Raw genomic sequence first — 43,625 nt, 5'->3', positions numbered from 1 at the left:
ACACACCGCCTGCGGCGGCCGACCCCCGATCAGCCGGGTGTCACCAACCTCATGACCGAGTACACCTAGCGGCGCCGGCCGGTGCCGAAGATGCCGCGGATCACGCTGTTGATCAGCGACTGCGTGGTCCGCGAGCCGAGCACCTTCTCGATCGTCGACTTCTCGGCGCGCGACGACGTGCGCCGCGAGCCGCCCGAGGTCTTCTTGAGCAGGCGCTCGTACTCCTGCTGCGCCTTCCGCTCGGCGGCGGCGTTCGCCTTCGCGAGCTCGGCCTGCTGCTTCGCCAGCTCGGCGTCGACCTCGGCCTGCCGAGCCGCGGCGTCGGCCGCGCTCATCTTGGCCGTCAGGATCTCGTACGCCGACTCGCGGTCGACCCGCTCCCCGTACTTGGGCGTGAGCGGCGACGCGGCCACGGCCGCGTCGATCTGCGCCTCGGGCGCCGGCTCCATGAGGCCCTGCGGCGCGCGCACGCGCGTCCACGCGACCGGTGTCGGCGCGCCCTTCTCGCTCATCACGGTCACGATCGCCTCGCCGGTGCCGAGTTCCTGGAGCACGCGCTCGAGGTCGTATCCCGACTTCGGGTACGTCCCCACGGTCGCCCGCAACGCCTTGGCATCGTCCGGTGTGAACGCCCGCAGCTGGTGCTGCACGCGCGACCCCAGCTGCGCGAGCACATCCGGATGCACGTCCTTGGGCGTCTGCGTCACGAAGAACACCCCGACGCCCTTCGAGCGGATCAGGCGCACGGTCTGGGTGATGGCCGCGAGGAAGTCCTTGGACGCGTCCTTGAAGAGCAGGTGCGCCTCGTCGAAGAAGAACACGAGCTTCGGCTTCTCGGGGTCGCCGACCTCGGGGAGGATCTCGAACAGTTCGGCCAGCAGATACATCAGGAAGGTCGAGAACAGTTCGGGCCGGTCCGCGACGCCCGGCACCTCGAGCAGCGACACGAATCCCCGCCCGTCGGGCGCCATCCGCAGGAAGTCGGCGACGTCGAACTCCGGCTCGCCGAAGAACACGTCGGCGCCGCCCTCGGCAAACGTGATGAGCTCGCGCAGGATGACGCCCGCGGTCGCGCTCGAGAGCCCGCCGAGCTCCTTCAGCTCGGTCTTGCCCTCGTCGCTGGTCAGGTACGTCAGCACCGACCGAAGGTCCTCGAGGTCGACGAGCGGCAGCCCGTTCTTGTCGGCGTAGTGGAAGACGAGCCCCAGGCTCGACTCCTGCGTGTCGTTGAGCCCGAGGACCTTCGACAGCAGCAGCGGGCCGAAGCCGGTCACGGTCGCGCGCACCGGCACGCCCTTGCCGATGCCGCCCAGCGCGAAGTACTCGACCGCGGCCGCCTCGGGCTTCCAGTCCTGCCCGATGCCCTTCGTGCGGGCCAGGAGCTTCTCGCTCGGCTGGCCCGGCGTGGCCATGCCCGACAGATCGCCCTTGATGTCGGCGGCGAACACCGGCACGCCCTTGGCCGCCAGCTGCTCGGCGAGCCCCTGGAGGGTCCGGGTCTTGCCCGTGCCGGTGGCGCCCGCCACGAGTCCGTGGCGGTTCAGCATGCCGAGCGGGATCCGGATCTGGGCCTCGGGCAGCGGCTCCCCGTTGACGAGCGCGCCGATGTCGAGCGTCATGGTCTCGAACGTGTACCCGTCGACGATCGCCCGCACGGCGTCCGCATCGAGCGGGCCCTCGGTCTTCGCAGCGCGTTCCGCCGGCTCGGACGAGGCCGGGTCCGCCGGCTCGGACGAGGCCGTGTCCGCCGGAGCCTGCTCCACGGCTTCGGGAGCGTCCCCCGCGGCGGTCTCCGCCCCGGGCACGGGATCGGCCGGAGCGGTCTCCGGATCCGCGGCCTCCCCTGCCTCCCCCTGCGCAGCGGCGGCCTGGGCGGCGGCGAGCCTCGCTTTCGCCTCGGCGGCGCGCAGGGCGGCTTCAGCGGCCTCGGCTTCGGCCTGCAGGCGGGCGAGCTCGGCCTCGGCGGCGAGGACGGCGGGATCCTTCTCGGCGGTCATGCCGCCAGCCTAGCGACGGCCGGCCGCGTGGTGAGAGGGCGCGTCAGCCCCGTCCGCGGCGAGCGCGCCGCTCCACGACAAGGCCCCGCGAGAACGCGACGGCGACCAGCAGCGCGGCTCCGGCGCCGATCAGCGCGCCGCCGACCGTGTCGGTGAGCCAGTGCGCCGACAGGTACGTGCGCGAGAACGCCATGACGGCTATCCAGACGCCCGCGATCGCCGCCATCCACGGCCGGGGCAGGATGACCCACAGCGCGATACCCAGCGTGGCGGCGTTGGCGACGTGGCCAGACGGGAACGACCCGACATCCACGGTCACCAGGATGTCCTCGGGCCGGGCGCGCCCCAGCACGTGCTTGAGCACCTGCACGAGCCCGGCGCTCACGAGGAGCGCGACGGCGAAGTACCCCGCGGCCCAGGGCCGCTTCAGCGCGAGCAGCAGTGCGAGGATCGCGAGCGGCACCCACAGGATCGCGTAGCGCCCGCCTCCCACGGTGTCCATGAGGAGCGAGAGCCGGAGCGCGGGTCCGTCCGGGGTGGCCGACAGGACGGCGTCCCACCAGATGTCGACCGGCGTCGGGTCCATGCCGGGGATCTGCAGGACGGCGCCGACCGCCAGACCGCCCGCGAGCAGACCCAGGCCCCACCACATCCACGTGCGTCGGGGGCGCGCTTCGCCGCGGCTCATCCGGCCCTCCTCCTCGGTCGCGTCAGGGGTTCAGCATCTCGACCGTACGCGGCCGCACGACCGCCCAGAGCGTGATCACGGCGACGAGCGCGCATCCGATCATGACGACGGCCATGGACGTGCCCGTGATGCCCTCGGGCCCGGCGACCGCGCCGACGATCGGCGAGATGAGCCCCGCGACGCCCGCGTTGCTCGCGCCGAGCAGCGAGGCCGCCGTGCCCGCGGCCTTGCCGTGGCGGTCCAGCGCCAGCACCTGCACGCACGGGAACGTGAACCCGCACGCGGTCATGAAGAACCACAGCGGGATCGCGGTGCCCCACAGCCCCAGTCCCAGCTGGTCGAAGACCACGATCAGCGTCGCCGAGACGACGAGCACGACGGTCGAGAACGCAAGCACCCACTGCGGCCCGAAGCGCGCCGCGAGGCGGGCGGCGACCTGGTTGCCGACCACGAGGCCCAGGGAGTTGCTCGCGAACAGCAGCCCGTACTGCACCTCGTCGAAGCCGTAGCTCTCCTGGAACAGGAACGGCGAGGCCGACAGGTACGAGAACAGCCCCGCGAAGGTCAGGCCTCCGATGATCAGCAGGCCGACGTACACGCGGTCCGTCAGCACCGAGCGATAGCGCTGCCACACGGTGCTCGCGCCGCGCTCGTGCCGTCGCTCGCGCGGCAGGGTCTCCGGGATCACGAACAGGGCCGCGAGGAGCATGAGCGCGCCGTAGGCGGCGAGCACCCAGAAGATGCCCTCCCAGGGCATCACCCCGAGCAGCATCGAGCCGATGAGCGGGGCGACCACGGGCGCGACGCCGGTCACGAGCGCGAGCCGCGACAGCATGACGACCAGGCGCTTGCCGCCGAACAGGTCGCGCACGATCGCCATGGCCGCGACCGCGCCCGCGGCCGCGCCGAAGCCCATCGCGACTCGCGACGCCCCGAGCAGCGCCAGGTTCGGCGCGACCGCCGCGGTCATGCTCGCCACGACATGGAGCGCGGTGGCGAGCAGCAGCGGCAGCCGCCGCCCGACCGTGTCGCTGAGCGGCCCGACCAGCAGCTGCCCGAAGGCGAAGCCGATCATCGTGCCGGTCAGGGTGAGCTGGATGGCCGCCTCGTCCGTCGCGAACGCGTCCTGCAGCAGGGGGAACGCCGGCAGGTACAGGTCCACCGTGAAGGGCCCGAGGGCGGTCAGCGCGCCGAGCAGCAGCACGTACAGGAGACGGCGCGACGCCGGGATCGCATCGCCCGGGTGCAGGACGATCGGCGCGGTCGCCGGATCGGGTCCGAGCGTGCGGATCGCGCCGGTGGCGGGCGGGATCGGGATGGGGCCGGTGAAGGGGAGGGAGATCGAATCGGTGCGCGGGTTCGAGGCGTCAGGCACGGCAGGCTTTCGTCGGCGGCGGAAACATACATGCTACGCCCGCGGTGGCGCCCCGGGGACCGGTCCCACTGAGCGGATCCCAAGCGGCACCGCATACGATTCTGTTATGCCCTCCACCCCGCGTTCCGGCAATCCGGCCAAGCAGGCTCAGCTCCAGCAGACCGCCAAGCAGCAGCGTGAGGCGAAGCGTCAGGAGAAGCTGGCCGAGTACCAGCGTCAGCTGAAGAAGCGCCAGCGCGGCAAGCTCGTGTGGTGGATCGTCGGCGGCACGGCGGTCCTCGCCGTGGCCGCGATCGTCGTGGCCTCGCTCGTCACCGCCCCGCGCAGCTACACGGCCGGCAGCGAAGGCGTGGAGATCGAGGGCGTCGAGACGTTCGAGCTCGAGTCCGACCACGTCGACGGCGTCGTCGACTACGAGCAGAACCCGCCCGCGGGCGGCCCGCACAACAGCGCGTGGCTGAGCTGCGGCGTGTACACGGAGCCGCAGCCGAACGAGAACGCGGTGCACTCGCTCGAGCACGGCGCGGTGTGGATCACCTACGACCCCGCGGTCGTGCAGGGCGCCGACCTCGACGCGCTGCGGGCCCTGGCGCCGCGCACCTACGCGATCGTCTCGCCCTACGAGGGGCTCGACACCCCCATCGCCGTCAGCGCCTGGGAGCACCAGCTCAAGGTCGACTCGGTCGACGACCCGCGCATCGCCCAGTTCATCGAGGAGTACTGGCAGGGCGGCACGGCCCCCGAGCTGGGCGCCTCGTGCACGGGCATCGAGGGCCCCGGCAAGATCTGACCCATGTCGGATGAGGAGACCGCGCCGTACCGGCCGCGTCCCTGGGCGCTGATCGCGCTCGGCATCCTGCTCGTCGGCGGCACCGCCTTCGCGATCGGCCGGTTCTCGACCTTCGGCGGCGCCGAGCCGGGCCCGAACGCGGCCGACGTCGGCTTCGCGCGCGACATGCAGGTGCACCACGCCCAGGCGGTCGAGATGGCGATGATCGAGTACCGCGCCACCTCGGACGAGGAGCTGCGCCTCATCTCGTACGACATCGCGACCGCGCAGGCGCAGCAGTCCGGCCAGATGTTCGGCTGGATCGTCAACTGGGGTCTCCCCCAGCGCGGCTCGGATCCGCTCATGGCGTGGATGGCCGAGGACGGTGGCCACGACCACGGCGGATCGACGGGCGAGCCAGCGAGCGAGGACGAGCTGCGAGCCGAGATGGGCATGGCGAGCGACGCCGAGCTCGACGAGCTGCGGGCCGCGACCGGCGCCGAGCAGGACTGCCTCTTCACGGAGCTGATGATCCGGCACCACACCGGCGCGATCGAGATGGTGGACGCCATCCAGCGCCTCGGCGGCGACCCGATCGTGCTGCGCACCGCCGAGGGCATGGCCGAGTCGCAGGAGCGCGAGATCCAGGCACTGGAGTCGGTACGCGCCCGCCTCGCCTGCGACTGACGCGCTCCGGCGCATCCGGCGCATGAAGAAGGCCCCCGGGACCCGTGCGCTCCGCGCGGATCCCGGGGGCCTTCCGTCTCGTCAGCCCTTCGCGCTCACCCCTTGGCGGAGCCGGCCAGCAGGCCGCGCACGAAGTAGCGCTGCAGGAACAGGAACACCAGCAGCGGCACGATGATCGCGATGAACGCGCCGGCCGTGAGCAGGTGCCAGTCCTCGCCGCGCTGACCCACCATCTGCGCCAGCAGCTTCGTGATCGGCGCCACGTTGCCGTCGGCGAAGATCAAGGCCACCAGCAGGTCGTTCCAGACCCACAGGAACTGGAAGATCGCGAACGAGGCGATGGCCGGCATGCTCAGCGGGAGCACGATGCGGAAGAAGATCTGCCCGTGCCCGGCGCCGTCCACGCGGGCCGCCTCGATCACCTCCCCGGGGATCTGGGCGATGAAGTTGTGCAGCAGGAAGATCGCCAGCGGCAGTCCGAAGATCGTGTGCGCGATCCAGACCTGCGCGTAGCCGGCCTGCTCCGAGAACGCCTGGATGATCGGGAAGCCGAACAGCTCGCCCTGCGAGAACAGCTGCAGCAGCGGGATGAACGCCATCTGGATCGGGACGATCTGGAGGGCGAACACCAGCACGAACAGCAGGTTCTTGCCGCGGAACTCCATCCACGCGAAGCCGTACGCGGCCAGCGTCGCGAGGATCAGCGGGATGATCGCCGACGGCAGCGTGATCGCGAACGAGTTCACGAACGCGCCCAGTAGGCTGAGCCCGCCCGTCGAGGTGTTGAGCGCCTCGACGTAGTTCTCCGTCGTCCAGCCCCAGTTCTGCAGGGCCGTCCACCATCCGGTGGTCTGGATCTCCACCCGTGGGCGGAACGAGGAGACCAGGATGCCGAAGGTCGGGATCGTCCAGATCGCCGCGATGATGATCGCCGCGAGCGTCGCCCACGGCGACGTCAGCCGCCGCTTGGCTTCCCCGAAGGCGGGCGCCTTCGCCTTGCGGCCGGTCGTGATCAGCTCGGTCGCGGTCATCAGCGCACCTCCCTCTGGGCCTTGAGCTGCCTGGCGTTGTAGATGACCAGCGGCAGCACGAGGATGAACAGGATCACGGCGTACGCCGCCGACCTGCCCGGCTCGAAGCTGCGGAACTGCTGGTACATCTCGTTCGCCAGCACGGACGTGTTGTTCGCGCCTGCGGTCATCGTTCGGACGATGTCGAAGATCTTCATCGACGCGATCGCGATGGTCGTCAGCACGACGATCAGCGACGGCCGGATCCCCGGCACCACGACGTTCATGAACCGCTCGTAGCCGTTGGCGCCATCGAGCTCGGCGGCCTCCAGCTGCTCCGTGGGCACGCCCTTGATCGCCGCCGAGAGCACCACCATGGCGAACCCGGTGTAGATCCAGACGAACACGACGATGAGCGCGAGCGTGTTCCAGGGCTGCACCTGCAGGAACGGCACCGGACTGCCTCCGAGCCAGACGATGATCTGATTCACGAAGCCGATCTGCTCCGCATCCACCGGACGCGCCGTGTACATGAAGCGCCAGATGATCGACGCGCCCACGAACGAGATCGCCATCGGCAGGAACACGAGGATCTTGTAGACCTTCTCACCCCGTGTCTTGTCGATGAAGTACGCGTACACGAGCCCGATCACGGTCGAGACCACGGGCGCGATCAGCACCCACACGATCGTGTTCACGATCGTCCGGATGCCCTGCGGCTGCGTGAGGATCCACACGAAGTTGTCGAGCCCCACGAACGCGGTTCCCCGGGAGTTCATGGTAGAGGCGACGAGGGTCTGGATCACCGGCAGGACGAGGCCTACCAGCAGCAGGGCGAGCGCAGGGGCGAGGAAGCCGAACAGCTGGAACAGCGAGCCGACGCCCCCGCGGGAGCGCTGGTCGAGCCAGAAGAACAGCAGACCCAGCACTCCCGCGGCGGCGATCGCCCACCACCACGACTGCAGCGCCCACATGATCCCGAGCGGGATCAGGACGCAGGCGGCGAGCCGGGCGATGGTGTACGCCCGGCCCGCGCGCGGCGCGATCTCGATGAAGAAGAGCAGCACACCCACCGCGAGCACGAACACCCCGATGATGATCGGGATCTCGAGCCACGGCGAGAGCGTGCTCAGCCATCCGAAGAAGTCGGCCATGTCGGGCTATTCAGCCGGCCAGCCCGACTCGATCTGCTCGAGCACCTGATCCGTGGGCGTGCCGTTCACCCAGTCGCGCATGCCCTGCCAGAACGAGCCCGCACCCACGGCCGAAGGCATCAGGTCGGAGCCGTCGAAGCGGAACGTGGTCTCCTCGTTCTGCAGGATCTCGATCGCCGCCTGCAGGATGGCGCTCTGCGCGTTGGCGGGGTCGAGGCCCTTGTTGGCGCTGATCACGCCGCCGAGCGAGACGCGCGAGTTGGCCCACTCGGGGCTCGACAGGTACTCCTGCACCTTGACGGTCGCCTCGTCGTCGCTGAACGCGCCGACGATCTCGCCGCCACCGGTGACGACCTCGCCCTCGGCACCCGACTCGAACGGCGGCAGCATGAAGGCCCAGACGTCGCCGTCCTCGCCCACCTCGCCGCCGGCGTCCACGATGAAGCCGTCGAGGAACGACGCCTGGTGCGTCAGCTTGCAGTCACCCGACACGAGCGCGTTCGCCACGTCGCCGAACGGCGTGGAGCCGATCGAGGAGACGTCGCCGAAGCCCGCGTTGACGTACTCCGGGTTGAGCAGGATCTTCGCCGTCTCGTCGAACGCGGCCTGGATCTGCGGGTCGGTGAAGGGCACCTCGTGCGCGACCCACTGGTCGTACACGTCCGGTCCGGCCTGGCGCAGGACGAGGTCCTCGATCCAGTCGGTGCCGGGCCATCCGGTCGCGGCGTCCGAGCCGAAGCCGGCGCACCACGGCGGCTGACCGTGGTCGTCGACCATCTGCTGGGTCAGGTCGAGAAGACCCTGCCAGTCGGTCGGGACCTCGTAGCCGTTCTCCTCGAAGAACGCCGGCTGGTACCAGATCCAGCCCTTCACGTTGGCCATCAGCGGCGCGCCGTAGACCGTGCCGTCGAAGGACGCGTAGCCCTCCCAGTCCTCGGCCCAGTGCTCGCGGAGGTTGGAGACCACGCCCTCGGGCGCCTCGAGCAGGTAGCCGCGGCTGGCCATGTCGGCCAGGAGGCCCGGCTGCGGGAAGATCGCCAGGTCCGGCGGGTTGCCGCCCTGCGCGCGCACGGCGATCTGCGCCTCGAACTCCTGCGAGCCCTCGTAGACGATGTCGATGCCGTTCTCCTCCTCCCAGTCCGCCCAGGACTGCTCGAGGAGCTCCGCCTCGGCATCCACGATCGTGCCGTAGACGGTGACCTCGGCGCTCTCGCCGTCGCCGCCCCCACCGCCGCCGCCGTTGGAGACACCCGGGCCGCTGGTGCACGCGGCCAGCGTGAGCGCGGTGAATCCGATCCCCGCGGTGGAGAGGATCGCCCTCTTTCGAACTGCAGTAAACATCGTCTGCTCCCGTCGTGTTGTCACGATCAAACGGACCGTAGACCCCCAAAACTAGGAGCACCGTCCGGGGAGCACAACGTCCCACGCGACAACCGATACATAACCGTGGCGGATATACCGAAAGCGCTGTCGCACCGGCGCCGGGACACGACGAAGGCCCCGGGACATCCCGGGGCCTTCGAAGAAGTGGATCCGAAGCGGATTACTTGAGGGTGACCGTCGCGCCGGCCTCCTCGAGGGCGGCCTTCGCCTTCTCGGCGGTCTCCTTGTTCGCGCCCTCGATGACAGCCTTGGGGGCGCCGTCGACGACGGCCTTCGCCTCGCCGAGGCCGAGCGAGGTGAGCTCGCGGACGACCTTGATGACCTGGATCTTCTTGTCACCGGCGGCCTCGAGGACCACGTCGAACGAGTCCTTCTCCTCGGCCTCCTCGGCGGGGGCGCCACCGGCGGGGCCCGCGGCGGCAACCGCGACGGGCGCGGCGGCGGTGACGTCGAAGGTCTCCTCGAAGGCCTTCACGAACTCGCTGAGCTCGATGAGCGTGAGCTCCTTGAACGCGTCGAGCAGCTCCTCGGTGCTGAGCTTCGCCATGATGTATCTCCTAGTTATTCGGGGTTTCGGGGGTGCTTATCGCACGGCCTGTCAGGCCGCGGTCTCCTGCTTCTCACGCAGCGCCTCGACCGTGCGCACGGTCTTCGAGAGCGGTGCCTGGAAGAGGGCGGCAGCCTTCGCCATCGAGGCCTTGAGGAGGCCCGCCGTCTTGGCGAGCAGAACCTCACGGCTCTCGAGGTCGGCGAGCTTGCCGACCTCCTCGGCGGTCAGGGGCTTGCCATCGAAGTAGCCGCCCTTGATCACCAGAAGAGGGTGTGCCTTGGCGAAGGCGCGCAGACCCTTGGCGACGGCGACAGGGTCACCGTGCACGAAGGCGATGGCGGACGGGCCCTTGAGCTCGTCGTCCAGCGCCGAGATCCCCACGTTGTTCGCGGCGATCTTGGTCAGCGTGTTCTTCACCACGGCGAACTCCGCGTCCTGACGGATGCTGTTGCGCAGCTCCTTGAGCTGGGCAACCGTCAGACCGCGGTACTCGGTCAGCAGGACGGCGCTCGAGTTCTCGAAAGACTTCGTGAGCTCGGCGACCGATGCTTCCTTCTGCGCCATGGCCACTCCTTGATGTGAACGAGGTGCCCCACGGTGGTGGGGAACCGACCGAGCCCGCCCCGAAACGCAGAAACGCTCCGGCGCAAGCGCACGGAGCGGGGATCCGGAATCCGGATGTATCGTTCGTGACACCTGCGCGGGCCCCTGCATAGCAGTGCTTCGATCGCTCCGCGCTTGCGCGCATCACGATGACCGGCGGTCTTCGGCTTCCCCAAGGCTACCACACCGCACGCACCGCTCCCGACGCCGCCCGGCGCCTGCCGCACTCGGGTCAGTCGGAGAGGGCGAGGGCGCGGAACATGTCGCGCTCGCGGAGCGCCTCGCGGTTCGACGGCGGCGCGGCCGGGCCGTCGAGCGGCGCCGGCGTGACCCGGCGTCCCGTGGTGCGCTGGTAGAGCTCGTCGATCAGGCGCGTGGCGAGGCGCACGAGCTGCGCGATCTCGCGGTCGTCACGGTCGATCCAGGTGCAGCGCGGCTCGTCGTGCAGCGGCTGGAAGTCGCGGTGCTCCTCCCAGACGAACAGGGTCCGCTCCGCGCCCAGCACGTGCTGCTGCCACCAGACCTGGCGCAGATAGCTGCGCGGGATGGAGCGCCACGACTTGTTCGTGGTCTTGATCTCGGCGAGCGAGACGCGACCCTGCCCGTCGACGCCGATGCCGTCCGGAGTCGCCAGGTGCCGCTTCTCGACCACCGCATGGAACAGCGCGCTCGAGGGCTGGATGCCATGGGTGGCCGCGATCCACGCGGCGATCTCGGGCTCGCGGCGCCGCCCGTGGTCGGTGTACGCATTGCCCGAGAAGCGCGAACCCATCAGCTTCTGGTCCGCCGCGCGCTTGATGGAGACCTCGCTCGCCGTGAGCATCGCGACATCCGTCGCCGTGATGCCACGCGAACGCGCGCGCAGCCACCCCACCCGGTCGCGGGAGTCCGCGAGGATCCGGGCCTGCAGTTCGGGTGTCACCCGACGACCCTAACCCCGCCCAGCGACACCCCTCGACCGCAACGCCGAGCGACCTGGAGCCCGCAGACCGAATGGTTGCGAAAAGTCAACGAACACGCCTATAGTTGACCTCTCGCAACTTTCTGTGCGCCGATGTCGCCGCGCCTCTCCGTTGGAATCGCAGGAAAGGGTCGCATGACCGACGCATCCCCCCGCATGTCCCATCGCCAGGTCCTCGAGGCCATCTCCGGCCTCCTGCTGGCGATGTTCGCGTCGATGATGGCCAACACCATCGTCGGCACCTCGCTGCCGATCATCGTCCCCGACCTGGGCGGGACGCAGACCGACTACACGTGGGTGGTCACCGCATCGCTGCTCACGACCGCGATCTCGACGCCCATCTGGGGCAAGCTCGCGGATCTCACGAACCGCAAGGTCCTCGTCCTCGTCGCGCTCACACTGTTCCTCGCGGCGAGCGCCGTGGCGGGCTTCGCCCAGAGCCCCGGGATGCTCATCGCAGCGCGCGCCTTCCAGGGCGTCGGCGCCGGCGGCGTCGCCGCGCTGAGCCAGGTCATCATGGCCGACATCATCAGCCCGCGCGAGCGCGGCAAGTACATGGGACTGTTCGGCGTCGTGATGGGCGTCTCCACGGTCGGCGGCCCGATCATCGGCGGCGTGCTCACCGACACGGTCGGCTGGCACTGGAACTTCTTCGTCGGCATCCCGCTGGGCCTCATCGCCTTCGCGGTGATCGTGAAGACGCTCACGCTGGCGCCGCGCGCCAACCGCCGCGTCCGCATCGACTACCTCGGCATCGTGCTGCTCTCGGTCGCCTCCAGCCTGCTGCTCATCTGGGTGACGAACGTCAAGGACTACGGCTGGCTGAGCACCGAGACGTACGTCATGGTGGGCGGCGCGATCGTCGCGACGGCGCTGTTCATCTGGGTGGAGACCCGTGCCGCGGAGCCTCTCGTGCCCCTGAGCCTCTTCCGCAACCGCACGTTCACGCTGGCGGTGCTGGCATCCATCTCGATCGGCGTCGCGATGTTCGGCACGGCGGTGTACCTGGGCCAGTACTTCCAGATGGCGCGCGGCTTCGACCCGACCGGCGCGGGGCTGATGACCATCCCGATGGCCGCCGGCATGCTGATCTGCTCGACGGTCGTGGGCCAGCTCGTGACCCGCTTCGGCGCGTGGAAGCGCTACCTCGTGATCGGCGCCGTCGTCATGACGATCGGCAACGGCCTGCTGGCCACCCTGACGGCCGACACCCATCTGGCACTGGTCGGCCTCTACATGTTCCTGCTCGGCGCCGGGATGGGCATGACCATGCAGAACCTCGTGCTGGTCGTCCAGAACACCGCCCGCCCCCAGGAGATGGGCGTCGCGAGCTCGGGGGTCAACTTCTTCCGCACGATCGGCGGCACCGCCGGCGTCGCGGTGATCGGGTCGGTCCTGGCATCCACCATGACCGACCTGCTGGCCCAGCGCCGGGATGAGCTGATGACCGCGATCGCGGGGCTCGGCGCACGGGGCGCCGAGGTCGCCGAGCAGTTCCGCTCGGGCACCATGCCGGTCGCGCGCGACCTCCCCGAGCCGGTGCGCGTCATCGTCGAGCAGGTCGCGGCCACGTCGATCGCCCATGCGTTCCTTGTCGGCGTCCCCCTCGGCGTGCTCAGCATCCTCTGCATCGTGTTCCTGCCCAACATCCCGCTCGGTCGCAAGAACAACGCGGAGCGGATGCGCGAGCAGGCCGCAGCGGGGATCGGCGAGGAGATCGTCGACGATGCGCTCGCCCAGGCGGGAGTCCCGCTGGCGACCGGCGCCATCCCGGTGACGGATGATCAGAGCCGGGCCACTCAGGACGCGGACGCTCCCCGCGGCGGGCGGCGGTCATGAACGCCGGGAGGCACGACCGCGCGACGGAGGACCCGTCGGAGCGCGCGAGCGCGGTGCGCTCCGTCGAGCTCGAGTTCTCGGAGCTCATGGCCCACGTCCGGCGGCTGATCTCACGCCGCGCCGAGCGCGTGAGCCCGGGAATGCTCCCGGGTGCCTACAAGGTGTTCACGGCCATCGCCGACACCGGCCCCGTCACGGCGTCGGCCATCGCCGAGCGCCTGATGATCGACAAGGGTCAGCTCAGCCGAACGGTGCGCGAGCTGGAGGACCTCGGGCTCGTGGCGCGCACGCCGGATCCGGCTGACCGCCGCGCGCACCTGCTCGAGGCGACCGATCTCGGTCGCGGCCGTCTCGAGCAGGCGCGCGCGCCCGAGGAGCCCGGGCTGTCCCGTGCGCTCGAGCACTGGGACCTCGCCGACGTGCGGCGGCTCGCCGCCCTGCTGCACGCGCTGAGCCACGACGAGGTGCCGGACCGAGACGGAGCCGCAGACGCCTGACGGACCCCGTCGCATCCCGTAGCACCCAGGAAACACCGGCGTGACGAAGGCCGGATTGACTGTGGGCACGGGATCCGCGACGGCGCGCGATCCCCCCGACGCTCGGAAGAGGGGAAACGATGAGATTCCGGCCGCCGCGCTCCGCCGCACGCACCACCACCGCCCGCGCGCCGCGCGGCGCACTCGCCGAGACGGTGGAGGCGCCGCCCGAGCACATGCGCGCGGTCCTGTTCGACGGGCCCGGCGATCCCTCCGCGCTGCGGGTCGACACGATCCCCGTCCCCTCCCCCGTCATGGACGAGGTGCTCGTCCGCGTCGTCGCCGCCGGCGTGAACCCGATCGACGCGAAGACGCGCGCGGGCGGCGGGGTCACCGCCGGGATCGCCTCATACCCCGTCGTTCCCGGCTTCGACCTATCCGGCGTCGTCGTGGCGTCCCCGTTCGAGGCGCACCCGCTCCCGCCCGGCACACCCGTGTTCGGGATGGCCGCCGTGCCGCGCACCGCGGGAGCCTACGCGGAGTACGCGGTGGTGCCCTCGACCTCCCTCGCCCGCAAGCCGTCGTCCCTCTCGCACGTCGAGGCCGCCGGCGTGCCGCTGGCGGCGCTCACCGCCTGGCAGCTCATCGTCGAGACGGCGCACGCGCACGAGGGCCAGCGCATCCTGATCCACGCGGGCGCCGGCGGGGTCGGCCACTTCGCGGTGCAGTTCGCGTCGTACTTCGGCGCTCATGTGACCGCGACGGCGTCCGCGGCCAACGCCTCGTGGCTCCGCGAGCTCGGCGCTCACGTCGTGATCGACCACACCACGACCCGGTTCGAGGAGGTCGCCACCGACGTCGACGTGGTGATCGCGCTGCTGGGCGACGAGAGCACCGTGACGCGCTCGCTCCAGGTGCTCCGCCCGGGCGGCCTGCTCGTGGTCGTGCCGTCGAGCGGATGGCCCGGCTACGCGGAGGCGGCCGCGGACGCGGGCGTGCGCGCGACGCGGTTCAAGGTCGTGCCGGACGGGGTCGCGCTCAGCACGATCGGCCGGCTCCTCGACTCCGGCGCCATCCAGGTGTACATCGAGGACGTGTTCGACCTCGAGGACGCCGCCGACGCGCACCGCCACCTCGAGACGGGGCGCACGCGAGGCAAGCTCGTGCTGCAGGTCTCGGACGGCTGATCGCCGAGCTCAGGCGGGCGCGAGCGCGGCCCGCGCGCCGACGACCACCGCGTCCCGGATGTCCGACAGCAGCGGCGAGCGCAGGTTCCACTGCTGCCAGTACAGGGGCACGGTGATCGTCGGACCGTCGAGGCGCACGAGCCGGCCGTCCTCCAGCGCGGTCTGCGCCTGCAGCGGCGGCAGCAGCCCCCATCCGAACCCGAGCTTGATCGCCGTGGCGTAGTCGTCCGACGCGGGCACGTAGTGCCGCGGCGGACGCGACGGGTCGACCCCGCGCTCCTGCAGCCACCGTCGCTGCAGGTCGTCGCCGCGATCGAACTCGACCACGGGCGCGGACGCCAGGGCGTCGAGCGTCGAGCCCGCGGGCAGCCACCGCTCCACGTACGCGGGCGAGGCGACCGGGTCGTAGGTCATGACCCCGAGCGGCGTCACGACGCATCCGCCGATAGGCGTCCGCTGGGAGGTGACGGCGGCGGTCACGGTGCCGGCCTCGAGCAGCGCGGCCGTTCGGTCCTGATCGTCGCGATGCAGCTCGAAGCCGACCTCGTGCGTCCGCAGGACGGGCTGCAGCGCCGGCAGGAACCAGGTGGCGAGGGAGTCCGCGTTGACCGCGATCGGCACGCGCATCCGCCGCGGGCCCTCCAGGCCGAGCTCGACCCCCGCGTCGTGCCCCAGCAGGGCGTACTGCCGCGCCAGACGGACCACGACCGCGCCCGCCTCCGTGACCCGCGCGGGCTTCGACCGCACCACGAGGACGCGACCGAGCTGTCCTTCGAGCGTCCGCAGCCGCTGGCTCACGGCCGACGGCGTGATGCGCAGGGCGCGGGCGGCGCCCTCGAGGCTGCCCTCGTCGACGACGGCCGCGACCGTCTCGGCGAGATCCGGGGCGATCCACATGAAGCATTCCTTAGGTTGGTGCAGAATCGTGAACGTCGCTTTTGATTATGCCCGCGCGCTCCCTAGCGTGGAGGCGTGCTCGCCGCTTCGTCCTCCTCCGTGCTCGCCGCGCTCGCGGCCGGCCTGGGCCTCTGTCTGTCGCTCATCATCGCCCCGGGCGCGCAGAACGTGTTCCTGCTGCGCATGGGCGTCCAGCGGCGGCACGCCGTGGCGCTGGCGATCACGTGCCTCGTCAGCGACGCCGTCCTCTTCACGGCCGGCGTGGCCGGGTTCGGCGTCGTCGTCGAGCACCTGCCCTGGCTGTTCGAGCTGGTCCGCTGGGCGGGCGTGGTGTTCCTCGCCGTCTACGGGCTGTCGGCCGCGTGGCGCGCGCTGCGCCCCAAGCGCGAGTCCATCCGCCTCGACGAGATCGAACCCGAGGCGGCCATCGCGCCCGCCCCCTCCGGCAGGGGCGGCACCGCCACGCTGACGCGCCCGGCCCGCACCGCGACCGGCACGCTGCTGCCCGCCGTCCTCGCCTGCCTGGCGATCACGTGGCTGAACCCGCACGCCTACCTGGACACGGTGTTCCTCGTCGGGTCGGTGTCCGCCAGCTACGGCGACCTGCGCTGGGCGTTCGGGCTCGGCGCGATCCTCGGCAGCGCCATCTGGTTCTCGTTCCTCACGGTCGCCGCCCGCTTCGCCGCCCGCCGGCTCCGCTCCCCGCGCGCGTGGCGCATCCTGGACGGCCTCATCGCGGTGGCGATGCTCGCTCTCGCTGCTGGCCTGGCGTTCTCCTGACCCGCGCGCACGGCGCGAAGCAAGGGCCCTTCCGCGCGCGATCCGGTCGCGCCACCATGGATCCATGAGGCATGTGCACGTGATCGTCCATGGCCGGGTGCAGGGCATCGGCTACCGCTACGGATTGCGCGAGCAGGCCCAGCGGCTCGGACTCGCGGGGTGGGTGCGCAACCGCCACGGCGACGCCGTCGAGGCGGTGCTGGCGGGCGACGCCGGCGCCGTCGAGGCGGCGCTGGCGTGGGTGGAGCACGGTCCCGAGGGCGCCGAGGTGCAGTCGCTCGAGACCTCCGGCGGGGCGGCCTTCGCGGTGCCGGAGGACGGCGGCTTCGAGATCCGCCGCAGCGCCTGACGCGGCCCCGGAAAGCGGAACGACCCCGCCCTTCCGGACGGGGTCGCTCAGCTAACTGACGCTGTGCGTCACGCGATGGCGTTGACGTCCAGCGGGATGCCGGGGCCGAACGTGGTCGACACGGCGCCCTTCTGGATGTAGCGGCCCTTCGAGCTCGACGGCTTCAGGCGCACGATCTCGTCGAGTGCGGCCTGCAGGTTCGCGTCCAGCTGCTCGGCCGAGAACGAGGCCTTGCCGACGATGAAGTGCACGTTGGCGTGCTTGTCGACGCGGAACTCGATCTTGCCGCCCTTGATCTCCTCGACCGCCTTGGCCGGGTTCGGGGTGACGGTGCCGGTCTTGGGGTTCGGCATCAGGCCGCGGGGGCCGAGGACCTTACCCAGACGACCGACCTGGCCCATGAGCTCCGGCACGGCGACGGCCGCGTCGAAGTCGGTCCAGCCGCCGGCGACCTTCTCGATGAGCTCGGCGCCGCCGACCTCATCCGCACCGGCCGCGATGGCGGCCTCGGCCGCGGGGCCGTTGGCGAAGACGATGACGCGGGCGGTCTTGCCCGTGCCGTGCGGGAGCATGACGGTGCCGCGCACCATCTGGTCCGCCTTGCGCGGGTCGACCGAGAGCTTCAGCGCGACCTCGACGGTCGAGTCGAAATTCTTCGAGCCCGTCTCCTTCGCGAGCGCGACGGCCTCGGTGGGCGTGTAGTACTTGCCGGCCTCGATCTTCTCGGCGGCGGCGGCGTAAGCCTTGGACTTGGTAGCCATTATCGTGATCCCCCTCAGTCCTCGACCGTGATGCCCATGGAGCGGGCGGTGCCGGCGATGATCTTCGAGGCGGCCTCGAGGTCGTTCGCGTTCAGGTCGGGCTGCTTCGTCTTGGCGATCTCGGTGACCTGCTCCTTGGTGAGCTTGCCGACCTTGACCGTGTGCGGCGTCGCCGAGCCCTTCTGCAGGCCGGCGGCCTTCTTGATGAGCTCCGCGGCCGGCGGGGTCTTCAGGACGAACGTGAAGCTGCGGTCCTCGTAGACGGTGATCTCCACGGGGATGACGTTGCCGCGCTGCGACTCGGTCGCGGCGTTGTACGCCTTGCAGAACTCCATGATGTTGACGCCGTGCTGACCCAGGGCCGGGCCGATCGGCGGCGCCGGGTTGGCTGCACCGGCGTTGATCTGAAGCTTGATCAGGCCGGTCACCTTCTTCTTCGGTGCCATTTCCTCTTCCTTTCATCGAGCGGATGCCGGTTGCGATCCGCTCTCCCGCACACAGCGCGATCCCGGAGGATCCTGCGAGCGGTGGGATGCCTGCGCAGACAGGGCGCAAACCAGTAGATCCTACCAGAAACAGAAGAGCCGGCCCCGCGAGGGACCGGCTCTTCAGAAACTCATCTCACACCATCTTGGTGACCTGGTCGAACGACAGCTCGACCGGGGTCTCGCGCTCGAAGAGCGACACCAGCACGGTGAGCTTGCCGCTCTCCGGCTTGATCTCGCTGATCGTGCCGGGAAGACCCGCGAACGAGCCCTCCTTGATCGTGATCGTCTCGCCGGCCTCGAAGTCGACCTCGGCGGGAAGCACGCGGGCCTGCGCGGCCTGACCCTTGGGCGCGCCGCTCTTGGCCTGAGCCTGCGCCTCCTTGATCTCGACGAGGGGCTTCAGCATGTTGAAGGCCTCCTCGAAGCGCAGCGGGGTCGGGTTGTGGGCGTTGCCCACGAAGCCGGTGACGCCCGGGGTGTGGCGCACAACCGACCAGGTGTCCTCGTTGAGCTCCATGCGCACCAGCACGTAGCCGGGGATGCGCACGCGCGTGACCATCTTGCGCTGGCCGTTCTTGATCTCGACGACGTCCTCCATCGGGACCTCGACCTGGTAGATGTCGTCCTCGACCTCGAGCGTCGACTTGCGCTGCTCGATGTTGGCCTTGACCTTGCGCTCGAAGCCCGCGTACGAGTGGATGACGTACCACTTGCCCTCCTGGGCACGCAGCTCCTGACGGAATGCCTCATACGGGTCGTCCGACTCGGAGGTCTCGCCGTCCTCGTCCTCGTCGCCGTTCACGTCGGGGCCGTCGTAGGGGGTCACCTCGTCGGCGGCCAGCGCAGCGGCCTCCTGGGCCTCCTCCGCGGCGGAGTCGGAGAGAACCTCGGCCGCGGCCTCGACCTCGCTGGTCTCGTCGATGTTCAGTGCGTCGTTCACGATCGCGTCGGCCTCCGGGTCGTCGATGTCGATGTCTTCGTCGCTCGCGTCGTCCTCGTCCGCGGCTCCGTCGTCGATGTGCATGGCGAGATGCTCGGCGGCCTCGCTGGCGTGCGCCTCGGCGTAGAGCACGTTGCCCTCCTGGGCCTCGTCCTCTTCGCTCGACTGCTCGGCTGCCGGGGCCCAGTCGGCGTCATCGACATGCTTTTCAGACACTGACAGTCCTATCCATAACCAGAGTCTCTTCCATTACGCGGCGGATGTGCAGAGGGCACGTCCACCCGGCCCGACGGGCCGTGCGTCAGTCGATCAGGCCGGGACTCCGAAGACGACCGTCGCGACCCACGAGAAGAGGTAGTCGAGCCCGTAGACGAACCCCATCATGACGACCACGAAGCCGAGCACGACGGCCGTGAACTTCAGCAGCTCCGAGCGGGTCGGCGTGACGACCTTGCGGAGCTCGGCGATGACCTGGCGGAAGAAGATCACGATCCGCGAGAAGAAGCCGGGCTTCTTCTCGCCGTTCGCGCCTGCCGCGACGATCTCGCCGTTCGCTGCGTCCTGGACCATTCGCTGCCTTTCGTGAGTCAGCTGACGCTGACGCGCAGGGCGGACAGGAATCGAACCTGCAACCTGCGGTTTTGGAGACCGCTGCTCTGCCAATTGAGCTACCGCCCTAGAGGTCCGAAGACCCCGGGATCATCCGATCCTCCAGCCGCTTCCGGAACCCGGGCACAGCGAAAGAATGCAGACGACAACTGCGCACCAAGCATACGGCATACCCGAATGGGCCGCGAACCGGGGCGGGATCCCGCGCGTGGCGCGGGGTGCCCGATGCCCGGCCACGAGCGGACCTCCGGGGCCGGATCAGCGGGCCGGCCCGGGAAGGGCGACGCCGTGCAGCGCCTCGACGAGCGGGGCCAGCTCGGGACGCCCCTCCGCCTCGCCCAGGGCGCGCTCGAGCGTCTCGTCGTGCACCGGCCGGGCGCTGAGGTACAGCTCGCGGCCGCGGGGCGTCAGCTCGGTGTAGATGCCTCGCCGGTCGTCCGCACACAGCACACGAGAGAGCAGCCCCCGATCCTCGAGACGGGTGACCAGCCGGGTCGTGGCGCTGGGGCTCAGCGCGGCCGCTCGCGCGAGCTGCTGCATGCGCATGTGCCAGCCGTCCTGCCTGTCGAGGGCGTCCAGCACCGTGTACTCCACCACCGACAGACCGGCGGCGGCCTGCAGCGACCGCTCCAGCTCCGCCTCGATCAGGGAGTGCAGTGCGGCCAGCGTGCGCCACCCCTGCGCGCGCACCTGGACGGCGTCGTCGCCGATCCCCATGAGGGCTCCTCTCGATACTTGCTTGCGCGGGATAGTTGCGTGTGCAATGATCTTCCTTCGTCGCTCGCAATAACCCGCGTGTGCAACTACTCAAGACTACAGGAGCCCTCCATGCCCATCGGATTGATCGCCCTGGCCGTCGGCGCCTTCGGCATCGGCCTCACCGAGTTCGTGATCATGGGCCTGCTGCCCGAGGTCGCGCGCGACTTCGCCGTCGCGGAGGCGACCGCCGGCTGGCTCATCTCCGGATACGCGCTCGCGGTGGTCGTCGGGGCGCTCGTCCTGACGGCGGCCACCACCCACCTTCCCCGTAAGCGCGTGCTGCTCGGCCTGCTGATCCTGTTCGTCGCCGGGAACGTCCTGACGGCGCTCGCCGACGCGTACGCCCTCGCCATGATCGGAAGGATCCTGGCGGCGCTCAGCCACGGCGCGTTCTTCGGGATCGGATCCGTGGTCGCCGCCGGACTGGTGGCACCGGAGCGGAAGGGCGGCGCGATCGCCCTCATGTTCACCGGCCTGACCGCCGCGAACGTCCTCGGCGTGCCGTTCGGCACGTTCCTCGGCCAGCAGCTGGGCTGGCGCGCCACGTTCTGGGCCATCTCCGCGATCGGCGTCATCGCCTTCGCGGGCATCGCCGCCCTGGTGCCGGCCGACCGCTCCGTGACCGAGCGCGTGAGCCTCCGCGGCGAGCTCTCGGCGTTCCGCTCCACGCAGGTGTGGCTGTCCCTCCTGGTCACCGTGCTCGCCTACGGCGGGATGTTCGGCGCCTTCACGTACATCGCCTACACGCTCACCGAGGTGAGCGGCTTCGCGACGGGCGACGTCCCGTGGCTGCTCGTGCTCTTCGGTGCCGGCCTCGTCGTCGGCAACTGGCTCGGCGGACGTCTCGCCGACCGGTCGATCGACGCCACGCTCATCGGATTCATCGCCGCGCTCGCCGTCATCCTGGCGCTGTTCGCCCTGTTCGCCCTGCTCGCCGGATCGGGAGCCGCCACGATCGTCGCGCTGTTCCTGATGGGCGGCTTCGGGTTCGGCACGGTGCCCGGGCTGCAGAGCCGGATCATGGGCTACGCCGGGCAGGCGCCGACCCTGGCGTCGGGCGCCAACATCGGGGCGTTCAACGTGGGCAACGCCCTGGGCGCCTGGGCCGGCGGCGTCGGGATCTCGGCCGGGCTCGGCTACACCTCCCCCATCTGGATCGGCGCCGCGATCACGGCGATCGCGCTGGTCGTGATGATCGCGGCCGCCGCGAGTGCGGCGCGCCGGATCCCCGCTACGTCCGAGACCCCTGTGAGCGGAGCGACCGGCACGATCGCGGTCGCGCGCTGATCCCGGATCGGCGAGAGGGGGATCCGCGCACGCGGATCCCCCTCTCGCGTCTCCCGCGCGGGGCCTCAGGCGTTCGGCAGCAGCGTGTACTTCGTCGAGAGGTACTCGTGGATGCCCTCGAAGCCGCCCTCGCGGCCCACGCCGGACTGCTTGACGCCGCCGAACGGAGCGGCGGCGTTGGACACGACGCCCGCGTTGAGGCCCATCATGCCGGTCTCGAGGCGCTCGATCATCCGGTGCCCGCGCTGCAGGTCCTCCGTGTAGACGTACGAGACGAGGCCGTACTCGGTGTCGTTCGCCATGGCGACGGCCTCGTCCTCGGTCGAGAACGTGGCGATCGCGAGCACCGGACCGAAGATCTCCTCGCGCAGGATCGCGCTGCCCGCCTGCACGCCGGTGACAACGGTCGGCTGGTAGAACGTGCCGGGCCCGTCGAGCTTCTCGCCGCCGGTCAGGATGGTCGCACCGCGCCCGGTCGCGTCGGCGACCAGCTCGGCGGCCTTGTCGACCGCGTCCTCGTCGATCAGCGGGCCGATCTCGACGCCCTCCTCGGTGCCGCGGCCGATCTTCATCTCCGACACCCGCTCGGTGATCCGCCGGCCGAACTCCTCGGCGACCGACTCGTGCACGATGAAGCGGTTCGCGGCCGTGCATGCCTGCCCGATGTTGCGGAACTTGGCCTGCAGCGCACCGGTGACGGCCTTGTCGAGGTCGGCGTCCTCGAACACGACGAACGGGGCGTTGCCGCCGAGCTCCATCGAGACACGGAGCACGCCCTCCGCGGCCTGCGCGATGAGCTTGCGGCCCACCTCGGTCGACCCCGTGAAGGAGAGCTTGCGCAGGCGGGGGTCGGCGATGATCGGGGCCGACACGCGGCCGGACGACGCCGACGTGACGACGTTCACGACGCCCTTCGGCAGGCCGGCCTCGACGAGCAGGCTCACGAAGAACAGCGTGGTGAGCGGCGTCAGCTGCGGGGGCTTGATCACGACCGTGCAGCCCGCGGCGAGCGCCGGAGCGATCTTGCGGGTCGCCATCGCGAACGGGAAGTTCCACGGCGTGATGAAGAACGACGGGCCCACCGGGCGCTGCGACACGATCATCCGGCCCGTGCCCTCGGGGTTCGAGCCGTAGCGGCCCGTGATGCGCACGGCCTCCTCGCTGAACCAGCGGTTGAACTCGTTGCCGTACGCCACCTCGCCCTTGGCCTCGGCGAGCGGCTTGCCCATCTCGATCGTCATGAGCAGCGCCAGGTCGTCGGCCCGCTCGCGCACCAGCTCGAACGCGCGACGCAGGATGTCGCTGCGGGTACGCGGCGGGGTGGCCGCCCACTCGTCCTGCACGGCGGCCGCGGCGTCGAGCGCCTTGACGCCGTCCTCGGCGGTGGCGTCGGCGACCGAGGCGACGACCTCGTTCGTGGCCGGGTCGCGCACGTCGAAGGTCTTCGCCGACGACGAGTCGACCCACTCGCCGCCGATGAACAGCTGGGTGGGGACGGACGCGAGCAGCGCCCTCTCACGGTCGTTCATGGGTTCTCCTGGGATCTCGGGGGACGTGGGATGGGGTGGTCTGTGCCGCCGGGCTCACGCCTCGGCGAGCGCCTGCGCGATGACGTCGAGCCCCTCGTGGAGCAGCTCGTCGCCGATGGCCAGCGGGGGCAGGAAGCGGATGACGTTGCCGTACGTGCCGCAGGTGAGCGTCACGACGCCCGCCGCGATCGCGGCGCGCGCGACCGCGCCGGCCAGCGCCGCGTCCGGCTCGCTCGTGGCGGGGTCGACGAACTCGACCGCCATCATCGCGCCCAGGCCGCGCACGTCGCCGACGCGGGCGTCGGAGACCTGCAGCGCGGTCAGTCGCTCGCGCAGGATCGCGCCGATCTCGTTCGCGCGCTCGATCAGGCCGTCGTTCTCGTACGCGTGGATCGCGGCCAGGGCCGCCGCGCAGGCCACGGGGTTGCCGCCGTAGGTGCCGCCGAGGCCGCCGGCGTGCGCGGCGTCCATGATCTCGGCGCGGCCCGTGACGGCCGCGAGCGGCATGCCGCCGGCGATCCCCTTCGCGGTGGTGATCAGGTCGGGGACGATGCCGAAGTGCTCGCTGGCGAACATCGCGCCGGTGCGGGCGAAGCCGGTCTGCACCTCGTCCGCGATGAACACCACGCCGTTGGTGCGGGCCCACTCGACGAGGGCCGGCAGGAAGCCGTCGGCCGGGACGATGAACCCGCCCTCGCCCTGGATCGGCTCGATGATGATCGCCGCCAGGTTGTCCGCGCCGATCTGCTTCTCGATCAGGGTGATGGCGCGCTTGCCGGCCTCGGGGCCCGAGAGCCCGTCGCGGAACGGGTAGGACAGCGGCGCGCGGTACACCTCGGGGGCGAACGGGCCGAACCCGCTCTTGTAGGGCATGCTCTTGGCGGTCAGCGCCATGGTCAGGTTGGTGCGGCCGTGGTAACCGTGCTCGAACGCGACGACGGCCTGGCGGCCCGTGTGCTTGCGCGCGATCTTGACGGCGTTCTCGACGGCCTCGGCGCCGGTGTTGAACAGGGCGCTGCGCTTCTCGTGGTCGCCCGGGGTGAGGCGGTTGAGCGCCTCGGCGACCGCGACGTACTCCTCGTACGGCGAGACCATGAAGCAGGTGTGGGTGAAGCGCGCGGTCTGCTCGGCGACCGCGGCGACGACCGCCGGGTGGGCGTTGCCCACGGTGGTCACGGCGATGCCCGAGCCGAGGTCGATGAGGGAGTTGCCGTCGATGTCGACGATGACTCCCCCGCCGGCCGCGACCGTGGCGATCGGCACGCTGTGCGCGACGCCGGGCGCCACCGCGGCGGCCTTGCGGGCGAGGATCTCGGCCGAGCGGGGCCCGGGGATGGACGTGACGAGGCGTCGTTCCTGCGGCAGCGAGGGGCCGCCGGTGATCGCGGGGGTGGTGAGCGTGGCGTCGGTCATGCCGCGAGCGTACGACCGCGCCATCCGCCGGTCACTGTCCCGCTCGTACAATGCGAAAGGCGGGATTCGCCCGCGCGTACACCGGAGGCGCCCATGGCCGCGATCACCCCGCCTACGCTCGGCGCGCTCCTCGACCGCCCCGACCTCGCCCTGAGGCTCGTCACGCCGCTCGCGGACGGGGGTCGCCCCGTGCGCTGGGTGCACAGCTCCGACCTCGAGGATCCGACCCCGTTCCTCGCCGAGGACGTCGTCCTGCTGACGACGGGCACCCAGTTCCGCGGCGAGGACCCCGCACAGTACGGCGCGTACGTGGAGCGCCTCGCGCGCCGGGGAGTGACGGCCGTCGGGTTCGGCACCGAGGTCGTCCGCGCGGGCGTTCCGGCCGGACTGATCGCGGCGTGCGAGTCGGCGGGTCTGCCGCTGTTCGAGGTGCCCTTCCGGATCCCGTTCATCGCGCTCGCTCGCGCGAACGCGGAGGCGATCGCCGCGGAGTCGTATGCGCGGCGCAGCTGGGCGCTCGCGGCCCAGCGGGCGATCTCGCTCGCCGCGCTGCGTCCGGACGCCCTGGATGCGGCGCTCGCGGAGCTCGCCCGCCAGCTGGGCAGCTGGGCCGGCCTGTACGACGCCGCGGGCACCCTGCTGCATGCCCGCCCCGCTCGGCTTCCGAACGAGGTCGGCGACGCTCTCCGCGCCGAGGCCGAGGCCCTGCTCGCCAAGGGCGTCCGCGCGGCCGACACTGCGCGGATCTCGGAGCGCACGTTCGCGCTCCAGACGCTCGGCCGGGGCGGAGAGCTGCGCGGCGTGCTCGCGGTCGAGGCGGAGGGACTCGACCAGGACGCCCGGGGCGTCGTGACCAGCGTCGTCGCGATGGCGGGGTTTGCGCTCGAGCAGAACCAGGCGCTCATCCGCGCCCGCGGCGCCCTGCGCGCCGGAGTGGTGCGCGCGCTGCTGGCGGGAGACGCCGCGCTCGCGCACGACGTCGCGGCCTCATCCTGGGGCGGCCTGCCGGACGAGCCCGCCGTCGCGGCCGTGACGTCGGCCGCCCCCGAGCAGCTCGCCGCCTTCCTGGAGCTGCGCGCCGCGCAGCTCCGCGGCCGGTTCTTCTTCGGGGCGCTCCCGGATGGCGACGGCCTCCTGCTGCTCGCGGCGCGCGACGCGGACGCGCCGTTCGCCGAGGCCGCCGCACGCGGCGGCGGCGCGGTGGGGGTCTCGCGCCCCACGACGTACGCGCGCCTCGCGGCGGCGATCGAGGAGGCCCAGGTCGCGCGGGCGCGTTCGGCGGAGGGCGTCACCGGCATCGACGACGTGCCGGACGCGCTGCTGAGCTCGCTGGGCGAGGGCGCGCGCACGGCGGCGCGTGCCCTGCTCGCCCCGCTGGTCCGCTACGACGAGACGCACGGGACCGCGCTGCTCGGCTCGCTGCGGACGTGGCTGGAGCACGACGCCCGGTTCGAGGACACCGCGCGCGCCCTCGGCGTGCACCGCCACACGGTGCGCTCGCGCATCGGGCTCGCCGAGCAGCTCCTGGGCCGCGACCTGTCGTCCTTCGCGTCGCGCGCGGAGGTCTGGCTCGCGCTGGTCTCGGCGTCCTGATCCGGACGTCGTCATCCGGTGCGCGGGGCGTGTCATCGACCTCTCGGACCGCGGATCCGGCGGCTACGCTGATCGGTGTGACCGACCGCGCCCCGCTCTCCCGCAAGCTCTCCGCCATCGCCGAATCCGCCACCCTGAAGGTCGACGCCAAGGCCAAGGCCCTCAAGGCCGAGGGCAAGCCCGTCATCTCGTACGCCGCCGGCGAGCCCGACTTCTCGACGCCGCAGTTCGTCGTCGACGCCGCCGCCGAGGCCCTCCGCGACCCCGCGAACTTCCGTTACACGCCCGCCGCCGGTCTTCCCGTGCTGCGCGAGGCGATCGCGGCGAAGACCCTTCGCGACTCGGGCCTCGAGGTGCCCGCCTCGCGCGTGGTCGTGACCAACGGCGGCAAGCAGGCCGTGTACCAGGCGTTCCAGGCCGTCGTGAACCCGGGCGACGAGGTGCTGCTGCCGGCGCCGTACTGGACCACCTACCCCGAGGCCATCCGCCTCGCCGACGGCGTGCCCGTCGAGGTGTTCGCCGGCGCCGACCAGGACTACAAGGTGACGGTCGAGCAGCTCGAGGCCGCCCGCACCGACCGCACCACCGTGCTCGTGTTCGTCTCGCCGTCCAACCCGACCGGATCCGTGTACACGCCCGAGGAGACGAAGGCGATCGGCGAGTGGGCGCTCGCGCACGGCATCTGGGTCATCAGCGACGAGATCTACCAGAACCTCGTCTACGAGGGTGCCCGCGCGGTGTCGATCGTCGAGGCCGTGCCCGAGCTCGCCGAGCAGACCATCCTGCTCAACGGCGTCGCCAAGACGTACGCCATGACCGGATGGCGCGTGGGCTGGATGGTCGGCCCCGCCGACGCGATCAAGCTGGCGGCCAACCTGCAGTCGCACCTGTCGAGCAACGTCAACAACGTCGCGCAGATCGCCGCCGCCGCGGCGCTGAACGGACCGCAGGATGAGGCGCTGAAGATGCGCGAGGCATTCGACCGCCGCCGCCGTCTGATCGTCGAGGAGCTGTCGAAGATCGACGGCGTCGAGGTCCCCAACCCGCTCGGCGCGTTCTACGCGTACCCCGACGTGCGCGGCCTGCTGGGCCGCGAGTGGGCCGGTCGCACGCCGACCACGTCGCTCGAGCTGGCAGATCTCATCCTGGACCTGGCCGAGGTCGCGGTCGTGCCGGGCGAGGCCTTCGGCCCCAGCGGCTACCTGCGCCTGTCGTACGCGCTCGGTGACGACGCGCTGCTCGAGGGCATCCAGCGTCTGCAGAAGCTGTTCTCCTGACGCGAGGCGCATCGAGCGCGAGACCTCATCGACGACACGAGACCGCAGCGATCCGCTGCGGTCTCGTGCGTGTGGTGAGGTCTCGTGCTTCTCCGCGGCGGCTCAGCCGACGGGGACGGTGGGGCTCACTTCCTGAGTTCGGGTGCGACGACGCGGATCACGGCGGAGTCGTCGAGGGCCCCCAGGCCCTGCGCCTCGCCGAGCAGGAACAGCTGCTCCGCGGCTGCTGCCACGGGGGTGGACAGGTGCGCCTTGCGCGCGGCCTGCCCCACGATCCCGAGGTCTTTCACGAAGATGTCGAGGCGGCTGAGCACCTCGGCGCCACCCTCGTCGTACGCCTGCAGCGCGCGGGGGCCGCGGTTGCCGAGCATGAACGAGTCGGCCGCACCGGCCGTGAGCGCCTCGAGCGTTCGGGCGCGGTCGAGGCCGAGCGCGTCGGCGAGCGCGAGCGCCTCGGCGGCGGCGGCGATGTGGACGCCGCACAGCAGCTGGTTGACGGTCTTGAGCGCCTGGCCGTCGCCGGGCTTGTCGCCCACCACCGTCAGCGTGGACGCGAGCTGCTCGAGCACCGGGCGCGCCGTCTCGAGGGCCGCGGGCTCCGCGCCGACGACGATCAGCAGGTCACCCTCGCCGGCGCGCACGGGTCCGCCCGAGAGCGGCGCGTCGATGAGGCCGGCGCCGCGCTCGGCGAGCCGTGCCGCGATGTCGGCGATGCCCTCGGTGCCGACCGTGCTGGTCAGGATGACGACGCTCCCCTCGCCGAGGTGGGCCGAGAGCCCCGCCTCGCCGAACAGGAGGTCGTTCAGCTGCTCGCCCGTGCGCACGGCGACGAGCACGGCATCCGCGCCCGTCACCGCGGCCGCGGCCGAGTCCGCGGGCGCGACGCCCTGGTCGGCGGCGAGGGCGAGGCGCTCGGCGGCGAGGTCGTAGCCGCGCACCTCGAAGCGCTGTGCGAGACGGGCGGCCATGGGAAGGCCCATGGCCCCCAGGCCGATGACGGCGACGGTGCTGGTCATGCGATGTCCTTTCGACGGGGAGGTCGGTGCTCGTCCGCGAGCGTCGCGACGACGCGGGAGAGCGAGTCGGGGCCGCCGACGTTTCCGGCGAAGACGACGTACGGGATGCCCACGGCGGGGCCGCTCTCGGGCCGCCACAGCGACACGATGCCGGGCAGCATGGGGCCCACCACCGTCGCGCGACGGATCTCGAGCGCCTCGCTCGCGACGTCGCTCGAGGTGATGCCGCCCTTGGCGATCACGAAGCGGGGCGGCGCGATGCGCAGCACGCGGCGCACGAGCTCGACCACGCCGCTGGACACCTGCCGGGCGATCTCGAGGCTCTCGTCGGGCGATCCGCCCGTCACGAGGTCGCGCGTGGTGTGGACGATCACGGTGCCGTGCGCGAGGGCCTCGGAGACTCGCGCGGCGCTCTCGTCGAGGTGAGCCTCGCGGCGCTCGTCGATCAGGCGGCGCACGTCCAGCTCGACCGTGGCGGTGTCCGGGCGCTCCGCGCGCAGGTGCTCCAGCTGCGCGGTGGTGAGGGGGACGTGGCTGCCCACGACGACGAGCCCGCCGCGCCCCTCGGCGAGGTCCAGCTGCGACGCCTGCACGGGCTCGGCGATCTCCTGGCCGATGTGCGCGCGCAGGTACGGCGGGCCCACGCGCAGCAGCACGTCGCGCTGCAGGCGGTGGAGCGCCAGGGCGACCGCGCGCATGTCTGCCTCGTCGACCACGTCGACCGCCACGACCGTGCCGTCGGGAAGGGCCGCCAGGAACTCCCCCACCGCGTCGGGGCCACGGCGGATCACGTCGATCGTGAGCGCCGCGACCGCCTCGGCGGGCACGCGCCCGTCCGTCTTCTCTTCTACCCAGTCGCGCAGGTCCGACGACGCGAAGCCGAACGTCGCATCCTGCGCGAAGGGCGTCCGCCCGACGGGCGTCGCGACATCGTCCACGACCCAGTAGTGCACCGAGCGCACCGTGAGGCGACCGGCGTCCGGGAACGCGGGGACCAGCAGAGTCAGCGCGGGGGCGGTCTCGCCGTGCGCGGCGACCTCGGCCGCGAGGACGTCGGTCTCGAGCGGGAAGTGCCCGCGCAGCGTCGAGTCGCTGCGCGACACGAACGTGACGCGGCGGCCGGCGGCGCGCGCGGCGGCGAGCGATACGGCGACGATCTCGCGGTTGCGCTCCGCCGCCGTGTCCTCGTCGAGCGAGCGCGTGTTCGTGAGCACGTAGACCGCCGGCGCGCCGGTGGCGAGCGCGGCATCCAGGTCCTCGCGCTCCCAGCGCGTGAGCACCGGAAGATCCGCGACCGACTGTGTGCCGGTGGGGTCGTCGTCCAGCACGATGAAGACCGAGGCCGGGTCGAGCGCGGCGCGCACGTGGTCCGCGCGGATGTCGAGCGGGGCGGGCAGGTCCGCGAGCAGGGTCGCGACGGGCAGGTTGCCGGCGGGCAGATTCTCGGGGGACACGAGAACTCCTTCGTTCACGGATGGGATCCGCGCGGCGGTGCGGCGGAAACCGAGGTATCAGATATCAGATACCGACTGTACGCCCAGACCGCGCTCTCCGCCACACGAGCGACCGGCCGAGCGGCCCGGGCCGTGTCAGTGCTGGTGCACGAAACGCAGCAGATCGTCGCGCGTCTGGCGCATGTGGCTCGCCATCGCGTCCCGGGCGGCCAGCGGGTCGCCGGTCGCCAGCGCGTCCAGCACGGCGGCGTGCTCGGCGATCGCGTGCTCGCGGATGTCGAGCACGGCGCTGGTCTCAGCGCGCGTGGCCTCGAGCATCGAGGTGAGCGGGCGCATGGTGGCCAGCAGGATGCGGTTGTCGGCGGCGCGCAGGATGACGTCGTGGAAGTCGAGATCGGCCGCCACGAACGCGTCGACGTCCCCGTCCGCGTGGGCCCGCCGCATCCGCTCGAGGTCGGCGCGCAGCGCCTCGAGATCGTCCGCCGAACGGCGCTCCGCGGCGAGCTGCGCCGCGCCCGTCTCGATCATGACGCGCACCTCGAGCAGCTCGAGCGAGGAGCGCTCGCGCGCGCCCTCCGTGCGGGCGTGCCGCACGACGGCCTCCAGTCCGGTCCACTCCGACGCCGGAGCGATCCGGTGCCTGCTGCCCGGCACCTGAACGATCACGCCCTGCGCCTGCAGCAGGCGCACGGCCTCCCGCACGGTGAGCCGCGACACCCCGAGCTGCGCCGCGATGTCGCCCTCCGGCGGCAGCTGCTCGCTGGCCCGCAGCTCGCCCGCGATGATCGCGTCGAGCAGCCGGTCGACCACCTCGCGCGTGCGGGACACCTTCGCCATGGCCGTCAGAGCTCGACGCCGACGAGCACCGGCTCCGGCTGCAGGACGATGCCGTACTCCGCTGCCACCCGGCTCTGCACGAAGCGCGCCAGCTCCGCGATCTCGCCGGCGGTCGCGCCGCCCCGGTTGGTGAGCGCGAGCGTGTGCTTGGTCGAGAGCGAGGCGCGCGAGCGCGGCAGGTGGAAGCCCTTGCCGAGCCCCGAGTGCTCGATCAGCCAGGCGGCGCTGACCTTGACGAGCGTCTCCTGCGGCGGACGAGGCGGCACGAAGCCCTCGTACGCGGACAGCGGGATGACCGCGACCGTGTCGAGCTGCGGCGTCATGGGCCACCGCGGGCACTCCGCGGGGAGCGTGCGCGCGACGTGCTCGTCCACGATCGGGTTGTTGAAGAACGACCCGGCGCTGTGCGTGTCGGGATCCGGGTCGTCGAGCACCATCCCCTTGCCGCGGCGGGTCGTGATCACGGTGTCGCGGATCCACTGCACGGACACCGCGTCGTCGGTCGACAGACCGAGCGCCGAGCGCAGGCGCGCGTCCTCGATCGGGCGCGGCCCGTGACCGACGTGCACCAGGTCGAGCGTGAGCGACAGGACGACGGCGGAGCGCTCGGCGGTGGAGCCGTAGTGCTGCTTCAGCACCGAGGTCCGCGGGCCGAGGCCCAGCTCGGACGCCGGCACGGTGGAGACCTCGCCGGTCTCCTCGTCGATCAGCTCCACCTCGACGAGCGTCTGGACGATCTCCTGGCCGTACGCGCCCACGTTCTGGATGGGCGCCGCGCCGGCGGTGCCCGGGATGCCCGACATCGCCTCGATGCCCGACAGCCCCTGCGCGACGGTCCAGGCGACGAGCTCGTCCCAGTTCTGGCCGGCCTGCACGCGCAGGCGCACGGAGCCGGCCGGTGCGCCGGGGACGACCTCGAAGCCCGAGGTGAGGATCCGGATCACCGTGCCGGGGAACGGCTCGTCGCCCGGCAGAAGGTTGGATCCGCCGCCGAGCACGAACCACGGGCCGCCGTCGGCCCACACGTCGCGGAGGGCCGCGACGAGCTCGTCCTGCGTGCGGGCGTCGATCATGCGCGCGGGCGTAGCGCCGACGCGCAGGGTGGTGAGGCTGCGCAGCGGGATCGGCTCGATCTCGGGCATCGACGTCACGCGGTGCGGACCCGCACCTGCGCCTTGCCGAGCACGGAGGTGCCGGCGTGGGTCACGGTGAGGTCGATGCGCGCGGTGCCCTCGGCGACCTCGCCGACCTTCGCCGTGACGGCGACGTCGGCGCCGTCCTCCGGGTCGACCACGACCGGGCGCGTGAAGCGCACGCCGTACTCGACGATCCGGCCGGCGTCGCCGAGCCACGGGACGATCGTCTCGACCGCGAGGCCCATGGTGAGCATGCCGTGCGCGAGCACGCCGGGCAGGCCCACGCGCTCGGCCACGTCGTCGCGGTAGTGGATCGGGTTGAAGTCGCCGGAAGCGCCCGCGTACCGCACGAGCGACTCGCGCGTGAGGTGCACCGTGCGCTCGGCGACGACGTCGCCGACCTGGATGGCGTCGAGCGCGCTCATTCCTCTCCCCCGATCAGCAGCACCGAGGTCGCGGTGACGACGTGCGCGCCGTCCGCGTCGGTGATCTCGGCCTCGCTCGTGACCATGGCGCCCTGCCCCATGGCCCGCAGGCCCGTGACGGTCAGCTGCCCCGTGAGCTCGTCGCCGGCGACGATCGGCCGCGTGTAGCGGAAGCTCTGCTGCGCGTGGATCGTGCGCTCCAGCGCGATGCCCGAGTCGGGCTCGGCGAGCAGCTGCTGCAGCGTCATGTCCTGGATCACCATCGCGAACGTCGGCGGGGCGACGACGTCGCCGTAGCCGAGCGCGCGGGCGGCCTCGGGGTCGTGGTGCTGGGCGTCCTCGGCGAACACGGCGCGCGCGAACTCGCGCACCTTCTCGCGTCCGACGAGGTACGGCGCGGTCGGCGGGAACGCGCGACCGAGCAGTTCGGGATTCACTGGCACCGGCTCATCCTATCGACCGCCCCTGACCGGGCCGTCGACCGGCCGGGCTCACTCCTTCGGCTTGCGGGACGCGCGGATCGCGCGCTGGGTCATCTGAGCCGTGATCACGACGAGGAAGATCACGAACAGGATGTTCGCGACCTGCGGGTCGATCACGTTCGCGACCAGGGTGCCGAGGGGCGCGGTGACGCATGCCGTGACGCCGATGCAGAGCCCGGCGACCAGATCGACGTTCTTGTGGCGGATGTTGCCGATGGTGCCCGACATGGTGGTCGGGATCATCATGAGCAGCGACGTGCCCTTGGCGACCAGGTCGCTGGCGCCGAACAGCAGGATCAGCACCGGCACCACGACGATGCCGCCGCCGACGCCGATCAGACCCGACAGGACGCCCGTGACCAGGCCCGTCAGCACGAGCGCGGCACCGGCCCAGAACGTGAGAACCAGCTCGGCGTCGCGCGACGGGATGATGACGAACAGGCTGATCATCACCACGATCAAGAAGCCGACGAAGAACCATCGCAGCACGGGCTCGGACAGGCGGTGCAGCAGCCGGGTGCCCACCTGGGCGCCCACGACCGCGCCCGCCGCGAGCAGCAGCGCGGCGATCCAGTCGACGTCCCCGTTGACGGCGTACGCGATGACGCCCACCGCCGCGGTCGGGATGATGGCCGCCGACGACGTCCCCGACGCAAGCTTCTGCCCGAACGCGGCCAGCATGACCAGCAGCGGGACGATCACCGTGCCGCCCCCGACGCCGAAGAGCCCCGAGAGGAATCCGGAGAGGAGGCCGATCGCCACGAACACGACGATGACCCGGGGACCACGGGCGCTCAGCGCGCCGATCATGCCTCGATCACTGTTCCACGGTATCGCGCGTCGCGGCCCCTCCCGCGTCCCGCAGGGGAACGGATGCCCGGACGTGTGGCACATCCCGGCCGCGAAGGCAAGCACTTGAGCCGTCCGGAACCGCGATGTGACCCTGGCGCGACACGCGATCCGCAGAGAGGAGCCCCCATGAAGGCGATGGTCTATCGCGGCCCGTACAAGGTCAGGGTCGAGGAGAAGGACATCCCGGCGGTCGAGCACCCGAACGACGCGATCGTGCGGGTCACGCGGGCGGCCATCTGCGGCTCGGACCTGCACCTCTACCACGGCATGATGCCCGACACCCGCGTCGGGACGACGTTCGGTCACGAGTTCATCGGGGTGGTCCACGAGGTCGGCCCGTCGGTCGAGAGCCTGAAGGCCGGCGACCGCGTGATGGTGCCGTTCAACGTGTACTGCGGCTCGTGCTGGTTCTGCTCGCGGGGCCTGTACTCGAACTGCCACAACGTCAATCCGAACGCCACCGCGATCGGCGGGATCTACGGCTACTCGCACACGTGCGGAGGCTACGACGGCGGGCAGGCCGAGTTCGTGCGCGTGCCCTTCGCGGATGTCGGGCCCAGCACGATCCCGGACTGGCTGGACGATGACGACGCGCTCCTGATGACGGATGCTCTCGCGACGGGGTACTTCGGAGCGCAGCTGGGCGAGATCGCGGAGGGCGACACGGTCGTGGTGTTCGGGGCGGGGCCGGTGGGCCTGTTCGCGGCGAGGTCGTCGTGGCTGATGGGCGCCGGTCGCGTGATCGTGGTCGACCACCTCGACTACCGCCTGGAGAAGGCGCGGGAGTTCGCGTTCGCCGAGACGCTGGACTTCGCCGAGCACGACGACGTGGTCGTGGCGCTGAAGAAGGCGACCGACCACCTCGGGGCCGACGTGGCCATCGACGCGGTCGGGGCCGAGGCCGACGGCTCCCTCGCGCAGCCCATCACGGCCGCGAAGCTCAAGCTGCAGGGCGGATCGCCCGTCGCGCTGAACTGGGCCATCGACTCCGTCCGCAAGGGCGGCAACGTGTCCGTCATGGGCGCCTACGGTCCGATGTTCTCGGCCGTGAAGTTCGGCGACGCGTTCAACAAGGGCCTGACGCTGCGGATGAACCAGTGCCCGGTGAAGCGGCAGTGGCCGCGGCTGCTGGAGCACATCAGGCACGGCTATCTGAAGCCGAGCGAGATCATCACGCACCGCATCCCCCTCGACGACATCGCCGAGGCCTACCACCTGTTCTCGGCCAAGCTCGACGGCTGCATCAAGCCCGTCATCATCCCGAACGCGGCCTAGAGAGGAGCACCGCATGCCGTACACCGCGAAGGATCCGACGCACACGCGGTCGCCGGAGGAGCTGCGCGACCGCATCCCCGGATGGGGAGCCGATCTCGATCCGGCCGACCGCCCGGCGCACCCGAAGCTCCGATACGACCCGAACGCGACGGGCGCCCACTGGGAGGAGCCGGAGCAGCAGCCTGAGCTGGTCCCCCGCGAGCGCTCCATCGAGCATGCGCGTCTGACCCCCGTCTTCGGCACCGCGGTGCCGTTGCATGGGCTGTCGGGCGTCGTCCGGCGATACGCCTACCGGTTCAGCGAGGCGCGCGCGGCCCACTGGCTGCTGCTCCTGCTCGGCGACCGGATCGACGCGGTCGAGAGCCACCTCGTCTCCCTCGTCAGGGGACGGCCCGACGACCCCGTGACAGAGTCGGGGATCGAGGCCGAGCGCACGCGGCACGGGCTCGCATCGCGCCTCGGGCGAGGTCGCGTCGACGTGAAGCACCACTGGATGGACCCGCTCATCGTCGCCGGGCCCTGGGTGCTCGCCGCGTGGGGGGTCGTCTCGCTGGTCCGCCGGGTCGCCTCCCGACGCTGACCGCCGCGGTCAGCGCGGGCGGACGGTGAGGGTCTGCGCGAGCGTCCCGAAGGGGCCGCGGTCGTCGTGCAGGACGCTGTGCGTGAGGCCGGCGCCTCGGGGCCCGAACGACGCGGTGGTGTCGCACGCGACCCACTCCCCCTCGGGCTCCCGCAGCAGGTGCGCCGCGAAGTCCAGGCTGGGGAAGATCGCGACGTCGGGGCCCACCCGCGCCATGAGCCCGTTCGCCACGTCGATCATGGCCATGATCCGCGCGGTGGGGCTCACCTCCCGACCGTCGATCACGCCCACGACCGGACGCAGCCAGGTGACGCCGCGCCCCTGCCCCTCCTGCGCGCGCCGCGCCTCGAGGGAGCGGACGAAGCCGCCGGGCCACACCGCGCCGGGGTCCCACGCCGAGAGGGCGTCCCGCGCCGGCACGGGCGGGAACGCCGTGCCCGAGATCGCCGCCGTGTCGAAGACCGCCGCCAGCCAGGCCCGAGCGATGAGGGCGGGGCGCCCGTCCTGGGCGAGCCTCGCCTCGACGAGCTCGATCGTGCGTCCCGTGCGCAGCACGGTGACGGCGATCTCGACCGGCTCGAGCCGGAGGACCCCCAGGACGTCGACCGCGAGCCGGGTGATCCGGAGGTCGTCGGCGCGGCGCGCGTCGCGGTCCCGCTCGATCGCGTGGGTCAGCAGTCCGATGGCCGGCGCGACGTGCTGCTCGTCGGGGTTCCAAGCGCCGCTCACATGCGCCGTGGGCACGAAGCGCGCGTCGGTCTCGGGGATCCAGTAGGCGGAGGTCTCGGCCATGACACCGCTCAGTCGGTGATCGGCGACGGCGGCGTGCCGAGGCGGTCGAGCTCGGGCCAGAACTCGTCCGGGACGGCCGTCGCGGAGAGCTCCAGGAGCTGGGCGATCCGCTCGGGACGGCCCACGCCCACGACGGTGGAGTGGATGCGCGGTTCGCGCAGCGAGAAGTGCAGCGCGACCGCCGGGACGGGCAGGTCCCACTCCCCGCACAGCTCACGCAGCCGCGCGATCCACCGCTGCAGCTCCTCGGGCGCCTCGGCGTACGCATAGCGCGTGCCGGTGCCCGCCAGGATGCCGCTGCCGAACGGCGCGGCGTTGAAGACGCCCATGCCGAGGTCTGTGGCGTCGGCGATGAGGCGCTCTGCGCTGCGGTCGACGAGCGTGTACCGGTTGTGGGTCAGCACGGCGTCGAACACCCCGGAGCGCACGTACACGGTCTCGAGGCTCAGCTCGCCGACCGCGATGCCGATCGCACCCACCAGGCCCTGCTCGCGCAGCTCCGTCATGCCCTGCACGGCGCCGCCGGGTGCGAAGGCCTCTTCGACGCTGATGACCCACGGGTCGTGCAGGTGCAGCAGCGGCAGGCGCTCGACGCCGAGTCGCTCGACGCTCTCCTCGAACGAGCGCCAGACCCGGTCGCGGTCGAACCGGCCGTCGAGCCCGACGTCGGCCTTCGTGACGATGCTGTGGCCCGGGGCGAGACCCCCGCGGGCGGCGAGGGCGCGGCCCAGGGCGCGCTCGCTCTCGCCGCCGGCGTAGTTGTTCGACGTGTCCACGACCGCGAATGGGGACGACAGCATGGCCTCCGCCATCGCGAGCGGATCCACGTCGGCGCGCTTGCCGAGCGATGAGGCGCCGAGCGTGACGGGCGCGACCATCAGGTCGGTGCGGCCGAGCCGGCGGAGGGGCAGGTCCGTCATGCTCGGCACGCTACCAGCGACGGCGGATCAGCCCTCGACGGCCTCCTCGGCCTTGATGGCCGAGAACTCGAACTCGAGCGTGATCTTCTCGGAGACGAGCACGCCGCCGGTGTCGAGCGCCGCGTTCCACTCGAGGCCGAAGTCGCGGCGGTCCAGGCGGCGCGTGCCCTCGAAGCCCGCGCGGAGGTTGCCGAACGGGTCGCGCTCGATCCCCGTGAACGACAGCGGGATCGTGAGACCTGGCGCGTGATGTCGCGGATCGTGAGGTCGCCGATCACGTTGAGTGCGTTCTCGTCGACCTCGTCCTCGGCCGTGCTGCGGAACACGATCTCGGGGTACGTCTCGGCGTCGAAGAAGTCGGCGCTGCGCAGGTGCTCGTCGCGCTGGGCGCTGCGGGTGTCGATGCTGGCGACCTGGACGCGCACCTCGACCCAGGAGTTCTCGGGGTGGTCCACATCCACGTGGATCCTCCCGTCGACGTCGTTGAACGCACCGCGGACCTTGGTGACCATCGCGTGCCGGGCCGAGAAGCCGACGCGCGTGTGGTCGCGATCGAACAGCCAGTCGCCGTTCATGGAGGCATCGAGAGCAGTCATGGTTCTCCTCGGGTGAGAGTCCGTGCGGATCGTCAGCACGTCGCCCCAACGCCGCGAGGCATCCCCGAGCGAGAACCCGCTCAAAACGAAAGAAGCGCCCCGGAGGAGCGCTTCTTTCGTTCTGTAGCAGGAGCGGGGCTTGAACCCGCGACCTCACGATTATGAGTCGTGCGCTCTCACCAACTGAGCTACCCTGCCATCCGCATCCCGGTCGCCGAGATGCTGAGAGCCCCGAGTCAGGATTGAACTGACGACCCCTTCCTTACCATGGAAGTGCTCTGCCACTGAGCTATCGGGGCGTGCTGCCCGCATCGGGGCAACCAGAAGAGGATATCACCCTCCGGGCCCGTCCTCGAAACCGAGTGCGCGCCCGCGCGAGTCTCACTCGCCGGCGACCCCCTCGGCCGCGTCCTGTGCGGCGTCCGCGGCCTCGCCGACGGTCTCCTCGACCTGGCCCTTCGGGTAGTGCGTGCCGGCGTGCTCCTTGAGCCACGGCATCGGGTCGATGGCCTGACCGCCCGGCAGACGCAGCTCGAAGTGCAGGTGCGCGCCGAACGAGCGGCCCGTGTTTCCGACGACGCCGAGGACGTCGCCGACCTCGACCTGCTGGCCGGGGACCACGTTGAGCGAGCCGTACTGCATGTGCGCGTAGTGGCTCGAGATGACCTGGCCGTCGATGACGTGGTCGATGTACACGTGCACGCCGTACGCGCCGCCGGCCTCCGTCGCGACGCGGACCGTGCCGTCTGCGATGGCCTGGATCGGGGCGCCGTTGCCGGGCGTGAAGTCGATGCCCTCGTGCAGGCGGCCCCAGCGCTGACCGAAGGCCGACGACATGCTCGTGCCGAGCACGATCGGCCACTGGATGTCGGCGGTCGGGTCGTTGACGTACACCGCGTTGGCGGTGTTGATGCCCGTCACGGCCGCGAGCTCGGCGAAGGTCGCGGTCTCGTAGCCGCTGGCGCGCTCGATCTGCGCGTTCTTCACCTCGGCGGGCGCGACGAAGGCCTGGATCTCCTCCTCGGCCGCCTCCTCGGCGCCGGATGCGCTGATCGAGGTGGTGGCCGCGGCGACATCCACGTCCGCTGCGAGCGCGGTGATCGGCGTGGTCATGCCCACGGCAAGCAGGCCGACGACGCCGAACGCGCTGATCGAGGCGGCGACGGTCGCCACGCGACGGAAGGCCGAGGGGCGGCGCGCGACGTGGTGGGCGCCGGTCCGGGGCTCGGACTCGGCGGTGAGGTCCGGCTCAGGGGACGCGACCGGCGTCTCACCCGTGAAGTTCAGGGCGCGCGCGGCCTCGATGAACAGGTCGACCGGGTCCTCCGGCAGCGGCTTCTCGGCGGCCTGCGCCTCGGCGCGGGTCACCGTCTCGGCGATGGCCTCGGGCTCCGCCTTCTCGGCGGCCGCGGGCTCGGCATCCGCCTCGAAACGGATGTGCCGCACCGGGGCCGCGGGCGCGGGCACGGCAGGCAGGTCGGAGAGGGTCTCAGGAGCGCGGTGCGCCGCGTCGGCGCCGAGCGCGCGCAGCTGGCGGCGCGTCAGCGGCGCCTGGGTTACGGGGCGCGCATCTGCGACGCGGCGAGAGCGGCGCGTGGGCGCGGGCTCAGCCGAGGGGACGTCGAAGGGCACAGAGGATCTTTCGGTAGGCGCCGCGAACGGGGAGGACGGCGCGCCTGCACGGGATGGGAACCGCTGCCCCGTCTCGGGTGGACAGAGTAACGATTGGATAAACACTATCGGGTTCCGGCTGAAAACGCCACGTGGCGGGAACCCACCCAGCGGGCCTGTGGAGAGGCGGGCCGGCTGATCAGCCCAGGATGCGCGCCCGCAGCTGCTCGTAGAGCTCCGGTCCGGCGACGATCGTCAGCGCCCGTCCGTGCTCGTCGGGCTCGAACCATCCGGTGCGTCCCCCGGCCTCATCGACGAGCAGCCGGCCGGCGGCCAGGTCCCACGGCTGGAGCCCGCGCTCGAAGTACCCGTCAAGCCGACCGGCGGCCACGAAGGCGAGGTCGAGCGAGGCGGCGCCGATCCGACGGATGTCGCGCGCGAGCGGCATGACCCGCGACAGCACCTCGAGGTCGCCGGCGTGCGTGCTCTGGTCGTAGCCCAGGCCGGTCGCGATCAGCGCGCCCGCCGGGGTGTGCTCGGTCACGGCCAGGCGCTCCTCTCCCAGCCAGGCGCCCTCGCCCGCCGCCGCGCGGAAGGTCTCGCCGAGCGCGGGCGCGTGGACCACTCCGGCGAGGGCGCGCCACTCCCCCGGATGCACCGACCCCTCGACCGCCGCGATGCTCACGGCGTACGACGGCATGCCGAAGGCGTAGTTGACCGTGCCGTCGATCGGATCCACGATCCAGGTCACTCCGCTGGTCCCGCCCGAGTCCCCGGACTCCTCGCCCAGGAATCCGTCATCCGGGCGCGCCTGCGCCAGCCGGTCGCGGATGAGCGCCTCGACCTCGCGGTCGGCCTCGGTGACGATGTCGGCGATGGTCGACTTGCTCGCGGCGATGGACACCCCCTCGCTGCGGCGGCGCCGGGCGAGCTCGCCCGCCTCCGTCGCGATCTCGAGGGCGATGTCGTGCAGCTCGAGGGGCGTCGTCATGCCCCCACGCTATCGCCGCCGGTCAGCGCGGCGGCTGAACGGTCGGAGGCTGTTCGGGGTACCCGGGCGCCTGCGGCGGGAGCGGCGGCGCCGGCGGGGCCGCGTGCGAGCCGGGACCCGGCGCGGGCTGTCCCTGCGGGGCGGGAGCCGCCTGCGGCGGCGCGGCGTGCGGCGCCATGGGCGCCTGCGGCACCGACGGCACGCCCGTGTAGTACGCGTTCCAGTCCGGCGAGCCGTCGGGCAGCACGGGCAGCGGGGTGCGGCCGTCGGCGTAGGTCGGCCACTGAAGGACGGGCGCGGCCGGCGGGACGAATCCGGCGCCCGCGACGCCGTGCGGAGCGACGGGCCGGGGTCGCGGGGCGAACAGCGCATTCAGCAGCGGGATGAGCGTCGTTCCGACCGCGACCAGGATCGCCAGGGCGACGACGAACCGCCAGTACAGCTCCGGGTAGTCGAACGCATCGGGGAACGCCAGGTAGAACACGAGCAGCAGCACGAGGATCCCGAGCAGCGCCGAGGTCACGAGGGCGATCGCGCGCGTGAACGTGGTGACGTAGCGCGCGTGGGCGCGCCAGAACAGCCGCTGGTGCAGCAGCGCGAGCTGCAGGACGCCGATCGTGAGGATGAGGTGCCAGAGCCGCTCGACCGGCTCGTACGAGGCGTACCCGTACTCGTCGACATGCTCGGGCGACCAGATCTTGACCGCGCCGACCAGCAGGGCGATCACCCACGTCGCCATGCTGGCGATCACGAGCCAGCTGGGGCGGCGTGCCGCGAGGTTGGCGTCCAGCAGCGCGACGCCGGCGAACGCGGCCAGCAGCAGGATCGTCAGGAACGCTTTGCCGATCAGCCCGTTCTGGTCGCCGATCAGGACCCACACGACGCAGACCAGGGCGGCCGCGATGAGCGCGCCGATCGCGACCCAGATGGCGCCGCGGAGCATCAGCGGCATCTTCTCCTGAGCCGGCGCCGTTCCCTCCGGCGCCGTTCCCGGCGCCGGCTGCGGTGCCGGCCGGTCCTGCGGTGCGCCCGCGTGCGGAGTCGACATGGAGATCCCCCTTCTCGCGCGCCCCCACGGCCCGCGCAGTCATCCTGGCACGCGGACCCTCTCCCGCACACCGGGCCTTTCGGAGGACACGTCGCGCGCGACCGCGGAAGCAGGCTCTCCCGGGAACGACGAAGGCCGACCCGTGCGGGTCGGCCTTCGTCCATCCGGTGGCAAGTGAGGGATTCGAACCCCCGAAGCATTACGCGGCTGATTTACAGTCAGCTCCCTTTGGCCGCTCGGGCAACTTGCCATGCGCACCCGACCGACTTTTCCAGACAACCGGAGGCGCAAGCGTCCATATTACCCGCACACGGCGCAGGGTCGAAATCGTGCCGTGCGACCGGGCGCGGCGGCCACCGGGGCGCCGATCAGGCCGCCGTCTCCAGGACGCGGGCCACGAACTCGCGCGTGCGGCGCTTGGTGCCGTCGATCTTCATGTCCACGCTGCCCCGGTACTCGTTCGGCGCGAGAGGCATGGCGAGGCGGACGTTCTCGTGGCACGACAGATCGGCGCACATGTAGGTGCCGACGCTGTCGCCGTGCGCGCCCGCCGTGCCGGCCTTGCGGGCCGTGAACAGCGAGACCTGGTTGCCCGGCTGCATGGTGCGGCAGATGTTGCAGAAGGCCGACCGGGCGCGGGACGATCCCTCGGCCGCGCGCAGCAGCACGCCGGTCGGGGTGCCGTCGACCTCCGCGACGATGTAGCCGCGGCCCCGCGAGCGGGGATCGCGCCAGGCGAGGAAGTCGAGGTGGTCCCATTCGGTCAGCACGAAGTCGTGCGGCAGGGCCATGAGGGCGACGTCCGCCGGATCGGCGTTGACGAACGAGCCGCGCAGCTCGGATTCGGTGAGCGGGCGCATACGACCTCCCCGATGTCGGATGGCTTTCGCCCAGCAGTCTACGAAGCGCGCGCAGTAGGCTGGCCCGCATGGCCGACAGCAGCTTCGACATCGTCAGCAAGGTTGACAAGCAGGAGGCGGACAACGCCCTCAACCAGGCCCGCAAGGAGGTCGAGCAGCGCTACGACTTCAAGGGGACCGGAGCCTCGATCGCGTGGAGCGGCGAGCAGATCCTGATCACCGCCAACAGCGAGGAGCGGGCCAAGGCCGTGCTCGACGTGTTCCAGTCCAAGCTCATCAAGCGGGGCATCTCGCTCAAGAGCCTCGACTCAGGCGAGCCGACCGCCAGCGGCAAGGAGTTCAAGCTCGTCTCCAGCCTCAAGGACGGCATCTCGCAGGAGAACGCCAAGAAGATCGGCAAGATCATCCGCGACGAGGGGCCCAAGGGCGTCAAGTCGCAGATCCAGGGCGACGAGCTGCGCGTCTCGAGCAAGAGCCGCGACGACCTGCAGGAGGTCATCCGCCTGCTGAAGGCGGCCGACCTCGACATCGACCTCCAGTTCATCAACTACCGCTGAGGATTCGGATGGACGGGTTCGCACCGATCGACTCGGGCAAGCGTCTGCTGGCGGACGCCGTCTTCCAGCATCTGAGCCGCGCGATCATCGAGGGCCAGCTCGACCCCGGCGAGCGCATCCGCGACGCCGAGCTCGCCGAGCAGCTGCAGGTCTCGCGCATGCCCGTGCGGGAGGCGCTGCAGCGCCTCGAGCGCATCGGGCTCGTCGAGATGATGCCGAGCCGCTACACGCGGGTGACCGAGGTGACCGAGGAGGTCATCCGCCACTCGATGGCGTACGCGGCCTACAAGCTCGGCAACGACATCCACATCGCCGCGACGCGGCTCACGGACGACGAGCGCACCCGTGCACTCGAGCTGCTCGACGGCATGGCCGACGCGCTCGGCGACACCGAGACGTCGATCGCGGCGCGGATCGCCTTCTCGCGGTACATCGCGTCGACCCTGCCGCAGAGCGTCTACAGCCAGCATCTCGACGACCTCGACGTGGCGCTCGAGCGCAACCTCAACCACATCGGGCCCGTGCTGGGCGACGACGAGCTGCGCGAGAACTACGCGGAGCTGCGCGAGGCGCTCGTCTCGCGCGACGCGGGCGCCGCCGAGCGCCTGGTGCGCGCCCAGTTCGGCCGCTGAGCCCGGACGGACTCAGGAGCCGGCGGTCGCCGCCGCGAACGCTCGGACCCAGCAGTCCAGGCGCGCGTACGCGTCGCGGCGCACCTCGGGCCGCGACAGGAAGACGTCGTGGAGCGCGCCGTCGAGGCGCTCCACCGTGACGGACGACCCGACGCGCAGCGCCGCCCGCGCCACGTCCTCGACGTACAGGACGGTGTCGG

At 71.4% G+C, this 43,625-nt stretch carries 46 protein-coding genes and 4 tRNA genes (1 of these 50 cut by a window edge); 14 read left to right on the top strand and 36 right to left on the bottom strand.

Translation table 11 applies throughout. The annotated features are described in order from the left end of the window. Window positions 1-65: 65 nt before the first annotated feature. Genes ACYVGN_RS11165 through ACYVGN_RS11155 form a run of 3 tightly spaced genes read right to left on the bottom strand, consistent with a single transcriptional unit; the run spans window position 66 to window position 4,060 of the window. A complete protein-coding gene (locus ACYVGN_RS11165) occupies window positions 66-1,997 on the bottom strand; it encodes a helicase HerA-like domain-containing protein (RefSeq protein WP_460790805.1) in 1,932 nt (643 codons plus the stop codon). Between the two features lie 43 nt (window positions 1,998-2,040). After that, window positions 2,041-2,685, bottom strand: coding sequence for a phosphatase PAP2 family protein (locus tag ACYVGN_RS11160; RefSeq protein ID WP_460790803.1), 645 nt, complete (start codon window positions 2,683-2,685; stop codon window positions 2,041-2,043). Window positions 2,686-2,707: 22 nt separating this feature from the next. Next, a complete protein-coding gene (locus ACYVGN_RS11155) occupies window positions 2,708-4,060 on the bottom strand; it encodes a multidrug effflux MFS transporter (RefSeq protein ID WP_082543159.1) in 1,353 nt (450 codons plus the stop codon). 106 nt (window positions 4,061-4,166) lie between these two features. Here ACYVGN_RS11155 and ACYVGN_RS11150 point away from each other — a divergent pair, with 106 nt between their 5' ends. Both ACYVGN_RS11150 and ACYVGN_RS11145 read left to right on the top strand, forming a co-directional pair. Beyond that, entirely contained in the window at window positions 4,167-4,850 is a 684-nt protein-coding gene (locus tag ACYVGN_RS11150; protein ID WP_460790801.1) for a DUF3105 domain-containing protein, read from the top strand. A gap of 3 nt (window positions 4,851-4,853) precedes the next feature. Then, entirely contained in the window at window positions 4,854-5,516 is a 663-nt protein-coding gene (locus tag ACYVGN_RS11145; RefSeq protein WP_134746717.1) for a DUF305 domain-containing protein, read from the top strand. Between the two features lie 95 nt (window positions 5,517-5,611). Here ACYVGN_RS11145 and ACYVGN_RS11140 read toward each other — a convergent pair whose 3' ends face one another. The 6 genes from ACYVGN_RS11140 to ACYVGN_RS11115 all read right to left on the bottom strand — a co-directional run bounded on the left by ACYVGN_RS11140 (window position 5,612) and on the right by ACYVGN_RS11115 (window position 11,138). Next, entirely contained in the window at window positions 5,612-6,547 is a 936-nt protein-coding gene (locus ACYVGN_RS11140) for a carbohydrate ABC transporter permease (RefSeq protein WP_134746719.1), read from the bottom strand. Then, the gene (locus ACYVGN_RS11135) at window positions 6,547-7,680 is read right to left on the bottom strand and encodes a carbohydrate ABC transporter permease (RefSeq protein ID WP_460790799.1); all 1,134 of its coding nucleotides are present in this window, start codon (window positions 7,678-7,680) and stop codon (window positions 6,547-6,549) included. The genes ACYVGN_RS11140 and ACYVGN_RS11135 overlap by 1 nt, the downstream gene beginning before the upstream one ends. Window positions 7,681-7,686: 6 nt before the next feature. Further along, on the bottom strand, window positions 7,687-9,021 hold the full coding sequence (locus ACYVGN_RS11130) for an ABC transporter substrate-binding protein (protein WP_055992766.1): 1,335 nt from the start codon (window positions 9,019-9,021) through the stop codon (window positions 7,687-7,689). A 202-nt stretch (window positions 9,022-9,223) separates the two neighbouring features. Then, window positions 9,224-9,610, bottom strand: a complete 387-nt coding sequence (rplL, locus tag ACYVGN_RS11125) for a 50S ribosomal protein L7/L12 (protein ID WP_055992763.1) — start codon at window positions 9,608-9,610, stop codon at window positions 9,224-9,226. 51 nt (window positions 9,611-9,661) lie between these two features. Continuing rightward, window positions 9,662-10,177, bottom strand: coding sequence for a 50S ribosomal protein L10 (gene rplJ, locus ACYVGN_RS11120; protein ID WP_055992760.1), 516 nt, complete (start codon window positions 10,175-10,177; stop codon window positions 9,662-9,664). Window positions 10,178-10,448: 271 nt separating this feature from the next. Next, window positions 10,449-11,138: a YqaJ viral recombinase family protein gene (locus ACYVGN_RS11115; RefSeq protein WP_055992757.1), complete on the bottom strand. Its 690-nt coding sequence runs from the start codon at window positions 11,136-11,138 to the stop codon at window positions 10,449-10,451. A 174-nt stretch (window positions 11,139-11,312) separates the two neighbouring features. Between ACYVGN_RS11115 and ACYVGN_RS11110 the strand changes: the two genes are divergently transcribed. From ACYVGN_RS11110 to ACYVGN_RS11100, 3 genes are all read left to right on the top strand, one after another. Next, complete coding sequence (locus ACYVGN_RS11110) at window positions 11,313-13,016, top strand: MDR family MFS transporter (RefSeq protein ID WP_460790797.1); 1,704 nt, start codon at window positions 11,313-11,315, stop codon at window positions 13,014-13,016. Further along, on the top strand, window positions 13,013-13,513 hold the full coding sequence (locus tag ACYVGN_RS11105; protein WP_134746723.1) for a MarR family winged helix-turn-helix transcriptional regulator: 501 nt from the start codon (window positions 13,013-13,015) through the stop codon (window positions 13,511-13,513). The genes ACYVGN_RS11110 and ACYVGN_RS11105 overlap by 4 nt, the downstream gene beginning before the upstream one ends. 119 nt (window positions 13,514-13,632) lie before the next feature. Continuing rightward, window positions 13,633-14,679 (top strand): NADP-dependent oxidoreductase, encoded by a 1,047-nt coding sequence (locus tag ACYVGN_RS11100; RefSeq protein WP_460790796.1) that lies wholly within the window; start codon window positions 13,633-13,635, stop codon window positions 14,677-14,679. A gap of 9 nt (window positions 14,680-14,688) precedes the next feature. On the opposite strand, the gene ACYVGN_RS11095 is transcribed toward ACYVGN_RS11100, so the two are convergent. Then, on the bottom strand, window positions 14,689-15,576 hold the full coding sequence (locus tag ACYVGN_RS11095) for a LysR family transcriptional regulator ArgP (RefSeq protein ID WP_460790794.1): 888 nt from the start codon (window positions 15,574-15,576) through the stop codon (window positions 14,689-14,691). Between the two features lie 75 nt (window positions 15,577-15,651). Here ACYVGN_RS11095 and ACYVGN_RS11090 point away from each other — a divergent pair, with 75 nt between their 5' ends. Together ACYVGN_RS11090 and ACYVGN_RS11085 are read left to right on the top strand one after the other, a co-directional pair. Further along, window positions 15,652-16,356, top strand: a complete 705-nt coding sequence (locus ACYVGN_RS11090) for a LysE/ArgO family amino acid transporter (RefSeq protein WP_460790792.1) — start codon at window positions 15,652-15,654, stop codon at window positions 16,354-16,356. A gap of 64 nt (window positions 16,357-16,420) precedes the next feature. Next, window positions 16,421-16,705: an acylphosphatase gene (locus ACYVGN_RS11085; RefSeq protein ID WP_460790790.1), complete on the top strand. Its 285-nt coding sequence runs from the start codon at window positions 16,421-16,423 to the stop codon at window positions 16,703-16,705. 68 nt (window positions 16,706-16,773) lie between these two features. Here ACYVGN_RS11085 and rplA read toward each other — a convergent pair whose 3' ends face one another. The 6 genes from rplA to ACYVGN_RS11055 all read right to left on the bottom strand — a co-directional run bounded on the left by rplA (window position 16,774) and on the right by ACYVGN_RS11055 (window position 20,220). After that, on the bottom strand, window positions 16,774-17,466 hold the full coding sequence (rplA, locus tag ACYVGN_RS11080) for a 50S ribosomal protein L1 (RefSeq protein ID WP_134745564.1): 693 nt from the start codon (window positions 17,464-17,466) through the stop codon (window positions 16,774-16,776). Window positions 17,467-17,480: 14 nt separating this feature from the next. Then, entirely contained in the window at window positions 17,481-17,912 is a 432-nt protein-coding gene (gene rplK / locus ACYVGN_RS11075; protein ID WP_055992732.1) for a 50S ribosomal protein L11, read from the bottom strand. Between the two features lie 175 nt (window positions 17,913-18,087). After that, a complete protein-coding gene (gene nusG, locus ACYVGN_RS11070; protein WP_460790788.1) occupies window positions 18,088-19,110 on the bottom strand; it encodes a transcription termination/antitermination protein NusG in 1,023 nt (340 codons plus the stop codon). Window positions 19,111-19,203: 93 nt separating this feature from the next. Beyond that, complete coding sequence (gene secE, locus ACYVGN_RS11065; RefSeq protein WP_460790786.1) at window positions 19,204-19,464, bottom strand: preprotein translocase subunit SecE; 261 nt, start codon at window positions 19,462-19,464, stop codon at window positions 19,204-19,206. 35 nt (window positions 19,465-19,499) lie between these two features. Next, a tRNA-Trp gene (locus ACYVGN_RS11060) sits at window positions 19,500-19,572 on the bottom strand. Window positions 19,573-19,761: 189 nt separating this feature from the next. After that, window positions 19,762-20,220 (bottom strand): MarR family winged helix-turn-helix transcriptional regulator, encoded by a 459-nt coding sequence (locus ACYVGN_RS11055; RefSeq protein WP_460790784.1) that lies wholly within the window; start codon window positions 20,218-20,220, stop codon window positions 19,762-19,764. A gap of 111 nt (window positions 20,221-20,331) precedes the next feature. Between ACYVGN_RS11055 and ACYVGN_RS11050 the strand changes: the two genes are divergently transcribed. Next, the gene (locus ACYVGN_RS11050) at window positions 20,332-21,549 is read left to right on the top strand and encodes an MFS transporter (protein WP_460790782.1); all 1,218 of its coding nucleotides are present in this window, start codon (window positions 20,332-20,334) and stop codon (window positions 21,547-21,549) included. 65 nt (window positions 21,550-21,614) lie between these two features. Here the strand turns inward: ACYVGN_RS11050 and ACYVGN_RS11045 are convergent, their stop codons facing one another. Both ACYVGN_RS11045 and gabT read right to left on the bottom strand, forming a co-directional pair. Beyond that, window positions 21,615-23,078, bottom strand: a complete 1,464-nt coding sequence (locus ACYVGN_RS11045) for an NAD-dependent succinate-semialdehyde dehydrogenase (RefSeq protein ID WP_055992719.1) — start codon at window positions 23,076-23,078, stop codon at window positions 21,615-21,617. A 54-nt stretch (window positions 23,079-23,132) separates the two neighbouring features. After that, window positions 23,133-24,491: a 4-aminobutyrate--2-oxoglutarate transaminase gene (gene gabT / locus ACYVGN_RS11040; RefSeq protein ID WP_460790780.1), complete on the bottom strand. Its 1,359-nt coding sequence runs from the start codon at window positions 24,489-24,491 to the stop codon at window positions 23,133-23,135. A gap of 93 nt (window positions 24,492-24,584) precedes the next feature. Between gabT and ACYVGN_RS11035 the strand changes: the two genes are divergently transcribed. Beyond that, the gene (locus ACYVGN_RS11035; protein WP_460790779.1) at window positions 24,585-26,084 is read left to right on the top strand and encodes a PucR family transcriptional regulator; all 1,500 of its coding nucleotides are present in this window, start codon (window positions 24,585-24,587) and stop codon (window positions 26,082-26,084) included. Window positions 26,085-26,161: 77 nt separating this feature from the next. Further along, window positions 26,162-27,361, top strand: a complete 1,200-nt coding sequence (locus ACYVGN_RS11030; protein ID WP_460790777.1) for a pyridoxal phosphate-dependent aminotransferase — start codon at window positions 26,162-26,164, stop codon at window positions 27,359-27,361. Window positions 27,362-27,486: 125 nt separating this feature from the next. Here ACYVGN_RS11030 and ACYVGN_RS11025 read toward each other — a convergent pair whose 3' ends face one another. The 7 genes from ACYVGN_RS11025 to ACYVGN_RS10995 all read right to left on the bottom strand — a co-directional run bounded on the left by ACYVGN_RS11025 (window position 27,487) and on the right by ACYVGN_RS10995 (window position 33,521). After that, a complete protein-coding gene (locus tag ACYVGN_RS11025) occupies window positions 27,487-28,377 on the bottom strand; it encodes an NAD(P)-dependent oxidoreductase (RefSeq protein ID WP_460790775.1) in 891 nt (296 codons plus the stop codon). Then, entirely contained in the window at window positions 28,374-29,831 is a 1,458-nt protein-coding gene (locus ACYVGN_RS11020; RefSeq protein ID WP_460790773.1) for a four-carbon acid sugar kinase family protein, read from the bottom strand. Before ACYVGN_RS11020 ends, ACYVGN_RS11025 begins: the two co-directional genes overlap by 4 nt. A 135-nt stretch (window positions 29,832-29,966) precedes the next feature. Beyond that, entirely contained in the window at window positions 29,967-30,668 is a 702-nt protein-coding gene (locus ACYVGN_RS11015; RefSeq protein WP_460790771.1) for a FadR/GntR family transcriptional regulator, read from the bottom strand. 5 nt (window positions 30,669-30,673) lie between these two features. Further along, window positions 30,674-31,810, bottom strand: a complete 1,137-nt coding sequence (locus ACYVGN_RS11010) for a UDP-N-acetylmuramate dehydrogenase (protein ID WP_055992851.1) — start codon at window positions 31,808-31,810, stop codon at window positions 30,674-30,676. A 5-nt stretch (window positions 31,811-31,815) separates the two neighbouring features. Continuing rightward, a complete protein-coding gene (locus ACYVGN_RS11005; RefSeq protein ID WP_055992701.1) occupies window positions 31,816-32,229 on the bottom strand; it encodes a MaoC/PaaZ C-terminal domain-containing protein in 414 nt (137 codons plus the stop codon). Next, the gene (locus tag ACYVGN_RS11000; RefSeq protein ID WP_134745573.1) at window positions 32,226-32,672 is read right to left on the bottom strand and encodes an FAS1-like dehydratase domain-containing protein; all 447 of its coding nucleotides are present in this window, start codon (window positions 32,670-32,672) and stop codon (window positions 32,226-32,228) included. Before ACYVGN_RS11000 ends, ACYVGN_RS11005 begins: the two co-directional genes overlap by 4 nt. Before the next feature lie 48 nt (window positions 32,673-32,720). Beyond that, window positions 32,721-33,521, bottom strand: coding sequence for a sulfite exporter TauE/SafE family protein (locus ACYVGN_RS10995; protein WP_460790769.1), 801 nt, complete (start codon window positions 33,519-33,521; stop codon window positions 32,721-32,723). A 168-nt stretch (window positions 33,522-33,689) separates the two neighbouring features. Between ACYVGN_RS10995 and ACYVGN_RS10990 the strand changes: the two genes are divergently transcribed. Further along, window positions 33,690-34,838, top strand: a complete 1,149-nt coding sequence (locus ACYVGN_RS10990) for a zinc-dependent alcohol dehydrogenase (protein WP_460790767.1) — start codon at window positions 33,690-33,692, stop codon at window positions 34,836-34,838. Window positions 34,839-34,851: 13 nt separating this feature from the next. Next, complete coding sequence (locus ACYVGN_RS10985; protein WP_460790765.1) at window positions 34,852-35,418, top strand: hypothetical protein; 567 nt, start codon at window positions 34,852-34,854, stop codon at window positions 35,416-35,418. Between the two features lie 9 nt (window positions 35,419-35,427). Here ACYVGN_RS10985 and ACYVGN_RS10980 read toward each other — a convergent pair whose 3' ends face one another. The 10 genes from ACYVGN_RS10980 to ACYVGN_RS10935 form a co-directional block, all read right to left on the bottom strand. Beyond that, complete coding sequence (locus ACYVGN_RS10980) at window positions 35,428-36,210, bottom strand: thioesterase family protein (RefSeq protein WP_460790764.1); 783 nt, start codon at window positions 36,208-36,210, stop codon at window positions 35,428-35,430. A gap of 8 nt (window positions 36,211-36,218) precedes the next feature. Further along, complete coding sequence (locus ACYVGN_RS10975; RefSeq protein WP_460790762.1) at window positions 36,219-37,130, bottom strand: aldo/keto reductase; 912 nt, start codon at window positions 37,128-37,130, stop codon at window positions 36,219-36,221. Continuing rightward, window positions 37,127-37,726 carry a YceI family protein gene (locus tag ACYVGN_RS10970; protein WP_460790760.1) on the bottom strand — a complete coding sequence of 200 codons (600 nt, stop codon included), beginning with the start codon at window positions 37,724-37,726 and terminating at the stop codon, window positions 37,127-37,129. The genes ACYVGN_RS10975 and ACYVGN_RS10970 overlap by 4 nt, the downstream gene beginning before the upstream one ends. Before the next feature lie 124 nt (window positions 37,727-37,850). Beyond that, window positions 37,851-37,924: transfer RNA gene (locus tag ACYVGN_RS10965), tRNA-Met, on the bottom strand. Between the two features lie 29 nt (window positions 37,925-37,953). Beyond that, a tRNA-Thr gene (locus tag ACYVGN_RS10960) sits at window positions 37,954-38,025 on the bottom strand. Window positions 38,026-38,107: 82 nt separating this feature from the next. After that, entirely contained in the window at window positions 38,108-39,358 is a 1,251-nt protein-coding gene (locus ACYVGN_RS10955) for a M23 family metallopeptidase (protein WP_460790758.1), read from the bottom strand. Between the two features lie 178 nt (window positions 39,359-39,536). Beyond that, the gene (locus ACYVGN_RS10950) at window positions 39,537-40,328 is read right to left on the bottom strand and encodes an inositol monophosphatase family protein (protein WP_460790756.1); all 792 of its coding nucleotides are present in this window, start codon (window positions 40,326-40,328) and stop codon (window positions 39,537-39,539) included. A 22-nt stretch (window positions 40,329-40,350) separates the two neighbouring features. Further along, a complete protein-coding gene (locus tag ACYVGN_RS10945; protein ID WP_460790754.1) occupies window positions 40,351-41,376 on the bottom strand; it encodes a hypothetical protein in 1,026 nt (341 codons plus the stop codon). 168 nt (window positions 41,377-41,544) lie between these two features. Beyond that, a tRNA-Tyr gene (locus tag ACYVGN_RS10940) sits at window positions 41,545-41,626 on the bottom strand. 118 nt (window positions 41,627-41,744) lie between these two features. After that, entirely contained in the window at window positions 41,745-42,236 is a 492-nt protein-coding gene (locus ACYVGN_RS10935; RefSeq protein ID WP_460790752.1) for an FBP domain-containing protein, read from the bottom strand. A gap of 68 nt (window positions 42,237-42,304) precedes the next feature. Here ACYVGN_RS10935 and ACYVGN_RS10930 point away from each other — a divergent pair, with 68 nt between their 5' ends. Beyond that, complete coding sequence (locus ACYVGN_RS10930) at window positions 42,305-42,793, top strand: YajQ family cyclic di-GMP-binding protein (protein WP_055992660.1); 489 nt, start codon at window positions 42,305-42,307, stop codon at window positions 42,791-42,793. Between the two features lie 8 nt (window positions 42,794-42,801). Further along, window positions 42,802-43,425, top strand: a complete 624-nt coding sequence (locus ACYVGN_RS10925) for a GntR family transcriptional regulator (protein WP_134745583.1) — start codon at window positions 42,802-42,804, stop codon at window positions 43,423-43,425. Between the two features lie 12 nt (window positions 43,426-43,437). Here the strand turns inward: ACYVGN_RS10925 and ACYVGN_RS10920 are convergent, their stop codons facing one another. Continuing rightward, window positions 43,438-43,625, bottom strand: partial view of an alpha/beta hydrolase gene (locus tag ACYVGN_RS10920; protein WP_460790750.1) — the end only. 808 nt of this gene lie beyond the right edge of the window; the window shows 188 of its 996 coding nt (coding positions 809-996); the start codon falls outside the window, past its right edge; its stop codon occupies window positions 43,438-43,440.

Source organism: Microbacterium lacusdiani (assembly GCF_054779895.1).
This window is presented reverse-complemented; position numbering and strand designations above follow the sequence as displayed.

Excerpts from the sequence above, each read along its gene's own strand:
- ACYVGN_RS11165 (WP_460790805.1), bottom strand. The coding sequence starts at position 1,997 with ATGACCGCCGAGAAGGATCCCGCCGTCCTCGCCGCCGAGGCCGAGCTC.
- ACYVGN_RS11160 (WP_460790803.1), bottom strand. The coding sequence starts at position 2,685 with ATGAGCCGCGGCGAAGCGCGCCCCCGACGCACGTGGATGTGGTGGGGC.
- ACYVGN_RS11150 (WP_460790801.1), top strand. The coding sequence starts at position 4,167 with ATGCCCTCCACCCCGCGTTCCGGCAATCCGGCCAAGCAGGCTCAGCTC.
- ACYVGN_RS11145 (WP_134746717.1), top strand. The coding sequence starts at position 4,854 with ATGTCGGATGAGGAGACCGCGCCGTACCGGCCGCGTCCCTGGGCGCTG.
- ACYVGN_RS11140 (WP_134746719.1), bottom strand. The coding sequence starts at position 6,547 with ATGACCGCGACCGAGCTGATCACGACCGGCCGCAAGGCGAAGGCGCCC.
- ACYVGN_RS11135 (WP_460790799.1), bottom strand. The coding sequence starts at position 7,680 with ATGGCCGACTTCTTCGGATGGCTGAGCACGCTCTCGCCGTGGCTCGAG.
- ACYVGN_RS11130 (WP_055992766.1), bottom strand. The coding sequence starts at position 9,021 with ATGTTTACTGCAGTTCGAAAGAGGGCGATCCTCTCCACCGCGGGGATC.
- rplL (WP_055992763.1), bottom strand. The coding sequence starts at position 9,610 with ATGGCGAAGCTCAGCACCGAGGAGCTGCTCGACGCGTTCAAGGAGCTC.
- rplJ (WP_055992760.1), bottom strand. The coding sequence starts at position 10,177 with ATGGCGCAGAAGGAAGCATCGGTCGCCGAGCTCACGAAGTCTTTCGAG.
- ACYVGN_RS11110 (WP_460790797.1), top strand. The coding sequence starts at position 11,313 with ATGACCGACGCATCCCCCCGCATGTCCCATCGCCAGGTCCTCGAGGCC.
- ACYVGN_RS11105 (WP_134746723.1), top strand. The coding sequence starts at position 13,013 with ATGAACGCCGGGAGGCACGACCGCGCGACGGAGGACCCGTCGGAGCGC.
- ACYVGN_RS11100 (WP_460790796.1), top strand. The coding sequence starts at position 13,633 with ATGAGATTCCGGCCGCCGCGCTCCGCCGCACGCACCACCACCGCCCGC.
- ACYVGN_RS11095 (WP_460790794.1), bottom strand. The coding sequence starts at position 15,576 with ATGTGGATCGCCCCGGATCTCGCCGAGACGGTCGCGGCCGTCGTCGAC.
- ACYVGN_RS11085 (WP_460790790.1), top strand. The coding sequence starts at position 16,421 with ATGAGGCATGTGCACGTGATCGTCCATGGCCGGGTGCAGGGCATCGGC.
- rplA (WP_134745564.1), bottom strand. The coding sequence starts at position 17,466 with ATGGCTACCAAGTCCAAGGCTTACGCCGCCGCCGCCGAGAAGATCGAG.
- rplK (WP_055992732.1), bottom strand. The coding sequence starts at position 17,912 with ATGGCACCGAAGAAGAAGGTGACCGGCCTGATCAAGCTTCAGATCAAC.
- secE (WP_460790786.1), bottom strand. The coding sequence starts at position 19,464 with ATGGTCCAGGACGCAGCGAACGGCGAGATCGTCGCGGCAGGCGCGAAC.
- ACYVGN_RS11055 (WP_460790784.1), bottom strand. The coding sequence starts at position 20,220 with ATGGGGATCGGCGACGACGCCGTCCAGGTGCGCGCGCAGGGGTGGCGC.
- ACYVGN_RS11050 (WP_460790782.1), top strand. The coding sequence starts at position 20,332 with ATGCCCATCGGATTGATCGCCCTGGCCGTCGGCGCCTTCGGCATCGGC.
- ACYVGN_RS11045 (WP_055992719.1), bottom strand. The coding sequence starts at position 23,078 with ATGAACGACCGTGAGAGGGCGCTGCTCGCGTCCGTCCCCACCCAGCTG.
- gabT (WP_460790780.1), bottom strand. The coding sequence starts at position 24,491 with ATGACCGACGCCACGCTCACCACCCCCGCGATCACCGGCGGCCCCTCG.
- ACYVGN_RS11035 (WP_460790779.1), top strand. The coding sequence starts at position 24,585 with ATGGCCGCGATCACCCCGCCTACGCTCGGCGCGCTCCTCGACCGCCCC.
- ACYVGN_RS11025 (WP_460790775.1), bottom strand. The coding sequence starts at position 28,377 with ATGACCAGCACCGTCGCCGTCATCGGCCTGGGGGCCATGGGCCTTCCC.
- ACYVGN_RS11015 (WP_460790771.1), bottom strand. The coding sequence starts at position 30,668 with ATGGCGAAGGTGTCCCGCACGCGCGAGGTGGTCGACCGGCTGCTCGAC.
- ACYVGN_RS11010 (WP_055992851.1), bottom strand. The coding sequence starts at position 31,810 with ATGCCCGAGATCGAGCCGATCCCGCTGCGCAGCCTCACCACCCTGCGC.
- ACYVGN_RS11005 (WP_055992701.1), bottom strand. The coding sequence starts at position 32,229 with ATGAGCGCGCTCGACGCCATCCAGGTCGGCGACGTCGTCGCCGAGCGC.
- ACYVGN_RS10995 (WP_460790769.1), bottom strand. The coding sequence starts at position 33,521 with ATGATCGGCGCGCTGAGCGCCCGTGGTCCCCGGGTCATCGTCGTGTTC.
- ACYVGN_RS10990 (WP_460790767.1), top strand. The coding sequence starts at position 33,690 with ATGAAGGCGATGGTCTATCGCGGCCCGTACAAGGTCAGGGTCGAGGAG.
- ACYVGN_RS10985 (WP_460790765.1), top strand. The coding sequence starts at position 34,852 with ATGCCGTACACCGCGAAGGATCCGACGCACACGCGGTCGCCGGAGGAG.
- ACYVGN_RS10980 (WP_460790764.1), bottom strand. The coding sequence starts at position 36,210 with ATGGCCGAGACCTCCGCCTACTGGATCCCCGAGACCGACGCGCGCTTC.
- ACYVGN_RS10975 (WP_460790762.1), bottom strand. The coding sequence starts at position 37,130 with ATGACGGACCTGCCCCTCCGCCGGCTCGGCCGCACCGACCTGATGGTC.
- ACYVGN_RS10970 (WP_460790760.1), bottom strand. The coding sequence starts at position 37,726 with ATGACTGCTCTCGATGCCTCCATGAACGGCGACTGGCTGTTCGATCGC.
- ACYVGN_RS10950 (WP_460790756.1), bottom strand. The coding sequence starts at position 40,328 with ATGACGACGCCCCTCGAGCTGCACGACATCGCCCTCGAGATCGCGACG.
- ACYVGN_RS10945 (WP_460790754.1), bottom strand. The coding sequence starts at position 41,376 with ATGTCGACTCCGCACGCGGGCGCACCGCAGGACCGGCCGGCACCGCAG.
- ACYVGN_RS10935 (WP_460790752.1), bottom strand. The coding sequence starts at position 42,236 with ATGCGCCCGCTCACCGAATCCGAGCTGCGCGGCTCGTTCGTCAACGCC.
- ACYVGN_RS10930 (WP_055992660.1), top strand. The coding sequence starts at position 42,305 with ATGGCCGACAGCAGCTTCGACATCGTCAGCAAGGTTGACAAGCAGGAG.
- ACYVGN_RS10925 (WP_134745583.1), top strand. The coding sequence starts at position 42,802 with ATGGACGGGTTCGCACCGATCGACTCGGGCAAGCGTCTGCTGGCGGAC.